At 58.1% G+C, this 47622-nt stretch carries 40 protein-coding genes; 13 read left to right on the top strand and 27 right to left on the bottom strand.

What is annotated here, in order from left to right; genetic code table 11:
* Positions 1-418: hypothetical protein (locus tag SHM7688_RS20050; protein WP_233486607.1), on the top strand; the 418-nt coding region annotated here is incomplete at its 5' end.
* Positions 419-433: 15 nt separating this feature from the next.
* On the opposite strand, the gene SHM7688_RS10405 is transcribed toward SHM7688_RS20050, so the two are convergent.
* Positions 434-1165 (bottom strand): SDR family oxidoreductase, encoded by a 732-nt coding sequence (locus SHM7688_RS10405; RefSeq protein WP_058239880.1) that lies wholly within the window; start codon positions 1163-1165, stop codon positions 434-436.
* Between the two features lie 233 nt (positions 1166-1398).
* Between SHM7688_RS10405 and SHM7688_RS10400 the strand changes: the two genes are divergently transcribed.
* On the top strand, positions 1399-2286 hold the full coding sequence (locus SHM7688_RS10400; protein WP_058239879.1) for an AraC family transcriptional regulator: 888 nt from the start codon (positions 1399-1401) through the stop codon (positions 2284-2286).
* A 61-nt stretch (positions 2287-2347) separates the two neighbouring features.
* Here the strand turns inward: SHM7688_RS10400 and SHM7688_RS10395 are convergent, their stop codons facing one another.
* From SHM7688_RS10395 to clpB, 7 genes are all read right to left on the bottom strand, one after another.
* A complete protein-coding gene (locus SHM7688_RS10395; protein ID WP_223229284.1) occupies positions 2348-4300 on the bottom strand; it encodes a methyl-accepting chemotaxis protein in 1953 nt (650 codons plus the stop codon).
* A 124-nt stretch (positions 4301-4424) separates the two neighbouring features.
* Complete coding sequence (gene msrQ, locus SHM7688_RS10390) at positions 4425-5048, bottom strand: protein-methionine-sulfoxide reductase heme-binding subunit MsrQ (RefSeq protein ID WP_058239878.1); 624 nt, start codon at positions 5046-5048, stop codon at positions 4425-4427.
* A 7-nt stretch (positions 5049-5055) separates the two neighbouring features.
* A complete protein-coding gene (gene msrP / locus SHM7688_RS10385; protein WP_058239877.1) occupies positions 5056-5958 on the bottom strand; it encodes a protein-methionine-sulfoxide reductase catalytic subunit MsrP in 903 nt (300 codons plus the stop codon).
* A 129-nt stretch (positions 5959-6087) separates the two neighbouring features.
* Positions 6088-7581, bottom strand: a complete 1494-nt coding sequence (locus SHM7688_RS10380) for an FMN-binding glutamate synthase family protein (protein WP_058239886.1) — start codon at positions 7579-7581, stop codon at positions 6088-6090.
* A gap of 86 nt (positions 7582-7667) precedes the next feature.
* Positions 7668-8342, bottom strand: a complete 675-nt coding sequence (locus SHM7688_RS10375; RefSeq protein ID WP_058239876.1) for an HAD family hydrolase — start codon at positions 8340-8342, stop codon at positions 7668-7670.
* Between the two features lie 98 nt (positions 8343-8440).
* The gene (dgt, locus tag SHM7688_RS10370) at positions 8441-9835 is read right to left on the bottom strand and encodes a dGTP triphosphohydrolase (RefSeq protein WP_223229285.1); all 1395 of its coding nucleotides are present in this window, start codon (positions 9833-9835) and stop codon (positions 8441-8443) included.
* Between the two features lie 79 nt (positions 9836-9914).
* Positions 9915-12530: an ATP-dependent chaperone ClpB gene (gene clpB, locus SHM7688_RS10365; protein WP_058239884.1), complete on the bottom strand. Its 2616-nt coding sequence runs from the start codon at positions 12528-12530 to the stop codon at positions 9915-9917.
* Between the two features lie 211 nt (positions 12531-12741).
* On the opposite strand from clpB, the gene SHM7688_RS10360 reads away from it, so the two are divergent.
* Both SHM7688_RS10360 and pyrF read left to right on the top strand, forming a co-directional pair.
* Complete coding sequence (locus tag SHM7688_RS10360; protein ID WP_144432552.1) at positions 12742-13062, top strand: hypothetical protein; 321 nt, start codon at positions 12742-12744, stop codon at positions 13060-13062.
* A gap of 155 nt (positions 13063-13217) precedes the next feature.
* Positions 13218-13937, top strand: a complete 720-nt coding sequence (gene pyrF / locus SHM7688_RS10355; RefSeq protein WP_058239883.1) for an orotidine-5'-phosphate decarboxylase — start codon at positions 13218-13220, stop codon at positions 13935-13937.
* 25 nt (positions 13938-13962) lie between these two features.
* Here the strand turns inward: pyrF and SHM7688_RS10350 are convergent, their stop codons facing one another.
* Positions 13963-14442: an NUDIX hydrolase gene (locus SHM7688_RS10350; RefSeq protein ID WP_058239874.1), complete on the bottom strand. Its 480-nt coding sequence runs from the start codon at positions 14440-14442 to the stop codon at positions 13963-13965.
* Positions 14443-14483: 41 nt separating this feature from the next.
* Here SHM7688_RS10350 and SHM7688_RS10345 point away from each other — a divergent pair, with 41 nt between their 5' ends.
* Complete coding sequence (locus tag SHM7688_RS10345) at positions 14484-15737, top strand: DNA polymerase IV (RefSeq protein WP_083499015.1); 1254 nt, start codon at positions 14484-14486, stop codon at positions 15735-15737.
* A 44-nt stretch (positions 15738-15781) separates the two neighbouring features.
* Here SHM7688_RS10345 and SHM7688_RS10340 read toward each other — a convergent pair whose 3' ends face one another.
* From SHM7688_RS10340 to SHM7688_RS10305, 8 genes are all read right to left on the bottom strand, one after another.
* Complete coding sequence (locus tag SHM7688_RS10340; RefSeq protein ID WP_058239872.1) at positions 15782-17002, bottom strand: phenylacetate--CoA ligase family protein; 1221 nt, start codon at positions 17000-17002, stop codon at positions 15782-15784.
* 160 nt (positions 17003-17162) lie between these two features.
* Positions 17163-17981 carry an ABC transporter ATP-binding protein gene (locus tag SHM7688_RS10335; protein ID WP_058239871.1) on the bottom strand — a complete coding sequence of 273 codons (819 nt, stop codon included), beginning with the start codon at positions 17979-17981 and terminating at the stop codon, positions 17163-17165.
* A gap of 73 nt (positions 17982-18054) precedes the next feature.
* Positions 18055-19338 (bottom strand): ABC transporter substrate-binding protein, encoded by a 1284-nt coding sequence (locus SHM7688_RS10330; protein WP_058239870.1) that lies wholly within the window; start codon positions 19336-19338, stop codon positions 18055-18057.
* A gap of 78 nt (positions 19339-19416) precedes the next feature.
* Positions 19417-20493 (bottom strand): branched-chain amino acid ABC transporter permease, encoded by a 1077-nt coding sequence (locus SHM7688_RS10325; protein WP_058239869.1) that lies wholly within the window; start codon positions 20491-20493, stop codon positions 19417-19419.
* Entirely contained in the window at positions 20493-20750 is a 258-nt protein-coding gene (locus SHM7688_RS10320; RefSeq protein ID WP_058239868.1) for a hypothetical protein, read from the bottom strand. Before SHM7688_RS10320 ends, SHM7688_RS10325 begins: the two co-directional genes overlap by 1 nt.
* Positions 20751-20756: 6 nt before the next feature.
* Complete coding sequence (locus SHM7688_RS10315) at positions 20757-21758, bottom strand: branched-chain amino acid ABC transporter permease (RefSeq protein WP_058239867.1); 1002 nt, start codon at positions 21756-21758, stop codon at positions 20757-20759.
* A gap of 41 nt (positions 21759-21799) precedes the next feature.
* Entirely contained in the window at positions 21800-22621 is an 822-nt protein-coding gene (locus SHM7688_RS10310) for an ABC transporter ATP-binding protein (protein ID WP_058239866.1), read from the bottom strand.
* Positions 22618-24588 carry an AMP-binding protein gene (locus SHM7688_RS10305; RefSeq protein ID WP_058239882.1) on the bottom strand — a complete coding sequence of 657 codons (1971 nt, stop codon included), beginning with the start codon at positions 24586-24588 and terminating at the stop codon, positions 22618-22620. Before SHM7688_RS10305 ends, SHM7688_RS10310 begins: the two co-directional genes overlap by 4 nt.
* Before the next feature lie 197 nt (positions 24589-24785).
* Here SHM7688_RS10305 and SHM7688_RS10300 point away from each other — a divergent pair, with 197 nt between their 5' ends.
* From SHM7688_RS10300 to SHM7688_RS10290, 3 genes are all read left to right on the top strand, one after another.
* Positions 24786-26711, top strand: a complete 1926-nt coding sequence (locus SHM7688_RS10300) for a hybrid sensor histidine kinase/response regulator (protein ID WP_058239865.1) — start codon at positions 24786-24788, stop codon at positions 26709-26711.
* Positions 26712-26719: 8 nt separating this feature from the next.
* On the top strand, positions 26720-27424 hold the full coding sequence (locus tag SHM7688_RS10295; protein ID WP_058239881.1) for a response regulator transcription factor: 705 nt from the start codon (positions 26720-26722) through the stop codon (positions 27422-27424).
* Positions 27425-27825: 401 nt separating this feature from the next.
* Entirely contained in the window at positions 27826-28566 is a 741-nt protein-coding gene (locus SHM7688_RS10290) for a hypothetical protein (protein ID WP_058239864.1), read from the top strand.
* Positions 28567-28699: 133 nt separating this feature from the next.
* Here SHM7688_RS10290 and SHM7688_RS10285 read toward each other — a convergent pair whose 3' ends face one another.
* The 8 genes from SHM7688_RS10285 to SHM7688_RS10250 all read right to left on the bottom strand — a co-directional run bounded on the left by SHM7688_RS10285 (position 28700) and on the right by SHM7688_RS10250 (position 37774).
* A complete protein-coding gene (locus SHM7688_RS10285) occupies positions 28700-29854 on the bottom strand; it encodes an ABC transporter substrate-binding protein (protein WP_058239863.1) in 1155 nt (384 codons plus the stop codon).
* 46 nt (positions 29855-29900) lie between these two features.
* Positions 29901-31793: an AMP-dependent synthetase/ligase gene (locus SHM7688_RS10280; RefSeq protein WP_058239862.1), complete on the bottom strand. Its 1893-nt coding sequence runs from the start codon at positions 31791-31793 to the stop codon at positions 29901-29903.
* Between the two features lie 13 nt (positions 31794-31806).
* Positions 31807-32580: an ABC transporter ATP-binding protein gene (locus SHM7688_RS10275; protein ID WP_058239861.1), complete on the bottom strand. Its 774-nt coding sequence runs from the start codon at positions 32578-32580 to the stop codon at positions 31807-31809.
* Positions 32580-33350: an ABC transporter ATP-binding protein gene (locus tag SHM7688_RS10270; protein WP_058239860.1), complete on the bottom strand. Its 771-nt coding sequence runs from the start codon at positions 33348-33350 to the stop codon at positions 32580-32582. The genes SHM7688_RS10275 and SHM7688_RS10270 overlap by 1 nt, the downstream gene beginning before the upstream one ends.
* Positions 33347-34432 carry a branched-chain amino acid ABC transporter permease gene (locus SHM7688_RS10265; RefSeq protein ID WP_058239859.1) on the bottom strand — a complete coding sequence of 362 codons (1086 nt, stop codon included), beginning with the start codon at positions 34430-34432 and terminating at the stop codon, positions 33347-33349. The genes SHM7688_RS10270 and SHM7688_RS10265 overlap by 4 nt, the downstream gene beginning before the upstream one ends.
* Before the next feature lie 4 nt (positions 34433-34436).
* Positions 34437-35312 carry a branched-chain amino acid ABC transporter permease gene (locus SHM7688_RS10260; RefSeq protein ID WP_058239858.1) on the bottom strand — a complete coding sequence of 292 codons (876 nt, stop codon included), beginning with the start codon at positions 35310-35312 and terminating at the stop codon, positions 34437-34439.
* 166 nt (positions 35313-35478) lie between these two features.
* Positions 35479-36588, bottom strand: coding sequence for an acyl-CoA dehydrogenase family protein (locus tag SHM7688_RS10255; RefSeq protein ID WP_058239857.1), 1110 nt, complete (start codon positions 36586-36588; stop codon positions 35479-35481).
* Positions 36589-36592: 4 nt separating this feature from the next.
* Positions 36593-37774, bottom strand: coding sequence for an acyl-CoA dehydrogenase family protein (locus SHM7688_RS10250; RefSeq protein ID WP_058239856.1), 1182 nt, complete (start codon positions 37772-37774; stop codon positions 36593-36595).
* A 140-nt stretch (positions 37775-37914) separates the two neighbouring features.
* Between SHM7688_RS10250 and SHM7688_RS10245 the strand changes: the two genes are divergently transcribed.
* Positions 37915-38556 (top strand): TetR/AcrR family transcriptional regulator, encoded by a 642-nt coding sequence (locus SHM7688_RS10245; RefSeq protein WP_223229286.1) that lies wholly within the window; start codon positions 37915-37917, stop codon positions 38554-38556.
* Positions 38557-38634: 78 nt separating this feature from the next.
* Here SHM7688_RS10245 and SHM7688_RS10240 read toward each other — a convergent pair whose 3' ends face one another.
* Both SHM7688_RS10240 and nth read right to left on the bottom strand, forming a co-directional pair.
* Positions 38635-39621 carry an adenosine kinase gene (locus SHM7688_RS10240; RefSeq protein WP_058239854.1) on the bottom strand — a complete coding sequence of 329 codons (987 nt, stop codon included), beginning with the start codon at positions 39619-39621 and terminating at the stop codon, positions 38635-38637.
* Positions 39618-40262: an endonuclease III gene (nth, locus tag SHM7688_RS10235; protein WP_058239853.1), complete on the bottom strand. Its 645-nt coding sequence runs from the start codon at positions 40260-40262 to the stop codon at positions 39618-39620. The genes SHM7688_RS10240 and nth overlap by 4 nt, the downstream gene beginning before the upstream one ends.
* 771 nt (positions 40263-41033) lie before the next feature.
* On the opposite strand from nth, the gene dnaA reads away from it, so the two are divergent.
* The 4 genes from dnaA to gyrB all read left to right on the top strand — a co-directional run bounded on the left by dnaA (position 41034) and on the right by gyrB (position 47376).
* The gene (gene dnaA, locus SHM7688_RS10230) at positions 41034-42410 is read left to right on the top strand and encodes a chromosomal replication initiator protein DnaA (protein WP_058239852.1); all 1377 of its coding nucleotides are present in this window, start codon (positions 41034-41036) and stop codon (positions 42408-42410) included.
* A gap of 172 nt (positions 42411-42582) precedes the next feature.
* Positions 42583-43701 (top strand): DNA polymerase III subunit beta, encoded by a 1119-nt coding sequence (gene dnaN / locus SHM7688_RS10225; RefSeq protein WP_058239851.1) that lies wholly within the window; start codon positions 42583-42585, stop codon positions 43699-43701.
* Positions 43702-43757: 56 nt separating this feature from the next.
* Positions 43758-44882 carry a DNA replication/repair protein RecF gene (gene recF, locus SHM7688_RS10220; RefSeq protein WP_058239850.1) on the top strand — a complete coding sequence of 375 codons (1125 nt, stop codon included), beginning with the start codon at positions 43758-43760 and terminating at the stop codon, positions 44880-44882.
* A gap of 76 nt (positions 44883-44958) precedes the next feature.
* Positions 44959-47376 (top strand): DNA topoisomerase (ATP-hydrolyzing) subunit B, encoded by a 2418-nt coding sequence (gyrB, locus tag SHM7688_RS10215; RefSeq protein ID WP_058239849.1) that lies wholly within the window; start codon positions 44959-44961, stop codon positions 47374-47376.
* Positions 47377-47622: the final 246 nt, after the last annotated feature.

Here is a 47622-nt window from a genome sequence, read left to right as displayed (position 1 = left end):
GGGGGTTCTAAGGTTATCACGCAGAACCCGCAAGCGCTTTTTCAAACAAAAATCACCTTTTTTCAAAAAATCTCAAAAATATAACAATATCAGTAATTTACACACACCCCAGCCACCAAGACATCCCGCCAGACCCAAAAAACCAAACCAAAACACCAAAACTCACCAACAAACACACCCGACTCCCAAAAGACTCACTCAAATCAAAACCAAAGTCCCAAACAAACAACGCAACACCAAACTACAACGTCGGTATCACAGCAGTATCCCAACAGTATCACAGCAGTGGAACAATCAACCCAAGCACACCACCGAACTCACAAAAACAAAACACGCAACACAAGGGAGAGGGAGGAAGGGCAGAATCAAAAAAGCCGCCTTTGCTCCTTCACAGAACAAAGACGGCCTCAGCACATAATAGAGACGCGGCCTCTTAGGGTTGCTGGCGTGTGGCGGTGATCACCACGTCGCGGATGTTCACGTTCTGGGGCTGCCCCACCATGAAGAGGGCGGTGCGGGCGATGTCATCAGCAACAAGCACGCCGCCCATGGCGTCTTTCCATTCCTCATAGCCATCAATGATCGCCTGATCCGTGGTGTGACCCAGCAGTTCGGTATCGACTGCACCAGGGCAGAGGCTCATCACACGCACGCCAAGATCCGCCACTTCTTCACGGACGTTTTCGCTGATCGCGGAAACGGCAAACTTGGTGCCCACATAGGCGGCATGGTTTGGGAAAGCTTTCTTGCCAGCCACAGAAGACACGTTGAGGATGGTGCCCGATTTGCGGGCTTTCATATCCCCCAGCACAAGCTGCATGCCATTGAGCAGAGCGACCACATTCAGGTCATACATTTTCTGCCATTCCGCAGGATCCTGTGTGTCCACCTGACCGAGCAGCATAACGCCTGCATTGTTGATCAGGCACTCTACCGGACCGTAGGTTGCCTCTGCTTCCTTGACAGCGTCACGAAACGCCGTTGCATCGGTCACATCCACTTTGCGGCACAGGGTATTGGGCAGGTTCAGCGCCTCAGTTTTTTCTACGCGACGCGCGAGCAACAACAGAGGGTGCCCTGCTTCGGAAAACCGCTGCGCCATCGCGGCACCGATGCCGGAGCTTGCGCCAGTGATAACAACGAGACCTTTGGTATGTTCGGTCATGGGGAGACCCTTTCTGTTCTGTGTGCATTTGGGCAGAGGCTCATAGATGTTGCCCCGCCGTGTCTGTCCCCCTCAAACTAAGCGGTCAGAGGCGCTGTGAGAATGATGGTTCCTGTCGAAAACCTGCACATTTCTATCAAAGCAGCCGAAATCCCGGCTTATATTGAGGTCATCCATGATGTTTTATGCCATAGCCCCCCGACAAACGGGCGTGCAGCACCACAGGAGCAACGATGCAGCATTTGGAAGAGGTCAAAGAGCGCTATGGATTCAGCGCGGGTGCGGGCTATGTGCCCACCACATTGCCACAGGTGCAGTTCTTCTGGTCCACAGAAGCCGTACCACGCGCGCCGCTGATTTATAATGCCGGGATCGTGCTCATCCTGCAGGGGCACAAAACCGGCTATCTGGGCGATCATGTGTTTGAATATGACCCCGATCATTTCCTTGTGGTCAGCCTGCCCACCCCGTTTGACTGTGCAACCTTTGCCACCCCCGAAGATCCCCTGCTGGGGCTGTTCATCCATATCGACGTGGCGGTGCTGCGGGAGCTGGCCCCGCTGGCGACACCCGCTCAGACCGCGCCAACGGGCACGCCCGCTCTGGGGTTGGCGCCTGTTCCTGTGGACCCGGATATGAAAGCCGCTGTGGACCGGCTTTTGCGCGCGCTCTGCTCTGAGGCCGAAAGCCGGGCTTTGGGCACGGGCATTGTCAGAGAAGTTTTGTTTCACGCCCTCAATGGCCCCCATGGCGGCGCGCTTCAGGCGCTGGCCAAAGCGGATTCACATTTTGAGCGGGTGTCGCGCAGCATTGTGCACATCCGGGAACACTATCCGCAGAACATCACGGTGGATGCATTGGCCGACACAGCCGGGATGAGCGCACCGGTGTTCTTTCGCGCCTTCAAGAGCATAACAGGATCATCGCCGCTGCAATATCTCAAAGCCACGCGCCTGAGCCGGGCCAAAGGATTGCTGCTGGAAGGAAGCGTGGGCGTTGCCGAGGCAGCCCATCGAGTGGGCTATGAAAACGCGGCCCATTTCAGCCGCGAATTCAAAAAGCATTTTCACGTCAGCCCCAAAGAGGCGCAGAGCTCGGGTTATGTGCCCATTGATGTGTGAGGCGCGCCTCTTTGGCAAAGGCGCGCACTCTTTGATTTGGACGTGAGATCAGAAAGCTGCCTCAGAAGTCCGCCCAGGTGTCTTCGGCCAGCGCCGCTGCCGTCGCAGCACCGGTATTGGCCTGAGGCTTGGCCTGTGCCACCTCCTGCCAACCATCATCAAGCGCCGCCTCGGAGGTTTTCTTGGGCGATTTGGCCGGGGTCGCCGTTGGGGTGGCAGGTTTGGACGCTGACGTGCCCGGCGCTTTGGCTACCACTTTGGCGGGGCGATGCGCCTGTGGCGCGCCAATATCAAAGCCATTCACCAGATCCACCAGCCGCATGGCATCGGTATTAAGCATATGGCCCGCGGCAGTGGCCTCTTCGACCATAGCGGCATTCTTCTGGGTGACCTGATCGAGCTGGGTCACACCAGAGTTGATTTCTCCAAGCCCCGTGGACTGTTCTGCGGCGCCTGTCGCGATGTCAGACACCATCTGAGAAATCCGCGCGACCCGTTCAATGATATTGTTGAAGGACTCGCCCCCCTTGCCCACCAGTTCCACGCCCTGCTGCACATGTTTGGAAGATTCATCGATCAGCTTTTTGATTTCCATCGCCGCTTCAGAGGAGCTGTGCGCCAGATTGCGCACTTCGGAGGCCACGACCGCAAAGCCGCGTCCGGCATCCCCTGCGCGCGCCGCCTCAACGCCCGCGTTCAAGGCCAGCAGGTTGGTCTGAAAGGCGATGTCGTCAATCACCGAAACGATTTGGGAAATCTGACTGGAGCTTTGCTCGATCTCCGTCATCGCAGCCACGGCACTCTGCACCACCGCTTCGCTCTGCTCGGCTTCATGCTGTGCTTCGGACATGGCGGCTTCTACGTTGCGGGCCCCATCGGCGGCGGCTTTGACAGAGACGGTCATGTCATCCAGTGCGGCGGCGGTCTCTTCCAGCGTGGCGGCCTGACTTTCGGTGCGTTTGGACAGATCATCAGAGGCCTGACTGATCTCGGCAGACCCATGGCGGATGGAGCTGGCCGCATCCACAACATCGGTCATGGTGCTGCTGAGTTTGGACATGGAGCTGTTGAAATCCCGACGCAGTTGATCGTAGGGCTCAGGAAAAGCGGTTTCGATCTGGGCCGTCAGATCGCCCTGCGACAGGCTTGAGAGATGGCTCGACAAGGTTTTCACCATGGCCGTTTGCGCCGCCTCATGGTGACTCTGCTGTTGTTCCATGTCTTTCTGTTTCACAAGCGCATCGCGGAACACACCAACGGTGCGCGCCATATTCCCCAGCTCGTTCTGTGTTTCCACAAAGGGGATGTCGCTTTGGGTCTCCCCCTCTGCCAGCTTTTCCATCCGTGCGCCCAAACGGTTGAGCGGACCGGTGACACTGCGGGTCAGGAAGATTGAGGCCGCCCCCATGATCAGCATGATCACCCCCATGATGGCCAAGGCCTTGTTGCGAATGGCGGCCAGTTCCGCTTCGGTATCCCCCGTGTAAGCTCCGGTGCCAATGACCCAGCCCCAAGGCTCATAAAGATTGGCGTAACCGATCTTGGCTTCCGGCACATCAGAGCCGGGTTTGTTGAAATGGAACTCTACCGCGCCATGGCCTTGGCTGAAGGCGATGTCATGCAGCAGCTCATAAACCCGCAGCCCGTTCACATCCTCAAGCGTGCGTTTGTTCACGCCGACAAACTCGGGGCGATAGGGGTGCACCTGCACCACATAGTCTTTATCAAACACATAGAGGTAGCCGGCGTCGCCAAAACGAAACGCCGTAAGCCGCTCACGAGCGAGCTGTTGTGCGGACTCCAGCGTATAGAGGCCATTTTCCACACCGTCATGAAGATCACCCAGCAGGCTGATCCCGATCTCGGTGATGTTCTGAAGCTCGTGATCCCTGCGGTCTTCAATGGTGTGGCGCATCTGATTTTGCGAAATCAGCGTCAGCGCTGCCGAACACATCAACGCCAGTACAGCGAGCGCAATGATCCGTGTAGAGAGTTTGTGGATGAAGGGGGGCAAATTCTTATTCCTCCGCATATGAGTCGCGATGCCTTTTCATCGCGGTTTACGTCGGAGGGCGTTAACGCTGCCTTAGCGGCAGAAGCAAAGCGGCGCAGAAAATGAACCTTTAAAAAACGCCCGGTCAGGCCGGGCGGGGACGGCTGGGTTTACGGGCCTGTTTGATCCCCTTTTTGGGCAGGCGGCGCAGGGCGATGAGGCCAACAATCACGGCCAGATATACATAGGGTTCATACTGAAAACTTTTGACCTGCATGATGTAGTGGACGCCGCCAAGCAGCACCGCCCCATAGGTGGCCTTGTGCAAAAGCCGCCAGCGCGCACCGAGCTTGCGCACGGACCAATTGTTGGAGGTGAGCGCCAAAGGCAGCAGGATCATGAGCGAGACCATGCCCACAATGATGTAGGGGCGTTTGACGATGTCGGCCCAGACTTGGCTGAGGATCTGCACATCCAGCACCATCCAGACCAAAAAGTGCAGCAAAATGTATGCAAACCCAATCACGCCCAGCGCGCGGCGCCAGCTGAGCAGGTTGATCTTGGCAAACCGGCGCAGCGGAGAGATGGCCAGGACCGCCACCAACACCTGAAGGCCGGTTTTGCCCAGCGCATGTTCCATCGCCTTCACTGGATCAACCCCCAGATCGCCCGAAAACGCCGCATAGAGCAGCCAGACCGGATAGGCGGTCCCAATCAAATAGAGCAGCCAGCCCGGTATTTTTCGAATGTATCTGTTGAGACGATCCATCACGGGCTCAGTAGAACTTGCGCAGGTCCATGCCCTCATAGAGACCCGCGACCTCTTCTTCATAGCCGTTGAACATCAGCGTCGGGATGCGCTTGGCAAAGAAACCGCCGCCAATCGGGCGCTCAGAGGCTTGAGACCAGCGTGGGTGATCCACCTGTGGGTTCACATTGGAATAGAACCCATATTCGCTGGGCACGGATTTGTTCCAGCTGGTGGGGGGCTCTTTGTCGGTCAGCGTGATGCGGACAATGGATTTGATCGATTTGAACCCGTATTTCCAAGGCACCACCAGACGCAGCGGTGCACCGTTCTGTTTGGGCATCGGATCGCCGTAGATCCCTGTGGCCATCAATGTCAGCGGATGGTTGGCCTCATCCAGACGCAGACCTTCGACATAGGGCCATTCCAAAAACGGGGCGCGCTGGCCGGGCATTTCCTCAGGGCGATAGAGCGTTTCAAAGGCCACATATTTGGCCGAGGACTGCACACCGGCCAGATCCAGCAGATCCTTAAGCTCAAACCCATTCCAGGGCACCACCATGGACCAGGCTTCAACACAGCGGAACCGATAGATACGTTCCTCAATCGTCATCTGAGACATGATGTCGTCAAAGGCATAATCACCGGGATGATCGACCAAGCCATCAATGGTCACGGCCCAGGGTTTGGTTGTCAGTTGATGGGCATATTTGGCCGGATCATCCTTGCGCGTGCCAAACTCATAGAAGTTGTTGTACTGGGTGATCACATCCAGCGGCGTCGGCTCCAGATCAGTCGCGGCCTGCCCTTTGGGCGCGATGGACGCCAGTCCGAGACCCGCCATACCGGCCATGATCTGGCGGCGGTTCAGGAAGGCAGACTTGGGTGTCACATCTTCATGGGTCAGGGTGTTTTTCCAGCGGTATGCCATCAGTCGCTCCTATGCCTTTGCACCGGTGATACCGCAGCATAGGTGGCTCACGCCACCCACGCGGAGTCACGATGGTGTAAGCGGACTGAAATGTTTGCCCACCCTACGCCGCACGGACAGCGCAGAATTTTAGGATTTTGCCACCATCTCTGGGCGCGGGAACACCTCATTCATAGGCACCGACCGCCCGTTGGCCTGCACCAGTCGCACATGGCGGCGGCGCAGTTTGCGCGGCTCAGACACGCCCACCGAATGGGAGATGACCTCCACCTCCTTGACCAGCGCCTGTGCATAGCGCGCCACGCGTGGGGCCTTGCGATCCACCACCAGCCCTTTCTGAAAGCGCGGATCATGGGTGGTGATGCCGGTTGGGCAGGTATTCTTGTTGCATTTGAGCGCCTGAATGCAGCCCAGCGCAAACATGAAGCCCCGCGCCGAGGTCACAAAATCCGCCCCGGCCGCCAAAGCCCAGGCCACATCGCCGGGATTGACCAGCTTGCCTGAGGCAATCAGGCGGATGCGGTCCTGCAGGCCAAATTCGTCGCGCAGATCCGCCACCAAAGGCAGCGCTTCGCGCACCGGCATGCCGACCAGATCCATCAGCGGCATGGGCGCCGCGCCGGTGCCACCTTCGCCGCCATCAATGGTGATGAAATCCGGGGCCATATCCGCGCCGCGCCGGGTGATGGTTTCAAACAGCTCTCGCATGACAACCTCAGCACCAACCACGGTTTTGATGCCCACGGGTTTGCCGGTTACTTCGCGAATGTGGCCGAGAAACTCCAGCATGTGATCAAAATTGTCGATCTCGCGGTGGCGGTTGGGGGAGATGCCGTCCTGCCCCACTTTCAGGCCGCGGATCTTGGCGATTTCCTCGGTGACCTTTTCACCGGGCAGGATGCCGCCTTTGCCCGGCTTGGCCCCCTGCGCCATCTTCACCTCAAACATGCGAATTTTGTCATGGCTGGCCAATTCGCGCAGCTTGCCATCATCCAGCCCGCCGTGTTCATCCCGCACCCCAAATTTCGCGGTGCCGATCTGATACACAAGATCACAGCCGCCTTCATAGTGAAACGGAGACACGCCGCCTTCACCTGTGTTGAGCCAGACACCCGCTTTGGCCGCGCCATGGCTGAGCGCCTGAATGGCAGGTTTGGACAGCGCGCCGTAGCTCATACCAGAGATGTTGAAAAACGAAGGAGCCATATAAGGCGTGCGCGCTGTGGGGCCAATCATCAGCGATTCCGAGCAGGCATATTCATCATCCAGCGGCGGAAAAGGGTCATTCACAAAAATTGGCGTGCCCGGCACGTTGAGATTGCGGGTCGACCCAAAGGCAACCGTGTTGGACTGACCTTCGCCTGCGCGCCCCACCCATTCGCGTTGGGCGCGGTTGAACGGCAATTCCTCACGATCCATGGCAAAGAAATACTGCCGAAAGAACTCTCCCAGTTCTGAGAAGATATGACGAAAGCGCCCGATGACCGGATAGTTGCGGCGGATGGCATCCCCGGTCTGGTTGCGGTCGATGATAAACAGCACGATCGCAACGGCAATGAGCAGGGCAAAAATGACCACAAAGGTGAGGCCGAGAAATTCCACCACATCAAAGGCTGTTTCCATTGTGGTTTCCATCGGCGGGCTCCTTCGTGATTTGGATCGGCTGGCGCGTTGCGGCTAAAGTGATCCCCAAATCGCGCGAGCGCAAGTCACGTCACCGCACGCGGGTGTGTGGGACATTTCAAAATCGCGGGAAGCGCGCGCATGTCCTCAAAAAGCTGGTCACAGATCGGGGCCAACCGCGCGGCGGGCATGTCGGCACAATAGCCAAGCGTATACATACCTGCGGCTTTTCCGGCTGTTGCGCCATTTGGGCTGTCTTCGATCACCACACAGCGCGCGGGGGCTATGCCCGCCCGTTGCGCCGCCAGAAGGTAGACATCCGGCGCGGGTTTGGGGGTGGTGACATCCTCACGCGAATAAATCCGCCCTTCAAAGCGGGCTTTCAGACCACAGCGGGCCAGCGTGACATCCATCTTGGCATGGGGACCATTGGAGCAGACCGCATAGGGAATGGCGGCCTGATCCAGCCAATCCAACACCTCGACAATGCCGGGGATCGGGGTGACGTCTTTGGCCAGTGCGGCAAACACTTCTTCATAGATGCGCGCCACCCAATCGGGCTCCAGAACGGCCCCTCTGGCGCGCGCGGTTTCGTATACACCCTGCATCGTGCCCCCCACAAAAAGGGTGATGATTTCCTCCTCAGGCACAAAGAGACCACGGGCCTTCAGGTTGTAGTGTATCACCCTGTTGGTCAGCCGCTCGCTGTCCACCAGAACACCGTCACAGTCAAAAAGCACAAGGTCGGGAAGCAAAGGCATGTCACAAAACGCTCTAGGAAATATGCAGGTATCTCTTCAGCTTTATAGTGCAGCTATGTCAGCCATGTGACCTTCTATAGTTTCCCCGCCCCTACCCTTTACGATGTGCCGGAAAGCAGTTTGGCGGTTTCCACGGCGTAGCGATCTGTCATGCCTGAGACAAAATCCGTCATGGCGTGCAGGGCGGTGTAGTTGCTGTTGACCCCGCGCAGGTCGAGGCCGACAGCGCGCACCAGTTGCTTTTCATAGGCTGGCAAATCGGCTTCGCTCCAACCTGCCTCTTTCAAAGCGGTGTAGGCCGGGAGAATGCCATCCAGCACAGAGAAGATCAGATTGCGGCCGCGTACCTCGAGTTTGGTTTTGCGGGGCGCGGTAAACAGCTGTGCGCTGGCCAATTTACGGATCGCGCGGAATTGTGAGCCAAGGGCTGAGTCGTCCATCAACTCGCCGGAATAGCGGCCAGCCATGATGTCGGTGTAATTTGTTTTGAACGCCTCCACACAGGCGCCGATGGCGCTGCCAATGGCCATGGCGCGCAGATGGCTGATCTGTTCGTACTCGGTGAAGCCGGATTGATCGTTCGGCTTGTTCTCGATGAGATCAAGCAACAGCCCCTTCACCTTGGCAAAGCTGAGATCCCCGGCGGTGAACCCGTCTTCGAGATCGACAATATTGTAGCAAATGTCGTCTGCGGCCTCGACGAGGAAGACCAGCGGATGCCGCCGCCACCAGCTTCTGCCGTCTGGATCTTTCTCTTCAATCAGGCCCAGCGCAGTGGCGGTGGTGGCAAAGATGTCCCTCTCATCTTCAAAAAAGCCGAATTTCTTGGCCCCCGCATAGATGTGCTTTTTGACGTCGGCGGGTGCGATGCCTGTCGCCGCTTTGGCGTCTTTGATCGCCTTGGAACTGCTTGCCGACATGGGGTATTTTGTGAACGCGCCAATCACGGCATGGGTGAGATCCATTCCGCGTTTGCCGCGATACATTTCGAGACGGGTGAGGATGCGGTAGCCTTGAGCGTTGCCCTCAAACTTGATGAATTCTTCCCAGAGCGCCTCATCCACGCCCTTGAACAGGCCTTCGGACCTTTCAAACTGCTGCTTAAACCACGCGCCAATTGTGGCTTCTCCGGAATGGCCAAAGGGCGGGTTGCCGATGTCATGGGCCAGACAGGCGGCGTGAATGACGCCCGCAATCTTATGGGCTTCGCCGGGTTTGATCTCGCGCTCTTCTTCCAGCCAGTGCCCCACCTGCATGCCCAGATTGCGGCCCACGCTGGCCACCTCGGAAGAATGGATCATGCGGTGGCGCAGGTGGTCATTGGCATAAAGCGGATGGACCTGCGTTTTGTTGGCAAGCCGCCGGAAGGGCGCGGAGAAGGTGATGCGATCTGCGTCCTGCGTGTAGTTCGGGCGGCCCGGATCTTCGGCCCGCCCCGGTTTGCCCGGACGTTCCGTATTCAGCAGCGTCTGCCAATCCATTGTCTGTGCCATGCCTGCCCCTGTGATTCTTGTTGTTCTTATGAAAAAGGCCCGCCGAAACAGCGGACCTTCTTATTAGATATGTCCTGGATCAATGCACAACCGCATCGTCGGGTTTGGGCTGCCCTGAGGTGCCAAGGCGGTCGCCGATGATCAGCCCCTCCGCCCCGGCGCTGACCGGGATGGTGTCGCCGTCTTTCACGTCGCCCGCCAGAAGCGCCTCGGCCAGCGGGTTTTGCAGGGCGCGCTGGATCACGCGTTTGAGCGGACGTGCCCCAAAGACCGGATCGTAGCCTTCATCGGCAAGCCATTTCCGCGCGCCTTCATCAAATTCCAGACTAATCTTGCGACCGGCAAGGCGCTTTTTCAGGCGTGCGAGTTGAATATCCACAATACCGTCCATATCCGCCCGCGCGAGGCGGTCAAAAATGATGGTCTCATCCAGACGGTTGAGGAACTCGGGGCGGAAGTGCGCCCGCACCGCATCCATCACATCGCGCCGCGCATCTGCGGCATCCGCACCCTCAGGCAGCTGGCTGAGCGCCTGCGCGCCAAGGTTGGAGGTGAGGATGATCAGCGTTTGCTTGAAATCCACCGTGCGGCCCTGACCATCGGTCAGCACACCATCATCAAGCACCTGCAAAAGCACGTTGAAGACATCCGGATGGGCTTTCTCCACCTCATCAAAAAGCACCACCTGATAGGGACGACGGCGCACGGCCTCTGTCAGCACGCCACCTTCGTCATAGCCGACATAGCCGGGAGGCGCGCCGATCAGGCGGGCCACCGCGTGTTTCTCCATGAACTCAGACATGTCGATGCGCACCATGGCGCTGTCATCATCAAAAAGGAACTCGGCCACCGCTTTGGTCAGCTCGGTTTTCCCCACACCGGTTGGCCCGAGGAAGAGGAAGCTGCCAAGGGGGCGGTTTTCATCATTGAGGCCCGCACGCGCACGGCGCACCGCATTGGACAGCGCGGTGACCGCGGAATGCTGACCAATCACGCGGCGGTGCAGGTCATCTTCCATACGCAGGAGCTTTTCACGCTCCCCTTCCAGCATCTTGGAGGTTGGAATACCGGTCCAGCGTTCGACCACCTGCGCAATCTGTTCAGGACGCACGGCCTCTTCCACCGTCATTTCGCCTTCGGCACTTTCTGCCGCCTCCAGCTGTTTCTCCAGATCCGGGATCACCCCATAAGACAGCTCACCTGCGCGGGCGAGATTGCCTGCACGTTTGGCGATGTCGAGATCAGCGCGCGCCTTTTCCAGCGCTTCCTTGATGTGTTGCGCGGAGGCGAGCTTATCGCGGCCGGCCTGCCATTTGGCGGTGAGCTCGGCGGATTTCTCCTGCAGATCAGCGAGGTCTTTCTGCAGGGTTTCCAGACGGTCCACAGAGGCTGCATCATCCTCAAGTTGGAGCGCCTGTTCCTCGATCTGCAATTGAAGGATCTGACGGTCAAGCGCGTCGAGCTCCTCGGGTTTGCTGTCCACTTCCATACGCAGGCGAGAGGCGGCCTCGTCCACAAGGTCGATGGCCTTGTCCGGCAGGAAGCGATCGGTGATGTAGCGGTGGCTGAGAGTGGAGGCCGCCACCAGCGCCGCATCCGAGATGCGCACGCCGTGGTGCAGCTCATACTTCTCCTTGATGCCGCGCAGGATGGAAATCGTGTCTTCCACGGTGGGCTCTTCGACCACAACCGGTTGGAAACGCCGCGCAAGCGCCGCGTCTTTCTCCACATATTTGCGGTATTCATCCAGCGTGGTTGCGCCGATACAGTGCAGCTCACCACGCGCCAGCGCAGGCTTGATCAGATTGGCCGCATCCATCGCACCGTCCGATTTTCCCGCACCCACCAGTGTGTGCATCTCATCAATGAAGAGGATGATTTCGCCTGCGGCCTCGGTCACTTCGGTCAGAACCGCCTTGAGACGTTCCTCAAATTCACCACGGTATTTTGCGCCCGCAATCAGCGCGCCCATGTCCAGCGCCAGCAGCTTTTTGTTGCGCAGGGATTCCGGCACATCGCCATTCACGATGCGCAGGGCCATGCCCTCGGCAATCGCGGTTTTCCCCACGCCGGGCTCCCCGATCAGCACCGGGTTGTTTTTGGTGCGGCGACTCAGCACCTGCATGGCGCGGCGGATTTCATCATCGCGACCAATGATCGGATCGATTTTGCCTTCGCTGGCGCGCTCGGTCAGATCCTGGGCGTATTTCTTGAGCGCCTCATAGCCATCTTCAGCAGACGCGCTGTCTGCGGTGCGGCCTTTGCGAATGTCGTTGATGGCCGCGTTGAGCGCTTTGGCCGTGACGTTGCCTGCTTCAAGCGCGTCGCGGGCTTTGGATTTCACCATCACAAGCGCCATCAGAATGCGCTCTACCGGGACAAAGCTATCACCGGCTTTCTTGGCGAGGCTTTCGGCCTCAGACAGCACTTTGGCGGAGGTGTTATCCAGATAAGGCTGGCCAGTGTCGCCGGACACCTGTGGCTGTTTGTTTACCGCGACATCCACCGCAGCGCGCACCTGAGCGGGATCACCGCCAGCGCGGGTGATCAGATTGGCGGCGAGCCCCTGATCATCGTCCATCAATGCTTTCAGAATATGTTCGGGCACCAGACGCTGGTGATTTTCCCGCATGGCAATCGTTTGAGCGGCTTGAATAAAACCGCGCGACCGCTCCGTGAACTTGCTCAAGTCCATGGTCATTCTCCTTCTCATAAGCGCCCGTTTCTGGTCATGGCGCCCGCTTTGCGGCACGCCCCGGTTCGGGCCTCAGCATAGATGTGGGACCCATATCCAATCAGATCAAGACTGTCAGAACGTAAATTCATCAGGTTTTTAGAGGTTTGGGCCATGCTCAAATACCAAGGGGGCAAATGGCCCTAAAAATCCCCCTAGTCTTGGACAAATTTTGCCCCATTTCAGCGGCATGTTCATTGCACCACTCAGAACGACCAAGAAAGGGCACAGCATGCATGTGACCGACATCCAGATCTCTAACCCCACCTACCGCCAGACCCTTGGAGAATTCTCCGCGATGGTCAGCCTCAGCTGTGACGCCCGTGATGTGAGACTTCTGTGCAATGTGCCCGCTGAGGAAGAACAGTCTAAAGGCGCGCGCCGTCTGGCCTTTATCCGAGATGCCCTGCGCCAATTGCGGCGGATGCCTGAGATCCGCACGGGGCGCGAAGAGGTATCTTTTGCGCCGGGCATTTTGCCCAACGAGGGCTGACACGACCCCATATGTACTTTCAAACAGCCCCCATGCGGGGCTGTTTTGCGTTAAAATCCCTGCAAAACCTCTGTGCCAAGGCTTGCCCGACACAGGGGAAGGCGGTAGGAAGCGCCCGTTTGCTTTTTGCCACCCTGAAACCGCTGGAGACCCCCATGAGTTCAGACGACCGCCTGATCGTAGCCCTTGATGTGCCCAATGCCCTGGAGGGTTTGAAGCTTGCCGAGACCCTTGGTGACACCGTGTCTTTCTACAAGATCGGACTGGGAATGCTCACCGGTGGCGGGCTGGCATTGGCCAATGAGCTGAAAGATGAGCATGGCAAGCGGATCTTTCTGGATATGAAGCTGTTTGACATTGGTGCCACGGTTGAGGCCGCCGTGCGGGGGCTGGCGCAGTTTGATCTGGATTTCCTGACTGTGCATGGCGACCCGCATGTGGTGGCCGCCGCCAAACAGGGCGCCGCCGGAAGCAATCTGAAAATTCTGGGCGTCACCATCCTGACCTCTCTGGACCGCAGCGATCTGGACAATTGCCTGATCAAAGAAGGTGAAATCCGGGATCTGGTGCAGGAACGTGCGGGGCGGGCCTTTGACGCTGGGGCCGATGGCGTGATTGCCTCCCCTCAGGAAGCCGCTTTGATCCGGGCCCTGCCAGAGGCCGAAGGGCGTCTGATCGTGACGCCGGGTGTGCGCCCGGCGGGGGCCGCGCTTGGCGATCAGAAACGTGTGGCCACCCCGGCCAATGCGGTTGCCGATGGGGCAAATCACATTGTGGTAGGCCGCCCGGTCTGGACCGCAGAAGATCCGCGTGCCGCCGCCGAGGCGATTGTCAGCGAGCTGGCCTCTGCACAGGCGCGTCAGCCCAACCGTTGATCCACAACATCACAGGCTGTCTGCGTCAGGCGCAGGCGGCCAGTGGCACCTGATAGCGGCTGGGCTCAAACCGGTCGGTGGCGGCAATGAAATCCGCAAGCCGCGCCTGAAAATGCGGAATGCCTCTGGGATGGGTCAGGTAGACCTGAGGGGACATCAGCGTCCAGCGCTGCCCCTCATCGCCCAGCACAATGCGCTGTGCCGCTGAGGCCGGAAGCTGGGCAGCAAAAAACCACGTGAAGTGATCGTGCCGCTGATAGCGGCGGGCCCAGACCACATCACCCTCTGACAGGTTGAGTCCAATTTCCTCGCGGGTTTCGCGCAGCGCACAACAGAGACCGGATTCATTGCCCTCGCGCCCGCCGCCGGGGAAATCCCAATAGGCTGGCCAAGGGATATCAGGTTTGTCATCGCGCAGCACCGTGACCAGTTTATCCCCCACAAACAGGATCAGCTTGGCGCCGCGATAAGCCCTGTCAGGTAGTGTGTGAAATGCTATAGTCATGGCCTGTTCCGTGTGAAGCCTGTTCCGTGCGAAGGTGCCCAATGCCAGCAGTATGCCGCGATTGTCTTAACGAATTGGAAACCACAAAAAGATGTCCAAACTGTGGTAGCTTTCGAGTGACAGCCCATCCGGAGCTGTTTTCGCTATCTATAGCGCATATGGATTGCGACGCGTTTTATGCAAGTGTGGAGAAGCGCGATAACCCGGATTTGATTGACAAGCCCGTGATCATCGGCGGCGGCAAACGCGGCGTGGTGTCCACTGCCTGTTATGTGGCGCGCATTCGTGGCGTGCGCAGCGCCATGCCGATGTTTCAGGCGCTCAAGCTCTGCCCGGATGCGGTGGTGATCAAGCCCCGCATGGACGTCTATGTGGAAGTCAGCCGTGCCATTCGCAAAATGATGGATGAGCTGACCCCGGTGATAGAACCCCTGTCGCTGGACGAAGCCTTTCTGGATATGAGCGGCACGGCCAAACTGCATGGGGCCCCGCCTGCGGTGATGCTGGCCCGGCTGACCAAACGCATGAAAGACGAGTTGGGCGTGACCGGCTCCATAGGGCTGTCCCACAACAAATTTCTGGCCAAGGTGGCGAGTGATTTGGACAAGCCGCGCGGCTTTTCGGTGATTGGCAAGGCGGAGACAAGCGCCTTTTTGGCGGACAAACCCGTTGGCCTGATCTGGGGCATTGGTCCGGTGGCGCGCGACAGCCTGGAACGGGCGGGCATTCGCACCTTCACCGACCTGCTGCGGTGGGATCAGCAGGATCTGATCGCCCGGTTTGGCAACACGGGTTATCGTTTGTGGCATCTGGCGCGCGGACAGGACAAGCGCAAGATCTCGGCCCATACGCCGATGAAAAGCATCAGCAACGAGACCACATTCTATGAAGACACCGCCAATCTCGATATTCTGGACGGGCATCTGTGGCGGCTGTCAGAAAAGGTCAGCGACCGCGCCAAGGCCAAGGATCTTGCCGGGCGCGTCGTCACGCTCAAACTCAAACGCGCCAATTTCAGCAGCATCAGCCGACGTGTCAGCCTGCGCGATGCCACGCAAATGGCGGATACCCTCTATCGCACGGCGCGTGGCCTGTTTGATCAGGTTGGCAATGAAGGACCCTATCGGTTGATTGGTGTGGGTCTGGCGGATCTGGTGCCAGCCACACAGGCAGACCTTTCTGGGGATTTGCTGGATCCTCAGGCCAGCCAGCGCGCCAAAGCAGAGCGCGCCACGGATGCAATCCGGGCGCGCTTTGGGGCGGATGCGATTGTCAAAGGCCGCGCGATGCGTTGAGGGATGTCAACGCGGCCAGCGGCGCACCCACCACGGGGGGTGCTTCAGTCGTACTTACGCTGATCTTCGATCACGATGCCGTCTTTGGGCAGGGCGCCCGGCGCGACGATCTCAATCTGTCCCTTGAGTTTGAGCGCATCTGCCACCGATGCGCCATAGGCCTGCGCATCGCCACCGGTGCTTTCAATCTGCACCGTCATTACATCCATCTCACCGGAGCGAGTCGCAATCACGCGGGCCTTGGACACTTCTTCATGTTTTGCCACAAGCGCAGCCACCTGCTCTGGACGGACAAACATGCCTTTGATCTTGGCGGTTTGGTCTGCACGACCCATCCAACCTTTGATGCGCATGTTTGTCCGGCCACAGGGGCTTTGCCCAGGGAGGATGGCGGAGAGGTCGCCAGTGGCAAAGCGCACAAGCGGATAATCCGGGTTGAGAGAGGTCACAAGTACTTCGCCGACTTCGCCGGGGGCCACGGGCGTGCCTGTACCGGGGGTGACGATTTCCACGATCACGCCTTCGTCAATGATCATGCCTTCCATAGCCTCTGATTCATAGGCGATGGAGCCCAGATCCGCCGTGCCATAGCCCTGCAGACAGGTGATGCCCCGATCGGCGTATTCCTGACGCAGCGAGGGGAACAATGCGCCACCGCCCACTGTGGCTTTGGTGATTGCGAGCTTTTCGCCCATCTCCTCGGCCTTGTCCAAAATGATCTTGAGATAGTCTGGCGTGCCTGCATAGGCGGTGGTGCCGATATCGGCCGCCGCGCGCACCTGCATTTCAGTCTGCCCCACACCGGCGGGCAAAACCTTAGCGCCCACCGCACGCGCCCCGCTCTCAAACATCATGCCTGCGGGGGTAAGATGGTAGGAAAAGCAGTTCTGAACAATATCGTCCGCGCCAATCCCCACCGCATGCAGCACCCGGCCAAAGCGGAACCAATCCGAAGTCTGGCCACCGGGTTCATAGATTGGGCCGGGGGACTGGAAAACATGCACGATATTGGGATTGCTGAGATCGGCAAACCCGCCCAACGGACCGTTGGCTTTCTGCGCGGTGCCCAATTCGGATTTGCGCAGAACCGGCAGCCCGGCCAGGGCCTCTACAGAGGTGATCGTCGCAGAATCGACGGATGACAAACTGGACAAAAACCCCGGTAAAGCTTTGGCCCGCGCGATCTGTGCGGGCAAAGCAGCAGCCACATCGGCGGCGCGCTGATCGGCGCTGCGGGTTTCCAGGTCGTCAAAAAAGCGGCTCATGGTGCCATCCTTTGTTTGTGCTCGCGCCACAGCGGTGATGTGGCAAAGATGCGCCAGGCCGCTGCCTCTGAGTCAGCGCGGAACGGCGGTCGTGAGAGTGCCCCAGCGGGCGGAGGGAAACGTGAAACCGAGCCTGTCGCCGTTTCACGCAAGTCAGGTGTCAGCTCAGCCAGCGTTTGCGACGACGGTAAGACCGCACATCGCGGAAGGATTTGCGGCCGTCATCAGACATCCCGAGATAAAATTCTTTGACGTCGGGATTTTCGCGCAGATCGGCGGCGGGGCCATCCATAACCACACGTCCGCTTTCCAGAATGTAGCCATAATGGGCAAAGCGCAGAGCAACGTTGGTATTCTGTTCTGCGAGCAGGAAAGTATTGCCTTCCTTTTCGTTGAGATCTTTCACGATGGTAAAGATCTCCTCCACCAACTGAGGTGCAAGCCCCATGGAAGGTTCATCCAGCAAGATACACTCCGGACGGCTCATCAACGCGCGGCCAATGGCCACCATCTGTTGCTCGCCGCCAGAGGTATACCCGGCCTGGGATTTGCGACGGGTCTTCAGACGCGGGAAATAGTCATACACCATTTCCAGATCCGCGGCGACATCGCCGCCACTGCGGGTATAGGCCCCGGTCAGCAGGTTCTCTTCTACGGTCAGATGTTCAAAGCAGTGTCGGCCTTCCATCACCTGAATGACGCCTTTTTTCACCAATGCGGCAGGATCCAGATCGGCCACCGGTTCACCCCGGTAATTGATGGAGCCTTTTGTCACCTCGCCGCGTTCAGAATGCAGCAGGTTGGAGATGGCTTTGAGCGTGGTGGTCTTGCCTGCGCCATTGCCACCCAGCAACGCGGTGATGCCGCCCTTGGGCACAGACAGGCTCACGCCTTTGAGCACGAGGATCACGTGATTGTAGATCACCTCGATATTGTTGACCTCCAGCAGGGTCTCTTCGGTGCGACCAGCGTCAAGCATATGCGTTGTCTTTCTCTCGCTTTTGGGGTGCTCCGGCCGAAAACCCGGCCGGAGCGGAGGTATTTAGAGCCGCTTACTTACAGCCAGCTTCAATGTTGTTTTCCGCCGCGTAGGAGGCGGAGTCTTCCGCAACCAAAGCGCCAATGACTTCGCCGTCGGTCTCTTTAAAGTCAGAGATCATTGACCAGGTCTGATTGGCTGCGTCCCACTGAGTCATGCCAACGAGGCCCGGACCACCGTGGTTTTCACAGGACACGTTGAAGCTTGGGCCGAAGTTCGGCATGCCCAGAGCGGTCATCTTGGCTTCGTCGATCACCAGTGCTTCCATGCCATCGCGCATCATCGCCGGGGTGATCTCTGCGGTGCCGTGCATTTCCTGTGCGGTTTTGGCAGCCTCAGCTGCGAGCATCGCCGCGTACATGCCACGGTTGTAGAGCACGTTGCCAATCTGATCACCGGCACCTGCGGCTTTGCCAGTGTCCACAACATATTTCTGGATGTCGTCAAACACAGGGAAGTCACGGCCCACGTTGTGGAAGGTCACGGCTTTGTAGCCATTGGCCTTGTCGCCTGCAGGCAGCACGTCATGCTCCGCACCGGACCACCACACTCCGATGAAGTTTTCCATCGGGAAGCGAATGTTGGAGGCTTCCTGAATGGCCACCTGGTTCATCACGCCCCAGCCCCACATGACCACAAAGTCCGGACGCTCGCGGCGGATCTGAAGCCACTGGGATTTCTGTTCCTGACCGGGGTGATCCACCGGCAGCAGGGTCAGCTCATAGCCGTGCTTCTTCTGCAGTTCTTCGAGCGTGCGGATCGGCTCTTTGCCATAGGCGGAGTTGTGATACACCAGCGCGATTTTCTTGCCGGAGATGTCACCCCCGTTGGATTCCAGAAGGTAGTTGATCGCACCGGAAGCCCCATCCCAGTAGTTGGAGGGATAGTTGAAGACATTGCTGAAGACTTCGCCGTTGGCCGCAGAGGTCCGGCCGTAGCCCATGGTGTGCAGCGGGATGCCGTCTGCGGTCACTTTCGGGATCAGCTGATAGGTGATGCCGGTGGAGAGCGGCTGATACACCAAGGCGCCTTCGCCTTTGGTGGATTCATAGCATTCCACGCCTTTGGCCGTGTTGTAGCCGGTTTCACATTCCAGCAGTCGGGTGGGCACGCCACCAATGCCACCGTCACGCTCGTTGAGCAAAGTGAAGTAGTCAGCATAGCCATCCGCGAAGGGGATGCCGCCTGCCGCGTAAGGGCCGGTACGGTAGCTCAGTGATGGGAACACCAGGTCCGCCATTGCCGGAGCAGCGGCCATCATGGCGGTCACGGCCATGGTTGCGAACTTCATTTTCATCGGGTTTCTCCTCCCTTGGTTTTTGTCCGATGTGTGTCCGGGGCCTCCCCGCCCCGGTGGATGGTCAGGGCCCCGCCGTCAGTGCGGGAAGGGCCACAACCGCAGTTTCTCCTTGGCCACGCGCCAGAGTTGGGCGAGGCCATGGGGTTCAGCGATCAGGAACACGATGATCAGCGCCCCCACGATCAGGAATTCGAGATGCGCGGCAATGTCGGTCGGCCAACCGAGGCCACCCACAAGCACGTTTTTCAGCAGCACCGGCATCAGAACCAGGAAGGCTGCGCCGGCAAAGGAGCCGAAGATCGAACCCAATCCGCCGATGATGATCATGAAGAGCACCAGGAACGACTGGTTGATGCCAAAGGCTTCGCCCACTTCCACCGCGCCGAGATAGACCGAGAAGTACAATGCGCCCGCCACACCGATGAAGAAAGAGCTCACCGCAAAGGCAGACAGCTTGGCTTTCAGTGGGTTCACCCCGATGATCTCGGCCGCAATATCCATATCCCGGATGGCCATCCATTTGCGTCCCTGCATGCCCCGCGTCAGGTTGCGCGCGATGAGCCCCACGATGGTGAGCAGAACAAGACAGAACAGATAGGTCGCCCAGGCAGACGTGTTCGGACCGGTGACGGCAACGCCAAATACGGTGCGTTCCGGGGCCGAAATCTGGCCAGAGGCCGAGTAGTTGTAAAACCATGGCACCCGGTTGAAGAGCCAGACCAGAAAGAACTGAGCCGCAAGCGTGGCCACGGCCAGATAGAAGCCTTTGATGCGCAGGGATGGCAGACCAAAGAGCACCCCGACCAGCGCGGTGACACCCCCCGCCAGAAGCACATGGATAAAGATGCTGATTTCGGGGAAAGAGGTCATGAGCTTATAGCAGGCATAGGCGCCCACCGCCATGAAGCCCCCGGTCCCGAGGCTCACCTGCCCGCAGTACCCCACAAGAATGTTCAGACCAATCGCCGCGATCGAATAGATCAGGAACGGCAGAAAGATCGCGTTGACCCAGTAGTCATTGATCAGGAACGGCACCACGATGAAGGCAAAGAGCATCAGCGCATAGTAGCGATACCGGTCGAATTTGATCGGGAACGTCTGGTTGTCGTCAGCGTAGTTCGTTTTGAAATCGCCCGCTTCACGATAGAACATCAGCTGTTCTCCTCGTTGTATTCTTTTTCAAGATGGGACCGGTCCGCCCGGTTCCGTTGCTTTGCATAGCCGGAGCGCTCTGCATGGCGCACCAGTTGGAAGTAAGCCCAGATGCCCACCATGCCCCCCACAGCCGCCAGAATGGCTGCAATGGTCATTTGCCTTGGCTGAGAGGCGTCGCCGGTGATGGCGAGGTATCCGAAGGCCCAGAAGCCGGACCAGGCAACCACATTGAGGAGAGCAAGGAGCTTTGGCATCGCGCGTTACACCCTTTCGATGATTTTCTCGCCAAACAGCCCTTGTGGGCGGAAGACGAGGAAGACCAGAGCCAGCACATAGGCAAACCAGTTTTCGGTTGCGCCGCCCACCAGCGGGCCCACGGTGAATTCAAAGAGCTTTTCGCCCACGCCAATGATCAGTCCGCCGACAATGGCACCGGGGATCGAGGTGAAGCCGCCCAGCATGAGCACCGGAAGCGCTTTCAGAGCGATCAGTGACAGAGAAAACTGCACCCCGGACTTGGCCCCCCACATGATGCCAGCAACCAAAGCCACAAACCCAGCCACAGACCAGACCATGACCCAGATGAAGTTGAGCGAGATGCCGACCGACAGCGCGGCCTGGTGATCGTCTGCCACAGCGCGCATGGCGCGGCCCTGTTTGGTGTACTGGGAGAACAACACCAGCGCGATCACAAGCACAGCCGCAATCGCCGTGGCGACCAGATCCAGCTGATCGAGGAAGAAGCCGTAGAAGTTCTCGTTGCCAAAGCCGAGCCACTGGGTGTTTTCCTCAATCCAGAAGCTGCCGCCCTGTGGCAGGCCAACATCCATTTTCTTGATGTCAGAGCCCCACATCAGATCGCCAAACCCTTCGAGGAAATAGGCCAGACCAATGGTGGCCATGAACAGAATGATCGGTTCCTGATTGACCAGATGGCGGAACACAAATTTCTGCACCGCCCAAGCGAGGAGCACCATGACACCCATCGTCAAAAGGATCGCCAGAAGTGCGGGCACATGCCAACCGAAATGGTGAATTTCCGTACCGAGCGCGGCGTTGATCAGATGGGCAAAAGGCACCTGCCCTTTCATGATCCCAACCAGAGTTGCTGCGGAAAACAGCGCCATTACACCCTGGGCGTAGTTAAAGATGCCAGAGGCTTTGTAGATCAGAACGAAGCCTAGCGCGACGAGGGCATAAAGCACCCCGGCCATCAGGCCATTGAGCACAACTTCGGTGCCGTAGAGAAGACTTTCAGGCATCAATCACGCCTCCGAATTGAAATTGGGACACAGGGGATTGCTTAGTCATGTGCCACCCCCAGATAGGCGTCGATGACGTCCTGATTGTTGCGCACCTCATCCGGTGTGCCATCCCCGATTTTCTTACCGTAATCCATCACCACCACACGGTCGGACAGATCCATGACCACGCCCATATCGTGCTCAATCAGCGCGATGGTGGTGCCAAATTCATCATTCATATCAAGGATAAAGCGGGACATGTCCTCTTTTTCCTCAACGTTCATCCCGGCCATGGGCTCATCCAGAAGTAGAATGGAGGGTTCCGCCGCCAGCGCGCGCGCCAGCTCCACCCGCTTCTTCAGACCATAGGGCAGACGCCCCACAGGGGTTTTGCGGATGTGCTGAATTTCGAGGAAGTCGATGATCTTTTCCACAAAGGCGCGGTTTTCGACCTCTTCCTTTTCGGCACGGCCCTTCCACAGCGCCTGCTGGATCAGATTGGCATTCATCTGACGCAAGCGGCCTGTCATCACGTTGTCGAGCACGGACATGCCTTCAAACAGCGCGATGTTCTGAAAGGTGCGGGCGATGCCCTGCTGCGCCACCTGATAGGGCTTCATGGCGGGACGTTTGGCCCCTTTGTACCAGACCTCACCTTCTTGGGGCACATAGAAGCCTGAAATCACGTTCAGCATCGAGGATTTACCGGCCCCGTTTGGGCCGATAATGGCCCGGATTTCGCCTTCGCGAATATCAAAGGAGATGTCCGTGATCGCCTTCACACCGCCAAAACGCAGGGTGATATTCTTCATTTCCATCACGGTTGGACCGATCGTGCGGCCGTCCTCCGTAACGTAGCTGTCTGCGGGAACCTGTGTCATTCTGCTGCCACCTTGCTGGCCATGGGCACAACTTTGGCGTCGCGCAAATCAAGGGTCGCGCTGATGCTGCCCTTGCGGCCGTCTTCGTAAGTCACTTCGGTTGTCGTCGAGACCGAGGAGGCACCGCCATAAAGCGCATCCACCAGATCTTTGAATTTCTCCGCCACAACCACGCGGCGCACCTTGCGGGTGCGGGTCATCTCGCCGTCATCCGCATCGAGTTCTTTGTGCAGAACAAGGAAGCGGTGGATCTGACAGCCCGCCAGCATCGGGTCATCCGCCACAGATTGGTTGACCGTCTCCACATGGCTCTGGATCGACTCAAGCACTTTCGGGTGGCCTGCGAGTTCCTGATAGGAGGCATAGGGAATATTGTTACGCTCTGCCCAATTTCCCACAGCGGTGAGGTCAATGTTAATGAAGGCGACACAGCGGTCGCGGCCATTCCCAAAGAGCACCGCCTCTAGAATGTCGGGATAGAACTTCAGTTTGTTCTCCACATATTTGGGAGCAAACATGGAGCCATCGGCCATTTTACCAACATCTTTGGCGCGGTCGATGATGCGCAAATGACCGGAGCCTTCCTCAAAGAAACCCGCATCGCCAGTGGCCACCCAACCTTCGGCATCCTTGGTGGAGGCGGTGCTTTCGGGGTTGTTGAAATACTCTACAAACACGCCGGGGCTGCGATAGTGAATCTCGCCTTTGTCGTCGATTTTGATCTCAACGTCGGGGCTTGGCACACCCACAGTGTCCGCCCGCACTTCGCCATCCGGCTGCGCGGTGATGAATACGGTGGCTTCGGTCTGACCGTAGAGCTGTTTGAGGTTGATCCCCAAAGAGCGGTAGAACTCAAAGATTTCCGGACCAATGGCCTCACCAGCGGTATAGCCCACACGCACGCGGCCAAAACCCAGCGTGTCTTTCAGCGGGCCATAGACCAGCATGTCGCCCAGCTTGTACTTCAGGCGATCCAACAGCCCAACAGGCTTGCCATCCAGAATATCGCCGCCGACTTTCTTGGCGTGATTCATGAAGTGATGGAACATGCGGTATTTCATCTTACCCGCATCTTCCATGCGGATCATCACACTGGTCAGCTGCGTTTCAAATACGCGCGGGGGCGCGAAATAGTAGGTCGGGCCGATTTCGCGCAGATCGGTCATCATCGTGTCTGCGGATTCCGGGCAGTTCACGCAGAAGCCTGTCCAGTAGGACTGCCCCACAGAGAAGATGAAATCGCCCACCCATGCCATCGGCAGATAGGCCAAAATTTCTTCGCCAGCGCCGAGATTGTCAAATTCCACCGAGTTCTTGGCGCTTTCAATCACGTTGCGGTTGGAGAGCACCACGCCCTTGGGTTTGCCGGTGGTGCCGGAGGTGTAGAGCATGACACAGGTGCTGTCATAGGTCAGCTTGCTCCGCCGCGCCTCAAGATCGGTGATCCACTCATCATGTGCGGCACGACCCTGTGCCTGAATGTGGCTGAACTCGTGCAACTGGTGGTGATCATACTTCCGAAGCCCGCGAGGGTCGATGTAGATCATATGTTTGAACTGATGCAGGTGCTCCTGGATCTCGATGACCTTATCGACCTGCTCTTGGTCTTCGACGATGGCGTATTTGGCACCGCAATGCCCCAGAATATACTCCATCTCATCCGCGGCACTGTCGTTGTAGACCGGCACCGGAACCGCACCCACAGATTGCGCGGCGACCATGGACCAATAGAAGTAAGGCCGGTTGCGTCCGATGATGGCGACAAAATCACCCTCTTCCACGCCCAGGTTGATCAGACCGAGCGCCAGAGCCTCAATTTCTTTCTCAGTTTCTGCCCAAGTCCAGGTCTGCCAGATCCCGAACTCTTTCTCCCGATACGCATCTTTGTTTGCGAACTGGGCGGCGTTCCGCTGCAACAGCGCCGGGATGGACGCGAGTCCTCCGGTCGCCTGTGACGACTGTGCCAAATTTTTATCCTCCCTTAAGCCCGTCGGAACGGGCCAAAACCGCGCGAGCGATTCCTCCACCTCTAGTGGTGCGCTTTTCACACTGTTGGTCAACTTTTTCCTGAACATTTCCCAATCCTTACGAATTGTAACAACATTCATTTCGCTCTTTCCGTGCCCCCAAATGAGGTGTTAGCGATAAAGAGAAGGAGGCCGCGATGGAGCGTGTAACCGGTGGGACACAGGCGATGACAGTCGCCGGGCTGAACCTGATCAAACAGGCGATGTCGATCTATGACAGTGACCTGAAACTTGTTGTGTCCAATGCACGGTTTCGGGAAATGTTCTCCATTCCCAAACCCTTAACCCAACCAGGGGCTCCGTTCGCGGAGACCATTCGCTTTCTGGTAGAAAACGGAGAGTATGGTCACATACGCGATGAAGACAAAGAAGCCTTCATTCTGGAACGTGTCGACCGGGCCAAGAATTTTGAACCGCACTACTTTGAGCGTCAGCGCGCAGATGGACGCTGGGTAAGCGTAGAAGGCTCTCCCATGCCACAGGGCGGCTGGGTGGCTGTCTATACGGACATCACCTCCACAAAACGGCAGGAGGCCCTGCTGCGGTCCCGCTCTGAGGAGCTCTCTGACCAGCTGCTGCAATATGCTGAAGAGCTTTCCGCCACCAACCGAGAGCTGGAATCCACCGTACATGCGCTGGAGGAGGTCAAAAGGCAGCTCACGGAAAGTGAAGCGCGCATGCGTCTGACGGCGGAGATGATGCCTGCGCATATCGCCCATGTGGGGCCTGACCGGCTCTACACCTACTCCAACCGCCGCCTCAGCGCGGTGATTCCCGGACGCCCTTCTGATATTGTTGGCATGCATGCCAGCGAAGCTTTGGGCGACAGCGCCTATCGCGCAATCAAACCGCATCTGGATGGGGCCTTCAAAGGCAAGCCATCGGTGTTCGAGTTCAACGAACATCCCAGCACACGGCGTATCCGCGTGGCCTTCACCCCCGATGACAACGCAGGCCCAGAGCGCGGCGTCTATGTACTTTCAATGGACATCACCGAAGAAACCCAGACCCGCGTGGCGCTGCAACAGACCCGCCGCCGGGAGATCGCCGCCCAGATGACCAGCGGGCTGGCCCATGATTTTTCTAACCTGCTAACCATCATTTTGGGCACACAGACCAAGTTGCAAAAGATGGCCCTTCCCGAAGAGGCCAGTGCCCTGATTGAAGCCACCTTGGGAGCCGCGCGCCGGGGTGGCACCCTGCTGGACAATCTGGCCAATGTCACCGGCCCGCGCGTGCCCCAGCTTGCCGCGACAGATATGCGCGCCTTTCTCGCCGATCTGGAAACGCTGGCGCAGCCAACGGTGGGCGATGGCGTTGCACTGATCATCGAAAATGACATCCCGGCGGAGGCGCTGATGATTGATCCGGCCATGTTGCAGGACAGTCTGGTGAACCTTTTGCTGAATGCCGCCCATGCCTGTGGGCAGGTCAAGGGCGCGGGAGGCACCATTCTGCTGATTGCGGAACTGGTGCAGAATACCTGGGTCCAGTTCACTGTACGCGACACTGGGCCCGGCTTTTCCGAGGAGGCGCTCAACCGCGCGCTGGATCCGTTTTTCACCACCAAAGGCGCGGATGGATCCGGGTTGGGACTGGCCATGGTCTATGACATGACCAAGCTGGTGGGCGGTGACATCAAGATTGCCAACACCGCAACCGGTGGTCAGGTGACGCTGCGGCTACCCCTACGACGGGCCGTGCAGGATGCGACGCCGGGTCTCGCGCTTCTGGTGGAAGACAACCCCGATCTGCGTGGATTGATCCGCGACATGCTCACAAGCATGAAACACACGGTGATCGAAGCCGCCAGTGTGGATGAAGCCCGTGTGCTGCTCGATCAGGTGCCAGACATCAATCTGGTGCTGTCAGATATTTCCCTGGAGGGCGATGAGACAGGCGTGGATCTGATCCGCGCGTTGGGGCGCGATCGTGTGCCCAGCTATCTGATGACCAGCTTGCCCCAAAGCCATCCGCTCTATATCGAAGGGGCCGCGCGTGCGCCTGTGCTGCCCAAACCCTTCACCGCCGAGCAGCTTGACCAATTCTTACATCCGAAATGAGCCCTGCCATGACCGCCCCGCTTGTCACGATTTTGGACGATGAACCAGAAATCCGCATGATTCTGGCCGATGCGCTGGAAGATGCCGGCTTTCGCACCATGGCATTTTCCCGTGCCACAGAATTTGAAGCAGCGCTGAAATCCACCACGCCGGATGTGTGCCTTGTGGATCTGGGCCTGCCGGACAAAGACGGCCTGACATTGGTGCATCGGCTGGCGCTGGAGCTGGGGGCGGCGGTGATCATCATTTCAGGTCGCGCGCAGGTACAGGACCGTATCACCGGGCTGGAATTGGGCGCGGATGACTACATCATCAAACCCTTTGACCCCACTGAGGTGGTTGCACGGGTGCGGGCCCGTCTGCGCAAAGAGCGCCCTGCTGCGCCAGTGGCCGCCAATACGGCGGTGTTCAATGGCTGGACGGCTTATTTCGACCGCTATGTTCTGGTGGATGAAACCGGGGCAGAGACCACTTTCAGCCATGCCGAAGGTGAGGTGCTGCGGCTGTTTCTGGACAGTCCCAAGCGTCTGATCAGCCGGGCGCAGATGCAGGAAACCCTTGGCGGGGCCGCTGGGGAAAGCTTTGATCGGGCGATGGATGTGCGCATTTCCCGACTGCGCACCAAGCTGAAGGAAGATCCCAAAAATCCCCGCCTTATCAAGACGATCTATGGCGCGGGCTATATCTTCCTCGGGGATGTCAGCTGGCAGTAAACTCCGCCAAATATAGACCCAAGACCCCCAAACACACAAAATATAGATTTCCAACCCAATATGCGGTATATGTTGGAAAGCCCCATTGCGGGCCATGGGACAGCATTTCTGGGGAGGATGCATAAAAGATCACTCCCGCCTTCCCCGCAGACCAGACCATCGGCTGCGGGGAATTTTTTGTACACGGCATTGGCGAGGGAGGCAGGCGGCTAGAGAGGCGCCCTCGTGGTCATATTTGGCCGAAAGCAGCGTCGGTCTGCTTTGAGTCCGGAGTGGGTGATGCTGCACGGCGGACTAATGTCGGTTTCAAGGCGCACTTATATTGGCATACTCATGGTACAATTGACCCGAAACGGATTCCCATGGAGGTTGGCAATCGAACTGCAAGTTAAGGAATGCCAATGAGCGTCATTGACGAAATTATACAAAGGGAATCTGCTGAATGGATCATCAGCCAGATCGATGGGCTTCCTGATCGCGGGAAATTTCGAGCAGCGAGTGCGTTGCGGTCGCTGCAGTGGGCAAACGGAATTTTCGATGCTGGGATGCACATTCCTGCCTGCTTTTGTGCGCTTCACGCAACTGAAGAAGCCGTTGCAGCATTCATATCCTGTGCCAAAGAGTGCGATTATAATGAGGCAAAGGACATCAATATTAAGGATCACGCGGCTAAGGCGACAGTATCCCTCTTAGCTCAAAAGGTTTCAGAAATTTTACTCCAATATAAAGTTGCTGTTGCGCTCAACACTAAGCCTAGAACATTGATCGCACGATACATTCTAGATGGCCAAACCCACTACAACGAAGCCTCTACGAAGCTCTTCCATTACTGCGATGATGAAGGGACCATGCTGCCAGACTTCTACGATGAACTAGTCAAAATGTTTGACGACGTAAATGAATTGAAAAAAACAGTTAGGGTGGGGCAAGAGGCTCGTAACACCATATTCTATGCTTCGAGCAAGGGCTACCCAACAGGGTTCGATGACCCAAGTGAGTCACTTTGCAGAGAGTGTCAGCTTACGCTCGGTTTGATCTGGGGCGCGATTGATTTGACAAGAAATGCGGGTCAGAAAATACCATTTATCGAACAGGCACTGCGAACAGCCAACATCGTTATTGCCGATCTAAAAAAGAGGTAGAGTAAATTGAACAGAAGACATTGGCGCAGCCGCAGCGAAAGTTTACTTTGCCCACACTGCTAACCTAACCGCCCATGAAACAATGTCGCTCCCGAAAACCTCCGGGAGCGCAGGTGTTTGCCTTGCTATAAGCTTACTTCACCGCCAGCGTTTTCCAGCCGCCGCCTTCAACGACAGAGATCACAATCTCATCGGCACCGCGGTGATCTTCGGGCCCATAAGAGATCTGCCCGCCGGTCAGCTCATCAAGGTAGTTCAGGCTTTCCAGCCCCGCGAGGAAGGTTTCGTGGCTGAGCTCCGGGCCAGCGGCCTCCAGCGCGCGCACCACTGTATCCGCCGCAGAATAGCCCAACATGGCAAAACCAGAGGCCGGTTGATCAAATTTGGCCTGATAATCGGCGATGAACTTGGCTGGAACAGGGTCACTGGCACGGGCATAAAGATCCTGCCAGCCGGACGCCGCATAAAGCCCATCGGTCACACCGCCCGGCACGGCGGCCACAGGTTCCAGAAAGCCCGCAGAGGTGTTGAGGAATTTCACATCAGTCCAGCCCAGCTTCTTGGCGGTGCCCACCACCGTGATGCCCTGCCGCACGCCCAGCGCCATGGTGACGATGTCGCATTCTGCTGCCTTAAGCTTGGTGAGGGAGCCGACAAAATCCAGCTCATCCGGCTTATGGGTGGTTTCACCGGCCATGGTCAGGCCCAGCGCCTTTGCGGTGTCGGCCGTGGACTCGGCAATCTCCTTGCCAAAATCAGAGGGGATATACATGGCGCAGACTTCTTTGGCGTCAAACTCTTCTGCCAGATAGGTCACTCCGGCCTGCACCTGATCATAGTAACTGGAGAAGGCAATAAACTTGTTGTCCACCGGCTCCTGCAGCATCTGACGTGCGGCAGAAAGCGGGCCGATGTTGGGAATGCCTTTGGGATCCAGCAGCTTGAAACCCGCCGTGTTCATCGGCGTGCCAAGACTGAGCAGCATGGCAAACACCTTGTCGCGATTGAGCAACTTGTTGTAGCCCTGCATCGCGCGCGGGATCTGATAACCGTTGTCCTCCACAACAAACCGGATCTGACGCCCATGGATGCCACCACCGGCATTGGCTTCGTCAAAGCGCATATTGGCGCCATTCACCGCAGGCACACCCACGGCGGCAAAAATACCGCTGAGATCATTGACTGAGCCAATCACCACTTCGCTGTCACTCACCCCCTGCGTATCCGCAGAGACCTGAGACGCGAGCGCCGCCGCGCCAACTGCCAGAGCCGTCGTCAGTTTTTTCATGTTTTCCTCCCGTTTAACCGTGGTGTGCCACCACCTGCGTTTGAGCTTAGTACATTTCCTCAATCAGACCTGCGTGTTTCTTCTCCACGAAGCTGCGCTTGAGCTTCATGGTCGCCGTAAGCTCCTCATCTTCGGCGGTCAGAAGCACATTGATCAGGCGGAAATCCTTGATCTGTTCCACCCGTGCGAAGGCGTGATTGACCTCCTCAACCTCGCCTTTGATGAGATCCACCACCTCCTGCGACGCGCAGAGAGACGCGAAATCGGAAAAGGGCACTTTGCGATCCTGCGCATATTTTTCTACGTTCTCCTGATCAATCATGATCAGGCAGGTGAGATATTTGCGCGCATCGCCAATCACCACCGCATCGGAAATGTAGTGGCTGAATTTCAGACGGCTTTCGATTTCGGCGGGGGTGATATTTTTGCCACCGGCGGTGATGATGATGTCTTTCAGACGGCCCGTGATCGTGAGGAACCCGTCATCATCCAGCTTGCCCACATCCCCGGTGCGCAGCCAACCATCTTCGGTGAAGGTCTCTGCGGTCTTCTCATTGTTACGCCAGTAGCCCTGAAAGTTGTTAAGCCCGAGGGTCTGGATCTCCCCATCATCCGCAATGCGTGTACCCACCCCCGGACAGGGCCGCCCCACAGAACCAATCTTATTGTCATTGGGCAGGTTGATGGAGGCCAGCCCGGCATTTTCTGTCATGCCATAGCCTTCCAGAAGCTGCACGCCAATCGCCCAGTACCAGCGGATCAACTCCGGCGAAATCGGCGCAGCTCCGGTGCCGCCACGGCGCATTTTGTCCATACCCAGCATCCGGCGCAGATTGCGCAGCACCAGCATATCCCAGACCGCATAATGGGCCCGCACCCCCAGAGGCACAGGCTTGCGCGCCAGCAGATAATCGGCCCGTTTCAGCCCGGTCTTGATCGCAAGATTGAAACACAGACGCCCGATTGGCGTGGCCTCCTGCGCCAGCACCCGCACCCGTGAATAGACCTTTTCCCAAACCCGTGGCACCGCCGTGAAATGCGCAGGCGAGACCTCCCGCAGATTGTCAAACACCGTCTCCGGGCTTTCGGCAAAATTCACCGTCGCCTTGCCTGCAATCGGGAAATAGACAGAGACGTTGCGCTCCAGAATATGGCACAGCGGCAGAAAGCAGAGCTGTTCATCATGATCCTGCGTCGGCAGCGCATGCGCGCCCGAAACACAGGCGGAAATCACATTCTCCTGTGACAGCATCGCGCCTTTGGGCATCCCTGTGGTGCCGGAAGTATAGATCAACAGCGCAGTGTCCTCTGGCCGGGTCTTGGCAATCTCCGCCTCAAACACCCCATGGTTTTCCGCCTCATAGGCGCGCCCGGTTTCATAGAGATCATCGAGAAACACGCATTTTTCATGGCGCAGATCATGCAGACCATCCTGATCCAGAATGATGACCTTTTCCACGCGGCTGGCCTGGTCTTCGATCTCCAGAAACTTGTCGAGCTGCTCATCGTTTTCAACAAAGAGGAAACGACTGCCGCTGTCGCGCAGAAGATACTCCAGCTGGCTGGCGCTGTCGGTGGTGTAGACGCCAGAGGCGATGCCACCGACACATTGAATGCCCATGTCCGCATAGAGCCATTCCTTGCGGTCCTCTGAGAGGATGGAGACCACTTCGCCGCGCGCCAGCCCCAGTGCCCGCAGGCCAAGGCCCAGCCATTTGGCATGGGTCCAGTAATCCTGCCAGGAATAACTCTGCCAGATGCCGAGGTCTTTTTCACGATGGGCCGTGCGGGCGGCCAATTGTTCACACCGCTTCTGAAACAGGCTGACAATCGTGTCACAGCCATCCACCAAAGCGGGTTTCTGCCCCGGCACGGCGGAGACAATAACCCCGTTGATTTCGATCTGTTTGGCGGGCGTGGGCCTTGTGTGACTGTTCATATGTGACCTCCCCTCAGCGCCATGTCTTTTTGCGTTTCCAGCGCCGCTCACCGCGCGCGCCGTCTTCCTGATGGCCCAGATAGAAGGCCTTGATGTCTTCGCTTTCCATCAGGCGCTCAGAAGTGTCATCCATCACAATGCGGCCCACCTCCATGACATAACCCATATCTGCCAGCTCAAGCGCCACTCTGGCGTTTTGCTCCACCAGCATCATGGTTACGCCTTCCTCTTTGTTCAGCCGTTTGAGGATGGCAAAAATCTCCTGCACCAGCAGCGGCGAGAGCCCCAGAGAGGGTTCATCCAACAGCATGATCTTGGGGCGCAGCATCAGGCCACGACCAATGGCGAGCATCTGTTGCTGACCACCGGACAGCGTGCCAGCCTCCTGATGGCGGCGCTCTGCGAGAATGGGGAAATAGTCAAAGACCATCTGACGGTCTTTTTCGATCTCCGCCTTGTCTGATCGGGTATAGGCCCCCAGCGTCAGGTTTTCCTCCACGGTCAGAAGGGGGAAAACCTCACGCCCTTCCGGCACATGTACAATGCCACGGCCCACCACCTTATGAGGTTCCATGCCCTGTATCTCGCGGCCTTCAAACAGGATCTGCCCTTTCTCTGGGTCCATGATGCCTGAGATGGTTTTCAGCAGCGTCGACTTGCCTGCGCCATTGGCGCCCAGCACGGTCACCACCTGCCCCTGCTCAACCTTCAGAGAGACGCCGCGAATGGCCATGATCGGGCCATAGAAGCTTTCGATATTCTGGATATCCAGCACCGTTTCGCCCATCACACCACCCCCGTGCCCAGATAGGCCTCAATCACCGCCGGATCAGATTGCACCTGCGCGGGCGTGCCTTCGGCCAGTTTGGCCCCATCCGCCAGCGCGAGAACGCGATCCGATACGCCAGAGACCAGCCCCATATCGTGCTCCACCATCAGAACGGTGATGCCCATCTGTTTGCGGATGTCATCAATCCACCAGCGCATGTCCTGCGTCTCTTCCACCGAGAGACCAGAGGCCGGCTCATCCAGCAACAGAAGGCGCGGCCCGGAGGCCAGCGCGCGGCCCAGCTCCACCACCTTACGCACCCCGTAAGGCAGGCCCGCAATCATTTTGTCGCGGTAGGGCTGCAGATCGAGAAAGTCGATGACATCCTCGACGGCGGCGCGGTGGCGCTCTTCTTCGCGACGCACCTTGGGTGTGAACAGCATCTCTTGCACCATATTGGTTCTGCGATGGCGATGCCGCCCCACCAGCAGATTTTGCAAAACCGTGGCGTGGTCAAACAGCTCGATGTTCTGAAAGGTGCGGGCGATGCCAAGATCGGCCACCGCATCGGCACTGCGCGCCAGCAGGTTTTGGCCGTCAAACCGCAAGGCACCCGCATAGGGATCATAGAAGCGCGAGATCAGATTAAAGACGGTGGATTTGCCCGCCCCATTGGGGCCAACGATGGCATAAACTTCGCCTTCTTTGACCGAAAAACTCAGATCATTGACCGCAACCACACCGCCAAATTTGAGCGTGGCGTTCTCAATTTCCAGCAATTGGCTCATCTCAAACGCTCCGTTTTCAGATAGCTCTTCTGGCGTTTGAACATGTCTTTGCGCGCAAACGGAAAGAGCTCAAACCAGATGCGGATTTTCATCCAACGGCCATAGATGCCCATCGGTTCAAACAGGATGAACAGGATCAGGATCATGCCAAAGACACCGGTTTCCAGCCCCGGAATGGCGACCGAGCTGCCCCCGACCAGATCTTTGGCCATGGAGAGAAACTGCGGCAGGAAGGCCACCACCACCGCACCAAAGAATGCGCCGTGGATGGAGCCCAGACCGCCAATCACGATCATCATCAGCAGGGTGATGGAAATCACGATGGAGAAGGTCTCATTGTTGAAGGCCCCCGCATAAAACCCCATCAAAGCTCCGGCGAGCCCGGTGATGGCACAGGACAGCCCGAACGCCGCCGCCTTGGTGCGCGCGATATGCACGCCCATGGCGCTGGCGGAGACCTCGCTGTCACGCACGGCGGCAAAGGCGCGGCCCAATGGGGAGCGCAGCAGATTGCGGTAGGCCAGCGTGCAGAGCACGGTGATCGCCAGCACCAGCCAATAGAAGCGATCCGGCGTGGTCCAGCGCTCTATCTCGATACCAAAGATGGTGATCATCGGGGCAAATTTGCCTGAGACCCCATCGGTGATCGGATCCAGCAACACGATGATGTCATCGGCCAGAATGGAGAGCGCAATCGTGGCAATGGCCAGATAAATACCATGCAGGCGGATCGCAGGAATGGCGATGATCGTGCCCACCACACCGGTCAGAATGCCCGCCACAGGGAAGGCAATCAGGAAAGGCCATCCCTGCTCCATGAAGATGATGCAGGAATAGCATCCCAGCGCCAGAAAGGCGGCATGCCCAAGGCTCGCCTGCCCGGTCTGTCCGGTCAGAAGCATCAATCCAAGCCCCGCAATGGCCCAGATCAGCACATTTGTGACTTCGCCTAGAAAGAAGTCATCCATCAGCCAAGGTAAGATCACGGCAATCACCAGCAGGGCAGCATAGACGCCAAAGCTCCAGAGATCGGGAAAGAGGCGGATGTCATGATCATATGAGGTTTTGAAATGTATCCGCATCGGCTCAGACCTTCTTGATCCGGACCTGTGAGAACAGGCCATGGGGGCGGAACACCAACACCAGAAGCAGCAGAGCATAAGGAGCGATCTGGCTGTAGCCCGCCGGGAAATAGTAGGAGGCGAAGGGTTCGATCACCCCAACAATCAGCCCGCCCATCAGCGCACCGGGCAAGCTGCCAAAGCCGCCAATCACCGCTGCGGCAAAGGCCTTGATGCCCAGCAATCCTGAGCTGATTTCGATCGCACCTTTGGAGGCAAACAGGATGCCGGCCACGGCGGCCACCGCGCCGGACAATCCCCAGATCATCCCCTGCACCCGCTTCACCGGAATGCCCATGAAATACGCCGCCATCTGGTTCTGACTGGCGGCCTGCATCGCCAGCCCCAGACGGGTGCGTTGAAAGAACTGATATAGGCAGAGCGTCAGCAACACCGTCACCACGATCACGGCCAGATCCGCCATCCCCAGCACCACGCCGCCCAGATTGAAATCGCCCACCGCGAGCGGGCTCTCAAGGGTCTGTGGCTCATGGCCCCAAATCACCCCGGCCACAAAACGGATCACAAAGCCCAGCGCGATGGTCAGGATCACCACCGCCGTCTGGCTTTGCCCAAAGAGATGCCGCAGCACAAAGAAATCCAGCAGATAGCCCAGCACCGCCATGATGACGACAGCCAGCGGCGCGGCGAGCCAGAAAGGCAAGCCCATATAATGCGCGTTGGTGAGCCCCAAACAAACAAAGGCGCCGAGCATCATGAAATCGCCTTGGGCGAAATTCACCTGTTCGGTCGCCTTGTAAATGAGCACGAAGCCAAGTGCGATCAGACCGTAAACACAGCCGTTCGCAAGCCCGCTGACGAGCAATTGCACAACTTCCAATCTATCCTCCCGTGCCGGGTTTCCCGGCTTTATGGGATCAGTCTCCGGAGCGATTGCCTTTGCGTCAAGCCTGCCATACCTCCCAATAGGCAAGCCTCCGTTACGTCACCCTAAGATTTCCATACGCCTCCGTATGCTTCTGTCTTTCTTTGCTTCACAGCCCGCGCTAGATGCCGCGGTGCCGCAAAATCCAATCCGTGTGATGCCCTGCATCCCCAAGAAACTCGCTGAGCGCGCGATCCCGTTTCATGAACAAACCAAGATCCATGGCGTCGGTCATGCCAATGCCGCCATGCATCTGCACGCCCTCTTCCGTGGCCTGCCGCCCCACGCGGGCCAGTTTGGCCTTGGCGGCGCGGGTGAGCAGCTCGCTGTCGTCACTGCCCGCATCCAACGCATTGAGCGCCGCCGCCACCAACGAGTCCGCCTGTGCCAGTTCACAATAGAGATCGGCGGCACGATGCTGCAACGCCTGGAATTGTCCGATCAGGACGCCAAACTGTTTGCGCGTGCGCAGATAGTCAAAGCTCTGGTCGGCCGCCGCTTTGGCCACGCCAAGCTGCTCTGCGGCGGCAACCGCGCGGCCTGCCGCCAGCGCCTGAGCCAGCGCAGCTTCGGCCTCCGCCCCCATTGCCAGCACATCCGCCTGCGCAAGCGCCACATCCTCAAAAGCCACCGTGGCAGCATTGCGGTGATCCAGCATGAACTGTTCGGTGACCACAACCCCATCCGCCGCTGGATCAACCAGCACCAAAACGCATGCGCCCCCCTGTTTGGCCACGACGATCAGGCGATCCGCCGCGCCGCCATCCACAACAAAACCCTTACGCCCGGTCAAACGCAGGCCACTTGCCGTTTCCGCCAGGGTTGTTGCGATCCGGTCTGGCCGGTGCTTTGTGCTTTCCTCCAGCGCAAGCGCCATGGTGACCTGCCCTTCGGCAAGACGCGGCCCCCAATGTTGCAGCGCAGTACCGCCAACAGCGCGCAGCACGGTGGCGGCCAGAATCGCCGATGACAGAAACGGGCTGATGGTGAGGTTGCGTCCCATTGCTTCCGCAATCAGCCCGGCAGCACGATAGCCAAAGTCCACGCCGCCAACCGCCTCCGGAAGCAAAATACCCATCCAGCCCATTCCTGCGATCTCACTGCGCAGCGCAGCGTTTTTGTCATCGCCTGCATCCCGCAGGGCCCGAAAAGCCTCAACGCCATGCCCTGCCTTCAAAAACCCCTGCGCGGCTTCGGCGATCAGTTTATGATCTTCGCTCAACACTTCCATAAGCTCACCCCGGCAATTTCAAAACGGCTTTGGACAGGATCGACAACATCACCTCAGAGGTGCCGCCTTCGATGCTGTTTCCTTTGGCACGCAGCCAGTCTTTGGCCGCCTGCCCCGCGCTGTTGGCTGTGCCTTCCCAGACCAGATCATCCGCCCCACCGGCAGACACCCTGAGACTCTGTCGGCGTTTGTTGAGCTCAGTGCCAAGATATTTCAGCTCTGCGGAGCGCGCGCCCAATTCATGCCCCGCCCGCATATAGGCACCAGACATCTGCATATGGGCGTCAAAACAGATTTCATCGATCAAAAACTGGCCCAGCTCGGCACGCAGCATCGGATCATCCAGATGCCCATCTTCGTTCACCCCTACGGATTGAATGGCATCCGCCACCAAATCCGTCTTGGCAAAGAGCGCATTGTCAGAGGCCCCAATCATTTCACGCTCATGGGTGAGCAGGTATTTCGCGATGGTCCAGCCCTGCCCCCGCTCCCCGACGATCTGATCCTTGGGCACTTTCACATCGTCAAAAAAGGTTTCGCAGAAGGGTGATGCCCCGGAAATAAGTTTGATCGGCCGCGTGGAAACCCCGGCGCTTTCCATATCAAACAGGAGAAAGGAAATGCCCGTGTGTTTTGAGGCGTCCGGCTCTGTGCGCACCAGGCAGAAAATCCAATCTGCCTTGTCGGCATAAGATGTCCAGATTTTCTGACCTGTGACCGCGAAATGATCCCCTTGATCAACGCCCTTGGTCTGCAAACCGGCCAGATCAGACCCCGCGCCCGGTTCGGAATAGCCCTGACACCAGCGGATCTCACCGCGCGCGATCTGCGGCAGATAATGGCGTTTCTGCGCCTCTGTGCCAAACTCCAGCAAAGCAGGCCCCAGCATCCATATGCCAAAACTCTGCAGCGGCGGGCGCGCGTTGATGCGGGCCATCTCCTCATTCAGGATTTTTTGCTCATCGCCGGAGAGACCGCCGCCGCCATAAGCCTTGGGCCAGCCCGGCACGGTCCAGCCGCGCGCCGCCATGACCTCCAGCCAAGCCTTCTGAGCCGCAGAGCGGAAGGTAAAATGCCGCCCGCCCCAACAAATATCTTCCTCTGACATCGGCAGGCGCATTTCCTCCGGGCAATGCGCGTCAAGCCATTGGCGTGTCTCCTGCCGAAACAGGGCCAAATCCGTCATGCTGTTCCTCCCTTGCCCCAACAGCCTCTTGCAGGGCTGCGTTGCTATTGGGATGCAAACATACTACTGAGTATGCTGTCAATCACAGGTCCTACGCAGACGCCACGTCACCTCAAAGGGGGCACGGCAAAGATAGCCAAATGAACTCAGAGCCAAACAGCCCGCCACAGGCGTCAAAACCGAAAATGAGCCGCGCCAAATCCGAGGTACTGGACGCCGCTGCGGAGGTGTTCATGACGCTGGGTGCGGAGGCGGCCTCTATTGACGATGTGGCCCGCCATCTTGGCGCAACCAAGGGCCGGATTTACCACCATTTCCCCTCAAAGGGCGTGTTGTTGGCAGAAGTCTGTCTGAGGGCTGCGGATTTTGCCCACCGCGCGGTGCATCCGGTTCTGGACCCGGATCTGCCACCGGATGTGCAATTGCGGCAGATGGTCTGCGCCCATATTCCCGCCGTGCTGGGCAGCCTGCCCTATCACAAAGTGATCCTGCAGTCTTTTGTGGGCATGTCTCAGAAATCCACCACAGCGCTGGAGCGCAGCCTGCTAGCGGACATCCGCCAAGAGCGCAAAGCCTATGAAACCCTGTTTCGCGATGTGATCAGCCGCGGCATGGCGTGCGGGGCCTTCCGGTCGCAGAACATCTCAGTGGCGCTGCACTCGGTGCTGCTGATGGTGAATGCGCCGGTGTTCTGGTATCAGCCGCGCGCCGAAGACTCGACAGATTTTATGACCGACCTGTCAGAGCAGCTTGCGGATATGGCCGTGGCCGCTCTGCAATAGTCCGGGCTGCGGGTGGGTTCGGCTGGCGTGCTGGTGGCATCTCTGGACGCCACCAGTTGTCTGTTTTGATCTGAGGCCTTAGCCAATCAAACCTTCTTTGCGAAACAGCTCTTTGATGTCCGCTTCCGGGCGGGCGCCATAGTGGCTGATGACCTCTGCGGCAGCGATGCAGCCCATCCGGCCCGCCACTTCCAGAGATTGCCCTGTGGCCACACCATAAAGGAAACCGCAGGCAAACTGATCGCCCGCACCTGTGGCATCTACGGGCACAATTTCGTTGACAGGCACGGTGGCCTGCTCCTCCCCGCGCAGCAGAACAACATCATGGCCAGAACGGGTGCAGACCACCATGCCGGCATCCTGTGACGCCTGCTCAAGCGCGCTGCTCAGATCGGTTTCATAAAGCGAGGCCCATTCATGTTCGTTGCCGATGACAAAATCGAGCTCTTTCACCAGACGACGGAAATCGGCGCGATGACGCTCCACACAGAAAGGATCAGAGAGCGCGATGCCTGCAAGCCCGCCGCCATCCCGGCACAGTTTGGCTGCGCGCTCAAAGGCTTCTTTGCCCTTGGGCTTGTCATAGAGGTAGCCCTCCAAAAACAGCAGCTGCGCCTGACCAGCCACATCATCAGACACATCTTCAGGCCCCACCTCGGAGGAAATCCCCAGATAGGTGTTCATCGAGCGCTCCCCATCCGGGGACACGAATATCATAGAGCGGGAGGTGGGCAGATCGCCGCCAGCCACAGGCGGGTTTACGAAATCCGTACCGCCCGTCTGCATCGACTGGGCATAGAATTGCCCCAGCGCATCATCATGCACCCGCCCGATAAAAGCAGTGGACAATCCGAGCGCGCCAAGCCCCGCCAGCGTGTTGGCCACAGAACCGCCCGGCGCCTGCGTGCGGTTGGTCATTGCGGCATAGAGCATCTCGCCGCGCTCTTTTTCCACCAGCTGCATGATGCCTTTCTGAATCCCCATCAGATCCAGAAAACTGTCATCAGACTGGCTGATCACATCGACGATGGCGTTGCCGATGCCGACAACCTGATATTGTTTCATAGGGCCTTGTCCTCAAATAGGCAGAGATCACGGATCAAACAGTTGCTGCACATGGGTTTGCGCGCCTTACACACATAACGCCCGTGCAGGATCATCCAATGATGTGCATGGAGCTGAAAGTCCACAGGGATGTGATCTTCGATGGCGCGCTCCACCGCCACCACATCTTTGCCGGGGCAGACCCCGGAGCGGTTGCCGAAGCGGAAGATATGCGTGTCCACCGCCTGCGCCGGATAGCGCCACCACATATTGAGCACCACATTGGCCGTCTTGCGCCCCACCCCCGGCAGGCTTTCCAAAGCGGCGCGGGAATTGGGCACCGCACCGCCATATTGCTCCACAAGGATCTTGGAGAGCTTCATGACGTTTTTGGCTTTGTTGCGGTATAACCCAATGGTTTTAATGTGCTCGATCAGGGCCTCTTCTCCCAGATCCAGCATCTTTTGCGGCGTGTCCGCCACTTTGAACAGATCTTTGGTGGCGCGATTGACGCCAACATCGGTTGCTTGAGCCGACAGGGCAACGGCCACCACCAATGTATAGACATTGACGTGATCCAATTCGCCTTTGGGTTCGGCCTCAGCTGCCTCAAACCGGGTGAAGATCTCCCGGATGGTGTGATAATCCAGTTGCTTTGCCATGAGCGACCTTTGGCATGGGCACCCCCGAGCTGACAAGGGTGCAGACCAAGATGGCGACGAATCCCCGCGCCTGCCCATAGAGGCTGTGGACAACAACCCCCACTTATCCACCGTTTTCGCAAATGCGCTATGCGCCTACTGCAAGCAATTTCAGCGATTCCTTTTTCTGCATCGCAGCATACCCCTGTGGATTGTGTCAGAGTCGCAACACCGGCTTTCCGTGCGACCCCCGGAAAACACTCACGGAATCCCCGGTTTTACCTCCAAATCCCGCGCGCTGCGGCGCGTTGAAGCCGGGCAGAACGGGTGACCAACTGCTTCATCTCACCGGCTTCTAGAAGTGTTCAAAACAAATGAGTTTTCCACATATTAACAGACACTTAATTACCTGTGGATAGATTCTTTTTTGCAAATGCCTGAGTCAAGTTCGAAGTTCAGTTGCCCGTTTGAGGCCCCTATTGCTAGTTTCTTCCAGCGATTCACTTCGCCTTGGGGGGGACAGACGCCGACACGTGATGGCTTAGGCCATACCGGGCGACTGCACTGGTTGCACAACGATGTAGCCGGGCGGTTGTCTGACAGCTCACCTGTTCCAACAAATCTGCGCTTGCGCATGAAGACATATTCAACCGGGGAATAGGGACCCCCGGAACGGTTGAGGTATGTCTTTATGTGGCCGTTTTGACCCCATGGCTCGGTGCAATCCAAAAATAAAACTAAGGATCGGGCTCAGCCCGGCAAGACTAGACGCGTGAAGGAATATGGGGACAGATGACCGACGATAAATGGGGCGACATTCGGCAAGACCTTTTGAAAACGGTGGGCCAGAACAACTTTAAAACCTGGATTGAGCCAGTCGCTTTCGCAAATTTGCAAGATGGGGTGGCAACGTTTCACGTGCCAACCAATTTTATTGGCAATTATGTATCGCAGAATTACGGCGACCTGATCATGCATCAGTTCAATCAGGCTGGCGAAAATGTGCAGCGCATGCAGTTCAAAGTGGCCGCACAAAAGGCACAGCGCGCCGCCGCAGCGCCCAAAGCTGCCACGCGCAGCAAATCTAACACCGCAAAAGCGGAAAGCGCTGTCCAGTCTGAGGCAGAGATGACCGGCGCGCCACTGGATCCGCGCTTTACCTTTGACAGCTTTGTTGTCGGCAAGCCCAACGAACTGGCCAATGCCGCCGCACGCCGCGTGGCCGAAGGTGGCCCGGTGACGTTCAATCCGCTGTTTCTCTATGGTGGCGTGGGTCTTGGTAAAACGCACCTGATGCACGCGATTGCATGGGAACTTCAGGCGCATCGCCCCGACCTGAACGTGCTCTACCTCTCCGCCGAACAGTTTATGTACCGCTTTGTGCAGGCGCTGCGGGATCGCAAAATGATGGACTTCAAGGAGCTGTTCCGCTCTGTGGATGTTCTGATGGTGGATGATGTTCAATTCATCGCTGGCAAAGACAGCACACAGGAAGAATTCTTCCACACCTTCAACGCGCTTGTGGATCAAAACAAGCAGATCATCATTTCAGCCGATCGCGCCCCCGGTGAGATCAAGGATCTGGAAGACCGCATCAAGAGCCGCCTGCAATGCGGTCTCGTGGTGGATCTGCACCCAACCGACTATGAGCTGCGTCTGGGCATTCTGCAAAACAAGGTGGAAACCTACCGTCAGCAGTACCCGGAGCTGCAACTGGCCGACGGGGTTCTGGAATTCCTCGCGCATCGCATCTCCACCAACGTGCGCGTTCTGGAAGGCGCTCTGACACGTCTGTTCGCCTTTGCCTCCCTCGTGGGACGCGAAATCACCATGGAGCTGACGCAGGACTGTCTGTCTGATGTTCTGCGCGCCTCCGAGCGCAAGGTCTCTGTCGAAGAAATTCAGCGCAAGGTCGCAGATCACTACAATATCCGTCTCAGCGACATGATTGGCCCCAAGCGCGTGCGCACCTTTGCGCGCCCGCGTCAGGTCGCCATGTATCTGTGCAAACAGCTGACCAGCCGGTCGCTGCCAGAAATTGGCCGCCGCTTTGGCGGGCGTGACCACACCACAGTCATGCACGGCGTGCGCCGCATCGAAGAGCTGCGCAATTCGGATGGTCAGATCGCCGAAGATCTGGAAATGCTGCGCCGGGCGCTGGAAGCCTGAGGCATTTGCCTAAAAAACGTGACCAAAACGCCGCGTCCCAGAGGTGCGGCGTTTTCATTTCGGTGCTTGACGCTTGACGGTCCAGCCGAAGTATTCAACAACCTATAAAAAGACTTGTGCTGGTGCGGCGAAAGGCTAACGTGGCTGTCCCGGCAATCGAGAGGGTGAAGGGATGAAAATCAGTATCGAACGCGCCGTGCTCCTGAAGGCAGTGAGCCAAGCGCAATCCGTTGTGGAACGTCGCAACACCATTCCGATCCTTGCCAATGTTCTGATCGAAGCCGAAGGCGACACGGTGCAGTTCCGCGCCACGGATCTGGACATCGAAGTGGTCGATAAAGCCAATGCCATGGTGGAACGCGCAGGGGCCACAACCGTGGCCGCGACCACCTTGCATGAAATCGTACGCAAGCTGCCAGACGGCGCGCTGGTCACCCTGACCGACGACAGCGCAGCGGGACGGCTGACCGTGGAAGCAGGACGCTCCAACTTCTCGCTGGCAACCCTGCCGCGCGAAGATTTCCCGGTGATGGCCTCCTCGGAATACACCTCAAACTTCTCCGCGCCCGCGCCTGCGCTGCGCCGCCTGTTTGACAAATCGAAGTTTGCGATCTCCACCGAAGAGACCCGCTATTATCTGAACGGCGTCTATATGCATGTGGCAGATGCGGACGGTGCAAAGGCGCTGCGAGCTGTGGCCACCGATGGCCACCGTCTGGCGCGCATTGACACGGATCTGCCTGATGGCGCAGCGGACATGCCCGGCGTGATCGTGCCGCGCAAAACCGTGGGCGAGCTGCGCAAGCTGCTGGATGACGACGAAATGGAAATCGCCGTCTCCGTGAGCGAAACCAAAGTGCGCTTTGCCACGCCCAACATCACCCTGACCTCCAAGGTGATCGACGGCACCTTCCCCGATTACAGCCGCGTGATCCCACAGGGCAACACCCGCAAGCTCGAAGTGGACGCCGCCGAATTTGCCAAAGCGGTAGATCGTGTGGCCACCGTCTCCTCGGAGCGCTCCCGCGCTGTGAAGCTGCAACTGGACGAAGACCGTCTGGTGCTGTCGGTGAATTCACCGGACAGCGGTGCCGCCGAAGAAGAGCTGGCCGTGGCCTACAATGATGAGCGTCTGGAAATTGGCTTTAACGCGAAATACCTGCTGGAAATCGCCAGCCAGGTGGATCGCGAAAACGCCGTCTTTCTGTTCAACTCCGCCGGGGATCCGACCCTGATGCGCGAAGGCAATGACACCTCCGCCGTCTATGTCGTGATGCCAATGCGGGTATGATCCACTGACGCGGCAACCTGCGGCGCAGCGATCTGGCCCAGCAAGAAAACGGGCACATGTCTGAGCTGTATCTGACCTCATTGAACCTGTCCCATTTCAGGTCCCACAAAAAGGGCGCGCTCCAGTGTGATGCGCGCCCTGTGGCGCTTTATGGGCCCAATGGGGCCGGCAAAACCAATATCCTTGAGGCGGTCTCACTGTTCTCACCCGGACGTGGCATTCGTCGGGCCAGTGCCGAAGAGATGACCCGCCGCCCGGAGGCCATTGGCTGGAAGCTGTCCGGGCTTCTGAAGTCGGGCGGATCCTCCTATGAAATTGACATCAAATCGGAAAATGGTGCCGCCCGTCAGGTACAGATTGATGGCAAAACCGCGCCTCAGACCCAGCTTGGACGGCTGGCGCGTGTGCTCTGGCTGATCCCCTCCATGGACCGGCTCTGGATCGAAGGGGCCGAAGGGCGGCGGCGGTTTTTGGACCGCATGACGCTGAGCTTCTATCCTGATCACGCCGAGGCCACGCTGGCCTATGAAAAATCCATGCGTGAACGCAACCGCCTGTTGAAAGAACAGATCAGCGATGCCCATTGGTATGTCGCGTTGGAGCGGCAGATGGCCGAGCATGGCGCGCGCATCCAGTTCGCCCGCGCCAAGACCGTAGAGCGCCTGCTGGACGCACAGGCCGCTGCCGAGACCGCTTTTCCCGTGGCGGAACTGGAACTGATGCAATCCGAAGGCGCGCTGCCCGACACTGCCGCAGATCTGCTAGAAGCCCTGGCGGAAAGCCGGTTTCGCGACATTGCGGCAGGGCGCACGCTTGTGGGGCCACACCGCACCGATATGATCGGCACCTACCGCGAGAAGGGCGTGCCCGCCAAAGACTGCTCCACCGGCGAGCAAAAGGCACTTCTGGTCTCCCTGATCCTCGCCAATGCTCGCGCGCTCAAACAGGATCTGGGGGCCGCGCCCATTCTGTTGCTGGATGAGGTCGCCGCCCATCTGGACCCCAACCGCCGCGCGGCGCTTTATGATGAAATCTGCGCACTTGGGGCACAGGCCTGGATGACCGGAACGGAAGCGGGTTTGTTTGAGGCGCTTGGGGCGCGTGCACAATATGTGGAAGTCACCGATGAGGCCGGTCTTTCCGCCCTCTGCACACCGGGTCAGGCGCCACAGGCGCAATAGCAAAAAGTCGCCCCAATTGCGTGACATCCCCGGCCAAAGCCGATATAAAATCCGGAAACCAAAAAGGGCCACATGAATGTCTGACAGCGCGCAAAATCCCGAGCAATATGGCGCGGATTCCATTAAAGTTCTCAAGGGCTTGGAAGCGGTCCGCAAACGTCCGGGCATGTATATCGGTGACACCGATGATGGCTCGGGCCTGCACCATATGGTCTATGAGGTTGTGGACAACGGCATTGATGAGGCGCTGGCCAATCACGCTGACCATGTGCGCGTGAAAATTCACGCCGACAGTTCTGTCTCCGTGTTTGACAACGGGCGCGGAATTCCGGTGGATATTCACCCCGAAGAAGGCGTATCTGCGGCTGAGGTGATCATGACCCAGCTGCACGCGGGCGGCAAATTTGACAGCAACTCCTACAAGGTTTCCGGCGGTCTGCACGGCGTGGGTGTTTCGGTTGTGAACGCGCTTTCGGTCTGGCTGGAACTGCGGATCTGGCGCAACGGCAAAGAGCACTACGCCAAGTTTGAGCATGGCGATTGTACCGAGCACCTGCGCGTGGTGCAGGAATGTGGCGATGAGACCGGCACGGAAGTGCGCTTCATGGCCTCCACCGAGACCTTCTCCAACATCGACTATTCTTTTGACACGCTGGAAAAGCGCCTGCGCGAGCTGGCCTTCCTGAACTCCGGCGTGCGCATCATCCTGGAAGATGAACGCCCTGCCGAGCCGCTGCGCACCGAGCTCTACTACGACGGTGGTGTGAATGAGTTTGTGAAATACATCGACCGTCACAAAACCTCCCTGATGGAGGCGCCAATCTATGTGACAGGCGAGAAAGACGACATCGGTGTGGAAGTCGCCATGTGGTGGAATGACAGCTATCATGAAAATGTGCTGCCCTTCACCAACAACATTCCACAGCGCGATGGCGGTACGCATATCGCAGGATTCCGGGGCGCGCTGACCCGCACATTGCAGAAATACGCGCAGGAAAGCGGCATCGCCAAAAAAGAAAAGATCACCTTCACCGGTGATGACGCCCGCGAAGGTCTGACCTGTGTGCTCTCCGTGAAAGTGCCGGATCCGAAATTCAGCTCACAGACCAAAGACAAACTGGTAAGTTCCGAGGTGCGCCCGGCCGTTGAAGGGCTGATGAACGAAAAGCTGACGGAGTGGTTTGGGGAAAACCCGCAGACCGCCAAGATGATTGTCTCCAAGATCCTTGAGGCCGCCCATGCCCGGGAAGCCGCCCGCAAGGCGCGTGAGCTGACCCGGCGCAAAACCGCGATGGATGTGAACTTCCTTGCCGGCAAGCTGAAAGATTGTGCCGAGAAAGACCCTTCCAAGACCGAAGTCTTCCTGGTGGAGGGGGACTCCGCTGGTGGGTCCGCACAGACCGGACGGGACCGGATGACACAGGCGATTTTGCCCCTGCGCGGTAAGATTCTGAACGTGGAGCGCGCCCGCTTTGACCGCATGCTGGGCTCGCAGGAGATCGGCAACCTCGTGATGGCGCTTGGCACCGGTATTGGCCGCGACGAATTCAACCTCGAAAAGCTGCGCTACCATAAGGTGGTGATCATGACCGATGCGGACGTGGACGGCGCCCACATCCGTACACTTCTGCTGACCTTCTTCTACCGTCAGATGCCCGAGCTGATCGAGATGGGACACCTCTATATTGCGCAGCCGCCGCTTTACAAAGTGGCGCGGGGCAAATCAGAGGTTTACCTGAAAGATCAGGCCGCGCTGGACGATTACCTGATCAATCAGGGCATTGAGGGCGCTGTGCTCAAGCTGGGCAATGGCATGGAGATGACCGGGCAGGATCTCGCCCGTGTGGTCACAGAGGCGCGTCAGCTCAAGCAGGTTCTGGACGCCTTTCCAACGCATTATCCGCGCCACATTCTGGAACAGGCCGCCATTGCAGGTGCCTTTGTGCCCGGCGCCGTGGACAGCGATCTGCAAGGCGTGGCCGACAAAGTGGCCGCGCGGCTGGATCTGATCGCGCTGGAATATGAGCGCGGCTGGCAGGGCCGGATCACGCAGGACCACGGCATCAAACTGGCGCGTATTCTGCGCGGGGTGGAAGAGGTGCGCACATTGGATGGCCCGATGCTGCGCTCTGGTGAGGCCCGCAAATCCGGCAGCTTCACAGACAGCCTGCAAGAAGTATACGGCAGCCCCGCCACTTTGATGCGCAAGGACCGCAGCCAGATCATCCACGGCCCGCTGGACCTGCTGCGCGCCATTCTGGAAGAGGGCGAAAAAGGCCTGACGCTGCAACGCTACAAAGGCTTGGGGGAAATGAACCCCGATCAGCTTTGGGAAACCACGCTGGATCCGGACGCCCGCACGCTGCTTCAGGTGAAAGTCGAAGACATGGCCGAGGCGGATGATCTCTTCACCAAGCTGATGGGCGATGTGGTGGAGCCGCGCCGCGAGTTCATCCAGAAAAACGCATTGAGCGTGGAAAACCTCGACTTCTGAGATGTGTAGGATTCCCCATAATCGTTCGCGATACCCATAAGTTTTCGTGAGACACCCAAAGTCGTTCGTTTTGCTGAGTTTTAGCGCGTTTCGGGGTAGGCACGAAAGTGCCCCGAAATTCGCTGAAATTTGAGGAATTGGCGAAAGTCGATGTTGACGTGCTCCCCTTAGAGTCCTCACTTTGAGGTTAGCCTGTTCCCCAACTGAGGATACAGACGATGAAGAGAAGCCGATTTAGAGAAGAGC

Source organism: Shimia marina (assembly GCF_001458175.1).
Taxonomy (GTDB): domain Bacteria; phylum Pseudomonadota; class Alphaproteobacteria; order Rhodobacterales; family Rhodobacteraceae; genus Shimia; species Shimia marina.
The sequence above is the reverse complement of the archived record's forward strand: the minus strand, read 5'-3'. Positions and strand labels throughout refer to the sequence as shown.

What these genes read in the sequence shown, in the direction of transcription:
- SHM7688_RS10405 (WP_058239880.1), bottom strand. Translation starts at nt 1,165, where the DNA reads ATGACCGAACATACCAAAGGTCTCGTTGTTATCACTGGCGCAAGCTCC.
- SHM7688_RS10400 (WP_058239879.1), top strand. Translation starts at nt 1,399, where the DNA reads ATGCAGCATTTGGAAGAGGTCAAAGAGCGCTATGGATTCAGCGCGGGT.
- msrQ (WP_058239878.1), bottom strand. Translation starts at nt 5,048, where the DNA reads ATGGATCGTCTCAACAGATACATTCGAAAAATACCGGGCTGGCTGCTC.
- msrP (WP_058239877.1), bottom strand. Translation starts at nt 5,958, where the DNA reads ATGGCATACCGCTGGAAAAACACCCTGACCCATGAAGATGTGACACCC.
- SHM7688_RS10380 (WP_058239886.1), bottom strand. Translation starts at nt 7,581, where the DNA reads ATGGAAACAGCCTTTGATGTGGTGGAATTTCTCGGCCTCACCTTTGTG.
- SHM7688_RS10375 (WP_058239876.1), bottom strand. Translation starts at nt 8,342, where the DNA reads ATGCCTTTGCTTCCCGACCTTGTGCTTTTTGACTGTGACGGTGTTCTG.
- dgt (WP_223229285.1), bottom strand. Translation starts at nt 9,835, where the DNA reads ATGGCACAGACAATGGATTGGCAGACGCTGCTGAATACGGAACGTCCG.
- clpB (WP_058239884.1), bottom strand. Translation starts at nt 12,530, where the DNA reads ATGGACTTGAGCAAGTTCACGGAGCGGTCGCGCGGTTTTATTCAAGCC.
- pyrF (WP_058239883.1), top strand. Translation starts at nt 13,218, where the DNA reads ATGAGTTCAGACGACCGCCTGATCGTAGCCCTTGATGTGCCCAATGCC.
- SHM7688_RS10350 (WP_058239874.1), bottom strand. Translation starts at nt 14,442, where the DNA reads ATGACTATAGCATTTCACACACTACCTGACAGGGCTTATCGCGGCGCC.
- SHM7688_RS10345 (WP_083499015.1), top strand. Translation starts at nt 14,484, where the DNA reads ATGCCAGCAGTATGCCGCGATTGTCTTAACGAATTGGAAACCACAAAA.
- SHM7688_RS10340 (WP_058239872.1), bottom strand. Translation starts at nt 17,002, where the DNA reads ATGAGCCGCTTTTTTGACGACCTGGAAACCCGCAGCGCCGATCAGCGC.
- SHM7688_RS10335 (WP_058239871.1), bottom strand. Translation starts at nt 17,981, where the DNA reads ATGCTTGACGCTGGTCGCACCGAAGAGACCCTGCTGGAGGTCAACAAT.
- SHM7688_RS10330 (WP_058239870.1), bottom strand. Translation starts at nt 19,338, where the DNA reads ATGAAAATGAAGTTCGCAACCATGGCCGTGACCGCCATGATGGCCGCT.
- SHM7688_RS10325 (WP_058239869.1), bottom strand. Translation starts at nt 20,493, where the DNA reads ATGTTCTATCGTGAAGCGGGCGATTTCAAAACGAACTACGCTGACGAC.
- SHM7688_RS10320 (WP_058239868.1), bottom strand. Translation starts at nt 20,750, where the DNA reads ATGCCAAAGCTCCTTGCTCTCCTCAATGTGGTTGCCTGGTCCGGCTTC.
- SHM7688_RS10315 (WP_058239867.1), bottom strand. Translation starts at nt 21,758, where the DNA reads ATGCCTGAAAGTCTTCTCTACGGCACCGAAGTTGTGCTCAATGGCCTG.
- SHM7688_RS10310 (WP_058239866.1), bottom strand. Translation starts at nt 22,621, where the DNA reads ATGACACAGGTTCCCGCAGACAGCTACGTTACGGAGGACGGCCGCACG.
- SHM7688_RS10300 (WP_058239865.1), top strand. Translation starts at nt 24,786, where the DNA reads ATGGAGCGTGTAACCGGTGGGACACAGGCGATGACAGTCGCCGGGCTG.
- SHM7688_RS10295 (WP_058239881.1), top strand. Translation starts at nt 26,720, where the DNA reads ATGACCGCCCCGCTTGTCACGATTTTGGACGATGAACCAGAAATCCGC.
- SHM7688_RS10290 (WP_058239864.1), top strand. Translation starts at nt 27,826, where the DNA reads ATGAGCGTCATTGACGAAATTATACAAAGGGAATCTGCTGAATGGATC.
- SHM7688_RS10285 (WP_058239863.1), bottom strand. Translation starts at nt 29,854, where the DNA reads ATGAAAAAACTGACGACGGCTCTGGCAGTTGGCGCGGCGGCGCTCGCG.
- SHM7688_RS10280 (WP_058239862.1), bottom strand. Translation starts at nt 31,793, where the DNA reads ATGAACAGTCACACAAGGCCCACGCCCGCCAAACAGATCGAAATCAAC.
- SHM7688_RS10275 (WP_058239861.1), bottom strand. Translation starts at nt 32,580, where the DNA reads ATGGGCGAAACGGTGCTGGATATCCAGAATATCGAAAGCTTCTATGGC.
- SHM7688_RS10270 (WP_058239860.1), bottom strand. Translation starts at nt 33,350, where the DNA reads ATGAGCCAATTGCTGGAAATTGAGAACGCCACGCTCAAATTTGGCGGT.
- SHM7688_RS10265 (WP_058239859.1), bottom strand. Translation starts at nt 34,432, where the DNA reads ATGCGGATACATTTCAAAACCTCATATGATCATGACATCCGCCTCTTT.
- SHM7688_RS10255 (WP_058239857.1), bottom strand. Translation starts at nt 36,588, where the DNA reads ATGGAAGTGTTGAGCGAAGATCATAAACTGATCGCCGAAGCCGCGCAG.
- SHM7688_RS10250 (WP_058239856.1), bottom strand. Translation starts at nt 37,774, where the DNA reads ATGACGGATTTGGCCCTGTTTCGGCAGGAGACACGCCAATGGCTTGAC.
- SHM7688_RS10245 (WP_223229286.1), top strand. Translation starts at nt 37,915, where the DNA reads ATGAACTCAGAGCCAAACAGCCCGCCACAGGCGTCAAAACCGAAAATG.
- SHM7688_RS10240 (WP_058239854.1), bottom strand. Translation starts at nt 39,621, where the DNA reads ATGAAACAATATCAGGTTGTCGGCATCGGCAACGCCATCGTCGATGTG.
- nth (WP_058239853.1), bottom strand. Translation starts at nt 40,262, where the DNA reads ATGGCAAAGCAACTGGATTATCACACCATCCGGGAGATCTTCACCCGG.
- dnaA (WP_058239852.1), top strand. Translation starts at nt 41,034, where the DNA reads ATGACCGACGATAAATGGGGCGACATTCGGCAAGACCTTTTGAAAACG.
- dnaN (WP_058239851.1), top strand. Translation starts at nt 42,583, where the DNA reads ATGAAAATCAGTATCGAACGCGCCGTGCTCCTGAAGGCAGTGAGCCAA.
- recF (WP_058239850.1), top strand. Translation starts at nt 43,758, where the DNA reads ATGTCTGAGCTGTATCTGACCTCATTGAACCTGTCCCATTTCAGGTCC.
- gyrB (WP_058239849.1), top strand. Translation starts at nt 44,959, where the DNA reads ATGTCTGACAGCGCGCAAAATCCCGAGCAATATGGCGCGGATTCCATT.